This is a genomic window from Halorussus salilacus, from assembly GCF_024138125.1.
Taxonomy (GTDB): Archaea; Halobacteriota; Halobacteria; order Halobacteriales; family Haladaptataceae; genus Halorussus; species Halorussus salilacus.
The window spans coordinates 2875367-2930233 of sequence record NZ_CP099993.1; the positions used below are offsets into that span (position 1 = coordinate 2875367).

Genomic DNA, 54867 nt, shown 5'->3' on the forward strand with positions numbered 1-54867 from the left:
GGTCCCCCGGACGTACTCGTGGGTGAAGATGACGCCGTGTTTCGGCGAGGGCGCGTGGCCCCTGAGGTGAGCGAACAGCGAGTCCTCCGCGCCGAGGACCTGCACGGTCCCCGCGGGCTGTTTGGCGAGCGCGTCCAGCCCGCCCGCGAGCGAGATCAGCCGCGCGGCGAGTACCGGCCCGGCCATCGCGGCGAGGTTGGGCGCGACCTCGGGCGTCTCGCGCTCGATGAACGCCCGGAGCCGGTCGGCCTCGTCGGCGAGGTCGGCGACCCGACCCGCCAGCGAGACGAGTCGCTCGTCGACCGGCGAGGACGGGTCGCGCGCCGAGAGTTCGCGGGCGTACTCGACGCCGGTCCCCGCGTCGGGGTACCGGCTCCCCGCCCACTCGGCGACCCGCTCGGCGAGTTCGTTGGCTTGGGCGGTCGCGTCGTCCATCGCGCGGACCGCGTGGACGAGCTGTTGGTCGTCGGCGCGCTCGCGCTCGGCCGCGGCCGAGCGCGACGCGCGGACCGCGGCCTCGTGGAGCTTCGCGTAGTAGTCGGCCTCGTCGTCGGCGAACCCCGCCTCGACGGCGCGCTCGGGCCAGTCGGCCGGGGCGTCTGCCCGGCCCTCCCGAATCCGGGCCGCGCCGGACTCGGGGTCGTCGGGTGCGACCCCCGCGAACCACCCGGCGCTCTCGGCCGGACGGTCTGTGTCGTCGGTCATACCCGTGGATTGCTCGCCTTCGCGTTTAAACCTACGTCAATGGAGTCGGCGAATCGCGTCGGTCGGTGGTTCGACCTGTATCGCCCGGCGACACGACCGCCGGGAATCGCCCGGTGAATCATCCGCCGGGCGGGACTGAAAGGGGCGGCGCGCTCGCGTTTACGTGGTCGTCTCCGCGGGCCACTATTCGAAGTCGGGCGGTGTGGAGAGACTTCGAATATCCCGCGGAGCGACCGCGAGCGCGCCGGGGCTTTCTGGGAATCGTACTCGCGGTTCTCCAGTTATTGGTCGCGATCTCCGCTCCAACGGTTCATCGCACTTCGCGCGAACCGAAACCGAGAAGCGCCCGCCCGCGGATTTTCAATCGATGAACGTCGAGGTCCGCGGCCACGAGTTCGATATCGAGGCGGAGCGAATCGACGCGCCGGGGGACGAGATACGCGAGCAAATCCGCGAGTACGCCGCGGGCGACCGCCGGGCGTTCGACCTCCCGGTCGCCGTCCCCGACGACTTCACGGGCGAGGTGATGGTGGCCATGCGCTCGATTCCGTACGGCGAGACCCGGACCTACGGCGAACTCGCTGGCCAACTCAACACCGCGCCGGTCGCGGTCGGCGGCGCGTGCGGCCGCAATCCCGTGCCGATAGTCGTCCCGTGCCACCGCGTGGTCGGCGCGGGGTCGCTCGGCGGCTACTCGGCCTCGGGCGGTCTCGACGCCAAGGAGCGACTGCTCGCGCTCGAAGGCGCGCTCGACTAGCTACTCCTCGGAGACGACGCGCCGGACCCAGCCGGTCGCGCCGGATTCGAGCTTCACCTTCGCGCCCTTCGGGCTGTCGTCGTCAAACACGTTCCGGGCCTCGCCGCGGAGCGCTCGGTCGTTGTCGGCGTTCGACTGCTCGATTTCGACCGTCATGCCGCGCCGGAAGTCCTCGCGGTCGGGGCGTTCGCTCGACATACCCGGCCCTGCGACGGACGCGGGCAAGACGGTAGTGGACTCGTCTGATGCGCGTTCTTTTCAACATACGGCCACAAAAACTATACTAGCTCTACCAAAACGCTGAAATGCGGTTACGCCGCGACTTCGAACCACGTCGGAGCCGCCCGCGGCCCCGCTCGCCGCCCGCACTCGCGCCACCCGTGTGCGGGTCGGCATCATCGAGTTCCAATCCTCCTCTCTGTCATCCGGGAACCGTTCGTGCGGTCCTCGCGCGAAAACTCGGGGAGCGCTCACTCGAACTTCTCGAACGGCTGTTCGCACGCGTTGCAGTAGTGCATCGAACGGCACAGCGACGGTCCCTTGGGGTGCTCGCGCTCGGTATCGGTCGACTCGCAGTAGGGGCACTCCGCGCCCTCGGTCTCGCCGGTCGTATCTACGCTGGGGTCGAGTCGTCTCATGGTCACACGCTCAGTCCGAACTCGCGGAGGTCGTCCTTCCCGGCCTCGGTCACCAGTTCGATGGACCACTCCGGGCTCCAGACGAGTCGGAGGTCGACCGACTCGACGCCCTCGACGCTGGCGACCGCGTCCTCGATCTCGCCGGTCAGCATGTCCCGCGCGGGACACCCGGTGTAGGTCAGGGTCATCACGACCTCGGCGTGGACTCCGGCGGTTTCTTCTCGCGGGCGTCGCCCGCTCGAACGGTCCGAGGCGCTACGCGCCTCGCTATCACCGCCTCCGTGAGGCTCCTCCGGAGCCTCTCTGTCGACTCGCTCGGTCACGTCCACGCCGTAGATGAGGCCGAGGTCGACGACCGAGACCGGCATCTCGGGGTCCTCGACCCCGTAGAGGGCGTCCCACACGTCGGCCTCGACGCCCTCCGCGCCCTCGCCGGTCGCGGGCACCTCGTCGGGGGCCTCCCCGCCGGAGGTGTAGTCGGTGTACGCGCACGCCGACGGCTCTTCGAGCGGGTCGATGTCGGACACGTCCTCGCAGTCGGCGTCGGGTTCGAGGCTCGGGTCGAAGTCGGTGTCGAAACTCATGATGCGTTACTCCGCCTCGTCGGGGTCGGGCATTATCTTGTGGGCCTCGGTCCTGCCGAGTTCGCGGTAGGTGTGAGTCATCTCGTCGTGGAGGTCGGCCCAGTCGTCGGTGTGGTCGCCGTCCCGGCCGCGGCTCTCGGGCAGGAACTCCCCGGGGTCCTCGCGGATGCCCTCCGGAGTTTCGAGTCCGAGCGACCGGAGGAACGGAATCGCGGTGTCGAACCACTCCTCGCGCATCGAGTCGAGCGACTCGGTCCGGAGGCCCAGCTCGTCGATGCGACTCTCGATTTCGTCGTCGCCCTCGAACAGGGTCAGCGCGTGGGGGAAGAGTCGGTCAACCGCGTCCTGCAGGCGCTTCAGGCTCGCCTCGTCGGCCGCGAGTCGCTCCAGCCAGTTCTGGGCGTGTTCGAGGTGGTACTCCTCCTCGCTCCGTATCTTGCCCACGCGGTCGGCGATTCTGGGGTAGGCGGTGCCGTCGAGGGCCTCCAGCCGGAGGTCCTCGGCGGCGTCGTAGAGGTACGACCGGACGACGGCGTCGGCCCAGTCGCCGTCCTCGAAGGGGAGTTCGGCGAGGGTGGCGTGGCGGAAGTCGGCTGGGTCGCGCTCGAAGATGAGGTCCGACTCCTCGTGGCCGAAGTCCTGCAGGAGGTCGTACCACAGCCGGGCGTGGCCGAACTCGTCCTGCGCGATGTTCGCCAGCGCGAGGTCGGATTCGAGGGTCGGGGCCCGGACCTGCCACTCGGTGTAACGCTCGCCGAGGACGAGTTCGTCGTCTGCGAGCCGGTAGAGGAGGGCTTCGACCGCTTCGCGCTCGTCGACGCTCAGGTCGTCCGGCGCTCCGAGGTCGGCCCGTTCGGACTGTTCGGTCGCCATCAGTCGTCACCCTCCTGTGCGCGCTTCGCTCGGTCGGCCTGCTCCTGCTCGCTCTCGGAGTCGGCGACCTCCTGGGCGAACGCGGCGTCGAGGTCCTTGTACCCCATAACCCAGCGGTAGGACTTGTCGGTGGTGCCGCCGAACGCGGCGTCCTCCGTATCGACTTCGCCGATCTCCTCCTTCGGAACGACCCAGAGGCTGTTGGTCGGCTTCCGGCGACCGTGTTGAATCTGGGCGAACAGCTTCGCCATCTCGCGGTCGGGCGCGTGGACGTTCCCGCAGTGGGTGTGGTACTTGCCTGCTTCCTCCTGTCGGAACACTTCCCAGATCATGGTCAGTCGGCCGCCTGCGGGGTGGTTCCCGCGCTCGCGCTCTCCCAGTCGTCCAAGCTGTTCCGGACCCACTCGACGGCCTCCTGTGTGCGAGACCGCTTGCCGATCTGCTCGTGGCTCCCCGGCGAGTCGTTCTTCGCGATAGTGAAGAACTCCTCCCAGTCGAGGTCGTCCTCGACGACCTCGTAGGTGCCGTCGCCGTTGTCACGGATGCGGGGCTCGTCGGGAATCTCCAGCCCGTACTTCTTCGCCTTCGGGACGTAGGCGTTGAGGAAGGCGTTGCGGAGCTCGTCGTTGGTCATCGTCTTCAGCCCCACGTCGGCCGAGAAGTCGTGGTGGGTCGACTTGTCGTCGGTCGGGCCGAAGAACTGGATGATGCGGGGCCACCACTCCTCGAAGGCCGCTTGAAGCATCTCCTGTTCGGCTTTCGACCCGGTCGCCAGCTCGCGCATGATGTCCTCGCCGTGCTTGACGTGGAACCCCTCCTCGAAGCACACCTTGTCCATCGCGTGGGCGTAGGGCTCCCAGCTGGTGCGCTTGAGGGTGGCCTGTCGGCGCATCGCCGCGCCGTCGACGAAGAAGGCGATCATCGGCACCTCGGCCCAGCTCTCCATTGGGTAGTGGAAGCAGTTGAGGAACTTTCCTTTCCCCTCGGCGAGTTCGTCGAGCATCTCGTCGCGGGTCTTGACCCCCAGCGACTCGGCGGCCCGGTAGAGAAGCTGGCCGTGGCCGATCTCGTCCTGCACCTTCGCGGAGAACGCCAGCTTCCGGTCCAGACTCGGTGCCTGCCGGATGAAGGGTCGCTCCAGATACGCCCCCATTATCTCGCTGTTCGCGTGGAACTGTATCATCCGCGTGGCGGCCTCCCGGTACTCCTCCGGGAGGTCGTCCTTCGGACTGAATTCGCGCGGTCCGGCGCGCTCTTTGACCTCGTCGATGTCCATGTGCGAGTATTGCCGCCGAGACCCCATACCGATTGACCCGCCCATAGACTGCTTTTATATGTTCCGCGCGCGAACGACGGGTATGGATTCGCGTCGAGAACTCCGCCCTACCGCCCCCTCGCGCTCGCCCGAACAAACGTCGGAGGGTGGTCCTCGTGAGCGGAGCGAACGAGGGCTCGTCGGAGCTTGTCTCCGACGGTGGACTGAAAGGGGCCGCCCGCTCGCGGGCCTGCGGCCCGTGGTCGCTTGCGCGGCCCCTATCCGAGGTCGGGCTGTGCGGAGAGACCGAGGATATGCCGCGCAACGACCGCGAGCGGGCGGGGGCTTTCGAGGTGGTCGAGGCGGAAATCCTCCGGAAACGAGTCTCGACTCCAGCGATTCAAACCGATGATAGACGAGTGTCTGGTCGTCGAGTTCAGCGTCACGGGCGACGACTGCCCGCTCGCGGCGGCCACCCGCGAGACCCGGACCACCATCGACGCGCGCCCGCCGGTACTCCGGGCCGACGGCAACACCCTCCTGCGCTTCTCGGCGTCTTCGCCCGCCGACGACCTCGCGGGCGCGCTCGACGCCGACGACCGCATCCGGTACCTCCACGTCTCCCGGACCGACAGCCGGACCAACTTCCGGTGCCTGTCGAAACACCCCTGCGTGGTCCACGAACTCACCGACGAGGGGTTCATGGCCGAGAGCCTGCGGTACCGCGAGGGCGTCGAGCGCTACACCGGCGCGGTGGTCGGCCACGACGTGCTACAGGGCGTGCTCGCCGCGGCGGCCGAGACGGTGGGCGTCTCGCTGGAGCGGGTCTTTCCGCTCGGCGAGGAGGACGACGAGGCGGTCGCCCAGCGGTGGGACCTCACGCCCGCTCAGGAGGCCGCCCTGCAGACCGCGCTCTCGATGGGCTACTTCGCGGTCCCGCGGGGGGCCACCGCGAGCGAGGTCGCCGCGGAACTGGACATCAGCAAGTCGGCGTTTCTGGAGCGCCTGCGCCGGGGGCAGGCGACGCTGTTCGGGCAGGTGTTCGGCTGAGCCGGACCTACTGCGGGTCTCGCCGGGGTGCGAGTCCGTCCCAGTGCTCGGGGTAGAGCACCCGCGCGAGGACGGCGGCGAGCGCGCCGACGAACACGAGCGTGGCGAGGAAGTTGCCGCCGCCGACGGCGACGACGACTCCCGCGAGCAGGAAGGCGACGACCGCGAGCAGTGCCACTATCGCGTCGAGTCGCTTGCGGAGGGCGTCGTCCATGTGCGGGGGCAGTCAGCCGACGGAAAAATACGTTGTGGCCGCCGGTTCCCGAGAATCCCGGGCGCTCTTCGAACCCGAAACGCGGGATTCGAGTGGCGCTCGCGAACGCGGAGCGTATCAGATATTAATTCATATCTCACACACAAAAATTTTTATTACTCTGCCCTCGTCACTTTCGCGTTGCTGGTGAAAATCCGGTAGGAGGTGAGAATGTCATGATCAGTTTCGGGAACTCGATGCTCGGGTTCTTCCCCTACGACGGCAAGCGGTGCCCCGACCGTTGCTGAACGGACGCGGTTCAGGTTCGCTCCCGAACAGCCGCCGGAGAACTACCGAACGACGGTTCACCGTCACATTCTTTCGTACGCCGACGACAGCGTCGAACGACAACGGAGTCACAGTCGCTCGACCACCCCCGGAACTTACCGGTGTCGAGCGCCTATACCCCATATGCGGAAGACGGAACTCCTCTACCTCCACTCGCTGTTCGGACTGCTGAAGCGCCACCTCGAAGCCGAGAGAGCCATCGGCGGACCGCTGGAACCCTACGAGTCGCTGGACGTGCGGCCGTCCCACGCCCACAAGTCGAAGGACCGCCACCGGGAGGCGGTGGTCGCGCTCGCATCGGGCATCGCCGACGAACTCGCGCGCAATTCGAAGTACGCGGTCGACCGCGAGGGAGCGAGCGCGGTGACGGCCGACAGCGACGAATTCCCGTGATTCTGGGACGCCCCGAAATCGCCCGACAGCTCTCCGCCGGTGGCTGTGCGACACTCCTGCTGGTGGGAAACGCGATAACTCGGGCGCTCGACTGACGGACTCGCGCGAGACCACCGACCGCGTCTGCTACCCGTTACCCCGTCTTGTACACACCGCGCGCGTCGGCGATCTGGGTTTCGTCCTGCGAAAACACGTCCACGTCGACGACGCCAACGTCTCCGCCGCAACGGACCACGTCGGCCTCCGCGCGGAGGTCGCCGGTCCCGGCTTCGAGGTAGTCGATGCGCATGTCGATGGTCGGAACCGGCCGGTCGACCAGCGAGACCAGCGCCGCGCCGCCGACGGTGTCGGCGAGCGTGAAGGTGACGCCGCCGTGGGCCATCATGCGGTCGGCGTTCCACGACAGCTCCTCGCGCATCTCGACGCGGCCCTCGGCGTGGCCCTCGCCGACTTCGGTCACCTCAACGCCGAGCAGGTCGGCGAACGGCATCTCCTCGAAGAAGCTCTCGACGTCCATACTCCGAGTCGGGTCGGCGAGCAATTAAATGTGCGGGGAGCCTGCTCGGAGGTATGAACGTCACCCACGACGACGGCGTCCGCACCGTCACCTTCGATCGACCCGAGGTCATGAACGCCTTCACGACGGACACCGCCGAGGAACTGGCAGACGTGCTGGCCGACGCCGACCCGGCGGAGCTCGACGCCATCGTCCTCACCGGCGAGGGCGGAGCGTTCAGCGCGGGCGGCGACATCGAGTCGATGGCCGAACGCGAGGAGACGCCCGAGGAAGCCTACGAGCGCATCACAGAGACGTTCGGGCGCGTGGTCGAGGAGGCCCTCGCCGCGCGGGTGCCCATCGTCGCGAAGGTCAACGGCGACGCGGTGGGCGCGGGGCTGGCCATCGCGGCGGTCTCGGACTTCGCCTACGCGGTCGAGTCGGCGACGTTCAGTTGCGCGTTCGTTCGCGTGGGGCTGATTCCCGACACCGGCGGCACCTTCCTCCTGCCGCGACTCGTGGGGCTCCGGACCGCCAAGCGATTGGCGTTCACCGGGGAGTTCTTCCCCGCGGAGGAGGCCGCCGAGATGGGCCTGATAAACGAGGTCGCGGGCGACGAGGCCGACCTCGACGAGGCGGTCGCCGACCTGCTCGACACCCTCCGGGAGCGTCCCACGAGGACCATCGGCCTCGCCAAGCGCGCCATCCACGAGAACATGGGGCGGGGCTGGAAGGAGGCGATGGACTACGAGAACGCGGTCCAGTCGCAGGCCTACGGCACCGCGGAACACGAGGAGGGCGTCGCGGCGTTTCTGGAGGGTCGCGAGCCCGAGTTCGAGTGACTCGACCGGGAGCGCGTCGTTCACTCGCTTAATCAGTACGCGTCCTGTCGTGAAAACCGACGGGGGCTTTCCGTGTCGAGGCCCGAACTACCACGATGACCGACGATGTTTTGCGCACGGACGGGGGAGACGGAGTGGAGAACCGCGCGCCGGTGGGTCGTTCCCCGGGCGTCACCGACGGTCTCGATACCGTCTTCGACCTGCTGTCAAGCTCGCGGCGTCGCTACCTGCTCTACTATCTGGCCGAGGTCGACGAGGACGTGGTCGAACTCTCGGCCGCCGTCGGCGCGGTCGGCGAGTACGAAGCGACCGAACCGGAGGCGGGCGGCCGGTCGCCGCGAGAGGCGACTCGAATCGCGCTCCACCACGACCACCTCCCGCGACTCGCGGACGCGGGGGTCGTCGACTACGACCCCCGGCAGGGGACCGTCCGACTGACGGGCCGTGAGGGACTGTCCGAGTGGGTCGAACACGCTCGGTCGCGGGAGTTGGAGTGACCCTGCCGGGTCGGTTCACCGAGCGGTATCGGACCGGCGGCGACGACCACCTGACCCCGGTTCGGACGGGACGCGATTCGATTCGGTTCGATTCGACCCCGACTACAGCCCGAGGAACTCCTCGGCGTTCTCCCACAGGATCTTTCGCTGGACCTCCTCGGGGAAGTCGAGTTCCGCGAACTGGTCGAGCCACGGGCCGGGTTCGAGCATCGGGTAGTCGGTGCCGAACATCACCTTGTCCTTGAGCAGGCTCTTGGCGTAGTGGAGCACCTGCTCGTCGATGTACCGGGGCATCCACCCCGAGAGGTCCATGTAGACGTTGCCCTTCTGCTGGCAGATGGCGAGCTGTTCTTTCTCCCACGGGAACGCGGGGTGAGCGATGAGTATCTGGAGGTCGGGGTGCTCGGCCGCCACGTCGTCTATGAGCATCGGATTGCCGTACTTGATCTTCAGGCCCCGTCCGCCCGGCGCACACGCGCCGAGCGTGGAGTTACCGCCGTGGAAGACCACCGGCACGCCGAGGTCCTCGATGGTCGCGAACAGCTCCTCGTGTTCGGGGTCGCTCGGGTCGAAGCCCTGCGCGATCTGCTGGAATTTGAACCCCTTGAGGTCGAGGTCCTTCACCGCGCGCTCGGCCTCCTCGACGCAGTCGTCCTTGAGGGGGTCGACGCTGGCGAACCCGACGAAGAAGTCCTCGTGGTCGTCTCGCACCTCAGCGACGTAGTCGTTGGGCACGGGCGGATTGCCGGTGTTGGTCTCGGCGTCCCACCCGAGCAGGACCGCCCGGCCGATTCCGGCCTCGTGGTACTCCTCGACGAGGTTCTCGTAGGTGTCGGTTTCGAGGTCCGTGCCGAACCGCTCGGCGGCGTCCTTCATCATCTGGCCGCCCGCCGCGTGGAGGAACTCCTCGGTCGGCTGGTGGCAGTGGGTGTCGACGATGGGGTAGTCGTCGGGGTGGTCGGCGAGTACGGAGAGTTCTGGCATTGTCGTGGTGTTGGAGGAGTGTCGTAAAAAGCCGTGCGAAGCGAGATTTCGCCAATCGTATCGAAGGGGAAAGGAACTACCGGCGCGCGCTGGCGCGGTCCGTGGTTTGGACCGCGCCATCGTTCGCGCGAGGGACGAGCAACGCAACGAAGTGAGTAGCGCAGGAGGCTGGGGAGGTGTGAGGCCTGCGGTCGCGGTGCGGTTTGATAGGTACCGGAGGTAGCTAGCCAAAATCTCGCGGCACTTTCACACCGATACCCGACAAAATCCACTCGTAGAGCGCGAAAGAAGGAGTCGTTCCGTTAGGCGTCTTCCTTCTTGATGAGGAACTTCATGTCCCCTTCGAACACCACGGTGTCCTCCTGATTCGTCATGGTCGTATCGATAACCACGAGTCCGGAGTCGTCACGACTCGAAATCTCCTTCGTCTCGGTGACCTCCATGTCCAGCGAGATGGTGTCGTCCATGTACACCGGGTTCGGGATGTCCATGTAGTTCATCCCGAGGAACGCCAGCACGGTGCGTTCGAGGAAGCCACACCGGTAGACGAACCCCGTCGCGAGGATGAACGTCATCGGGCCGTGGGCCACGCGCTCGCCGAAGTACTCGCCGTCGGCGTACTCGGCGTTGGTGTGGAGTTCGGTCCAGTCGCCCGAGAACGCAGAGTGCATCACGAAGTCGTACTCGGTGACGGTCCGGCCGACGCTCTCGAAGGTCTGGCCCTCCTCGAAGTCCTCGAAGTGGTGGGGCGTGTAGCTGTAGGGCATGGTTCGGTGTTGTGTCGGTGTGGATAAAATTCTATGGACTTCGGGGTGAAGGTGGCTCTAGGAAAATTCTCGGTTACTTCCATAGGGAGTGTCGTTTCCGGGACGGGGTCCTCGAAAGCCCCCGGTCGCTCGCTACGAGTCGATACCTTCGGAGTCGCGACGGCCTCGAAAGCCCCCGGTCGCTCGCTACGAATCGATACCTTCGGACTCGCAAACTCCTCGAAAGCCCCCGGTCGCTCGCGGTCGCTGTGCGGGATATTCCGTCGGCGCTCGCTCCGCTCGCGCCTCGAAATAGTCGCCCGCACAGACGACCAAGACGAGCGCGAGCGACCGGCCCCTTTCGGTCCTCCCGACCGCACAGCACCGCGACAGCACCGCAGGCCACGTCCTCCCCAACCGACTGCGGTCCTCGGTCGGGCGCTCCCTCCGGTCGCACCCTCCTTGCGGTCCTCGTCCCTCGCGCGCTGTGGCGCGACCTCAAACCGCGAGGTCGCGCCAGCGCGCGCCGACGGTGGAACGTCGAGTCTGGACCGTCGCGTGTCGAGTCCGGACCGTCGCGCTCACCACGACCATTCTTTATAAGTCGCATGTCCACCAACGCCACCCCATGACCGACGTACCCGACGAGGTGCGCGAGCGAATCGAGTCTGACCCCTTCTGCGAGACGCTCGGCGTCGAACTCGCCGACCTCGGACCCGGGACCGCGCGCACTCGGCTCACGGTCACCGACGGCCTCCTGAACTTCCACGGGACGCCCCACGGCGGCGCGATCTACGCGCTGGCCGACGCGGCGTTCGCGGCCGCGTCGAACGCCGAGGGCGAGACCGCGCTCGCGATGGAGACCAACGTCTCGTACTTCGAGGCGGTCGCGGTCGGCGAGACCCTGACCGCGGAGGCCGAGGAGGTCCACGCCCGCGGCCGGACCGCCGCCTACCGGGTCGCGGTCACCGACGAGGGCGGCGACCCGGTCGCGACCTTCCGCGGCCGGGTGTATCGGCCCGAGGCGTGACCCGCTCGCTCGGCGGGGGTCCACCCCGGTTCTGACTTTAATCCCTGTATATTTTTGAACCCCGAGACTCGTGTACCGGTATGAAGCGCCGCCCGTTCCTCCACCTCGCAGTCGGCGTGGCCGCGACCGGCGGCTGTCTCGGCGCGTCCGAGCGCGTGGCCGACGCCGGACCGGGTTCGACCGCGACCGACGGGGCGACCGACCCGACCGAGATGGCCGCGACCGACAGTCCCCTGTCGGTCGAGCGCGTCGAGACCCGCGAGTACGCCGTCCGGCTCAACGACCTCGGCGGCGACCCCGGCGGCCGCGTCACCGCGTTCGACGACCTCGACGACCGCGAGCGCGACGTGTTCGAGGCCGCGCTCGCCGACGGCTACGAGACCGACGACCCGCCCCGGTGGCTGGTCGAGTTCGCCAGCGGAACGCCGTACGTCGAGCGCGAGGCCACTTACTACCGGCTGGAGAACACCTTCCCGACGACCACCGTCACCGCCGAGGCCGTCCCGGAGTCCGACGTGGACGGCGAAATCGCCCCCTACGACGAGTACGAGGCGGCGGTCACCGACGACGGTCGCGTCATGAGCGGGCTGATGCGAATCGCGCGCGAGGAGGGCATCGACCTCACCTACGTCTGGGACGACCTCCGGGCGTTCCTCGAAGACCACGACGCGGTCCGGTACCACGGCGACGTGCTCTCCTTCTCGGTCGCGGTCGAGGACCCCGGCCCGCCCTACCGGGTCTCGGCGGCGGAAGTTCGGGTCTCGGAGGCGGTCGACGGCGAGGTCTGGAACGCCAGCGAGGCCGACCCGGAGGCCCGCGAACTGGTCCGGGAGGCCGGGGAGACGCGGGGCGCGTACGCCTTCGACGGCGCGCCCGACGGCCTGTTCGACGCCCTCGACGACCACCGGTACGTCCTCCTCGACGGCACCTTCTACACCGCCTCCGTCGAGAAGCGCGCGTCGGTCCCGGTCGCGCTCGACGCGACCCTCGAGGACGCCGGGGTCGGAATTGCACTCGCCAACGAGGCCGACGGCGACCTGCGAATCTCGACCGGCGCGCCCCGACCCTTCGGCGTCCTGCACTTCCACCCGGTCGGCGACGAGGACGACTCCAGACTGCTCTGGACCGACGCCTACGAGGAGAGCGACCACGTCAGGACCGAGGACCGGGAGATTCGGTCGGTCGACGACATCGCGCTCGTCTCCGAACTCGGTCCGGGCGAGACGCTGAGCGAGACCTACGACGTGGACGCAGACTCGCTGGCGAGCGGCGAGTACGTCGTCGAGGGGTCTGTCGGCGTCGACACCGGGGACGACACGGCGAACCTCCCGTATCGCGTGGTCTTCTCGGTGGCGTAGCGAGAGCCGGGAGGAAAGGGGCGAAGAGGAGGAGGAGGAAGGAGACGAAGCGAAAGAGCAGAAGGAGAGGGCCGAGCGCGCGGGCGACCGCGACGCGGTCGCCCGCGCGCGCCGAGTACCTGATTGGTGGTCGTGCCTACCGGGGGTCGTCGCTGTCGGCAGCCTTTCCTGTCGGCGGCCGTCGCTGTCGGCGGCCGTCCCTACCGGTGGTCGTACACGCGCTTGACTTTCCCGACCTCGGTGCGCTCTATCGCGCCGGGTTCGACCACCTCGACCTCGTCGGGCGTGACTTCGAGCACGTCGCGGAGTTCGGACTCGATGTCCTCCCGTAGCTCCTCGGGGGTGCCCCGGAAGTCCTCGTGGTGTTCGACCGTTATCTCCATCCGGTCGAGGGTGTCCTCCCGGTAGAGGTCGATTCGGTAGTAGGGAGCCACGTCGCCGAGGTCGAGCATCACCTCCTCTATCTGGCTCGGGTAGACGTTGACCCCGCGGACGATGAGCAGGTCGTCGGCCCGGCCGGTCACGTTGCCCATCCGGACCGCGGTGCGCCCGCACTCGCAGGTCTCGTAGTTCAGCGACGTGATGTCGCCGGTCCGGTAGCGCAGGACCGGCAGGGCCTCCTTGGTGAGCGTGGTCAGGACGAGTTCGCCCTCCTCGCCCTCGGGCAGGGGTTCGCCGGTCTGGGGGTCGACGATTTCGGGGTAGAAGTGGTCCTCCCAGACGTGAAGGCCCTCCTGAGCCTCCTCGCACTCGATGGCGACGCCGGGTCCGATGATCTCCGAGAGGCCGTACACGTCGAGCGCGGTCACGCCCAGCGCGCGCTCTATCTCCTCGCGCATGGGGTCGGTGAACGGTTCGGCTCCGATGATGACGCGAGACAGCGGGAGGTCTCGAACGTCCATCATCCGGTCCTCGGCGGCCTCCGCCAGATAGAGGCAGTAGGAGGGCGTACACGCGAGCGCGTCGCTGTCGAGGTCCCGGAGCATGTCGAGCTGGCGGGCGGTGTTGCCCCCGCCGGTCGGGATGACGGTCGCGCCCAGCTCCTCGACGCCGTCGTGGAAGCCCAGCCCGCCCGTGAACAGCCCGTAGCCGTAGGCGTTCTGAACGGTGTCGCCGGGCCGAACTCCCGCGGCGGACAGCGACCGGGCCATCACCTCCTTCCAGACGCCCAGGTCGCCCTCGGTGTAGGCGACGATCTTGGGCTTGCCGGTGGTGCCCGAGGAGGCGTGAATCCGCCGGAGCTCCCCGTCGTCGACCGCGAACAGGCCGTCGGGGTACTCGTCGCGGAAGTCCTCCTTGGTCGTGAACGGCAGCTTCGAGAGGTCCTCGACGCCCTCCACGTCCTCGGGCGCGACGCCCGCCTCGTCGAGCGCCTCGCGGTAGAAGTCGACGTTCTCGTAGGCGTGCTCGACCGTCTCGGCGAGTCGCTCGTCCTGGAGGTCCCGGAGCTCGCCGCGCGACGCCGTCTCGATGTCGCTGTAGGGCATGTCAGTCAGTAGTTCGCAAGACGGGGCCTAAATCCTTTTGTCGCGGAGGGTCGATTGTATCCGCGGTCGTCGACCCCCCGGGGGTTGGGAGGGTATTGGCGGTCGACGGAAATGTTGATGTGCGAGCAGTGGGTATGGTGGGGTGAGGCCCCGAAATGGGGCATGGTTTCAGCAGAACCCTTGTGGGATTGAAGCGGCCTATGACCGAACAGGATACCGAGGGCGTATTGAGTTTCAGCAGAACCCTTGTGGGATTGAAGCTCACCGAGTGGCTTGCTAATTAGTACGGCACCGCGTTTCAGCAGAACCCTTGTGGGATTGAAGCATGTCGGCGAGCCAATTCTCCGATTTGACCTCCTCGTTTCAGCAGAACCCTTGTGGGATTGAAGCAGCCCACCACGGTATCTCTCGCTCGAAGCCGAAGAGTTTCAGCAGAACCCTTGTGGGATTGAAGCCTCGACGAGGGCCACAACTACATGGGCGCGAATTCGTTTCAGCAGAACCCTTGTGGGATTGAAGCCTGCTCGCGGGGGTCGGCGTGGCGGCGTACGACGACGGGTTTCAGCAGAACCCTTGTGGGATTGAAGCACGGTGGCGTGCGTCCGGTGCGCGGTTGCCGCCGCCCAGTTTCAGCAGAACCCTTGTGGGATTGAAGCAACCGGCTCAGTCTCCCCGACCAGAACGACGGTCGGGCATCGGACCGGTTTCAGCAGAACCCTTGTGGGATTGAAGCCGGCGGTGGCAGAACACTGCCCGCGCAGTACCGCGTGTTTCAGCAGAACCCTTGTGGGATTGAAGCGTGAAGTCTCCCGCCTCGCCGCCAGTGTTCTTCGCGTTTCAGCAGAACCCTTGTGGGATTGAAGCCACACGCGGTACTCGGTCACCGTCACGCCGACCCGGTTTCAGCAGAACCCTTGTGGGATTGAAGCTCCGCGTAGTCGAAGAAATCGCGGACGAGAGACCGCGTTTCAGCAGAACCCTTGTGGGATTGAAGCGGAACATCTCGCCGGTCCGGTACGCTCCTTTCGAGGGTTTCAGCAGAACCCTTGTGGGATTGAAGCAACCTCGATGCCGTGATTATCTACGGCGATTCGCTGTTTCAGCAGAACCCTTGTGGGATTGAAGCTCCATGATTCGCGCTCCGTACCGCCCACCGTAGGCAGTTTCAGCAGAACCCTTGTGGGATTGAAGCCCGAGTCGCAAGAGCGACCGTCTCACCGGCAAGGCGTTTCAGCAGAACCCTTGTGGGATTGAAGCCAAATGGCGTCTCGGGTGGTGTGCTTCGCCATAGAAGTTTCAGCAGAACCCTTGTGGGATTGAAGCGTCGAGTGGTGCCAGCGGACGGCCGTACTCACGCTCGTTCCAGCAGAATCCTTGTGGTATTGAAACATTTACATGCTATCTCTGCGCCTACACGCACTATCGGTCGCGATAGTGCACTGGGGTGTGACGAACCCAGCAACCCCATCGCTACCACCCCTGCGGCCGGAGCATCTCCCCCTCTCCGGCCGCGTTCTCTGCGTTCCCCGACGACTCAGAAGACCGCGCTCGCCACCGCCAGCGAGGCGACGCTCACGACCGCGAGCGTCGCCGCGACGAGCGCGACCGGGCGGAGCCCGGTCCCGCGGAGTTCCCGCACGTCGATGCTGGTCCCGAGGCCCGCGAACGCCGCGAGGAACGCGACCTCCGAGGCCAGTCGGAGCCGGGCCACCTCGACGGGGCCGAACGCGCCGAGGCTGGCCAGCAGGACGAGCGAGACGAACCCGAGGACGAACTTCGGGAAGCCGTCCCAGAGTTCGCGTAGCGAGGTCGTCGGTCCCGCAGTGGCCCCCGAGTCGGCTTCGGCTTCGGTTCTCGGGTCGCCCGTCTCGTCGACTCGCACGGTATCCCGGCTCTCGGCGTAGACCAGCGAGTAGACCACCACGATACCGCCCAGCAGGGCGTTCCGCGCCAGCTTGGTCAGCGTCGCCCACTCTCCGGCGACCGGAGAGTGGGCGAACCCCGCGGCGGTCACCGGACCGGTGCTGAACATGCTGACGCCCGCCCAGACGCCGAACACCCGGTCGGGGAGGCCGAGCAGGTGGCCGACCGTGGGGTACGCGAAGAGGGTGAGCGCGTCGAACGCCAGCACGGTGCTGGTGGCGTACGCGACGTCGGTCTCGTCGGCGCGTATCGCCCCGGCGACCGCGACCACCGCCGAGACGCCGCAGACGCTCGCCCCGGCCGCGAGCAGCGAACCGAGCCTGTCCGGGAGTCCGAACGGGCCGCGCGCGAGCGCCTCCGCGACCCCGAGCGCGAGCGCGACGGCCCCGACGACCGTGAGGACGAGCGCGGGCCCGGAGGCCACCACGGCGTCGAGCGAGATGCGCACGCCCATGAGGACGATACCGGCTTCGAGCCAGAGCTTGTACGTCGACGCGCCCGGTCGGAACACCGCCGGAACCCCCACCGCGTTGGCGACGACCGCGCCCAGCAGGATGGCGGCCAGCAGTTCGTGCAGCGGGGTGACCGCGCCGACTCCGCGGGCGACTCCGCCGACGACCGCGAGGAAGGCGAGTCCGGGCGCGAGCGAGCGGAGCGTCGCCATCGTCACGGCGCGAGGACGACCAGCGCGACCACGAGGTACGCGATGAGCACCGCTCGCCACCCGCGTTCGAGGTCCAGCCACCATCCTCCGAGGCGAGCGACGAGTTCGCGGACCGACGACGAATCAGCCATTCGTTGTCGGATGCCCGCTCGGTTTCGGGTTAGAGGTTTCGATTCGGCCACCGCGGGCGTCCCGTACCGAATCATTTACCGTTCGGACCGGCCACCTCGAAATCGAGGGAGAATGAGCCGAGGGCCCGACGAGGACGTGCCGGACGACGAGCGCGACGCGCTGTTGACCATCGCCCACGGCGCGGTGGTGACCTCCGGAGGGGTCTCGGCCCAGCGCGCGCTGGTCTCGGCGACGGAGTTCGTCCTCGCACGCGGGCTCGGCCCCGTCGCCTACGGAGTGTACGCGCTCGCGTGGCGGATCGCACAGTTGCTGATACGACTGGTCACCTTCGGGAGCGTCCAGACTCTCCAGCGGTACCTCCCCGCCTACGAGGACGACCCCGAGCGCCGAGCGCGGGTCGCGGGGCTGGCCTACGCCACTACGGTCGGATTCGGCCTCGCCATCGCGGCGGGCGTGTGGGCGCTGGCCCCGTGGCTCGACGAGGCCACCGTCGAGCACCCGTCGTTCCCGCCCGCGATGCGACTGTTCGGCGTCCTCGTCGGCCTGCTCGGTCTCGTGATGGTCTCGGCCGCGATATTCCGCGCGGTCGGGTCGGCCCGGGGCGAGGTGCTGTTCAACAAGCTCCTCCGGCCCGGCGTGCGACTTCTCGGCGCGCTCGCGGCGCTCGCGCTCGGCTACTCGGTGGTCGGCGTCGCCGGTGCGGTCGCGGTCTGCGGGCTCCTCCTCGCGCTCGCCGGGATTCCATTCACGGTCCGGGCGACCGGGGTCAGACCGACGCTCCGGGGCGCGCGGACCGAGGTCGGCCGGTTCTACGACCACGCCGCGCCGGTGGCGATGAGCAGTCTCGGGAAGGTGTTCCAGAACCGCGTCGACATCCTGCTGGTCGGCACGCTCCTGACCGCGGTCGCGGCGGGTATCTACAACGTCGTCCTCGTGCTGGTCTCTATCGCGTGGATACCCCTGCTGTCGTTCAATCAGCTCCTGCCGCCGGTGGCCTCGGACCTCTACTCGAACGACCGGATGGAGACGCTCGACGCCGTCTACTCGTCGGTGACACGGCTCATCGTCACCACCGTGACTCCCATCCTCGCGGTCCAGTTGGTGTTCGGCCGGGAACTGCTGGCGCTGTTCGGGCCGACGTACGTCCGGGGGTACGCCCCGCTGGCGGTCTACCTCGGCGGCGTGTTCGTCGGGAGCGCGGTCGGCGCGACCGGGTGGTTGCTCATGATGACCGACCACCAGTACGCTCGGATGGCGCTCGACTGGCTGCTCGCCGTGCTGAACGTCGGTCTGACCTACCTGTTCGTCGTGGAGTTCGGCCTCGTCGGCGCGGCGCTGGGAACCTCGCTCGCCATCGCGGTCCAGAACGCCCTGCAGGTCGTGTTGCTCAGGCGGTTCGAGGGGCTGTGGCCGTTCGACGCCACGTTCATCAGGCCGCTCGCCGCTGGCGTCGTCATGGCCGCAACGATGGCGGGCGTCCGGGCGACGGTCGGACCGTCCCCGCTCGCGGTCGGCGTCGGGACGGTCACAGGCCTCCTCGCCTACGTCGGGAGCCTGCTCGCGCTGGGCGTCGACCCCCGGGACCGCCTCGTCGTCCGCGAACTCGCGGGGCGCTATCGGACCGATATCGCCGAGGCCGTGCCGTTCTGAACAACGGCAATTATTTCCACCGAGAGACGAACCCTCACGCATGCGAGACGCCTACCTCGTCGGCGCGGCCCAGACCGACTTCGGGTCGTTCCCCGACGAAAGCTACCGGTCGCTGTTCGCCACCGCGTTCGAGCGGGCGTGCGAGTCGGTCCCCCGCGGAGTGGACCCCGACGACATCGACGAGGCGGTCGTCGGCACCCTCGGCGTCGGAGGTCGCCAGTTGGGGCTGTCGGGCCCGGCCGCGACCGAGCACGTCGGCCTCCACGGGATTCCGACCACGCGGGTCGAGAACGCCTGCGCCGCGTCCGGATACGCGGTCCGGCAGGCCGTGCAGGCCGTCCGGTCCGGGATGGCCGACGTGGTGCTGGCGGGCGGAGTCGAGATAATGACCGACGCGTCGGGCGACGCCACCAAGTACTGGCTCGGCGTCTCGGGCGAGACCGAGTGGGAACGCCTCTCGGGCACCACCTTCGCGGGCGTCTACGCCCAGATGGCCGACGCCCACATGGCCGAGTACGGCACCACCAGCGAACACCTCTCGCGGGTCGCGGTCAAGAACCACCGCAACGGCGCGAAGAACCCGCACGCCCAGTTGGGCTTCGAGTGCTCGCTCGAAGACGCCGAGACCGCTCAGACCGTGGCCGACCCCCTGACGCTCTATCACTGCTGTCCCACCAGCGACGGCGCGGCCGCGGCCCTCGTGGTCTCGGAGGACGTCGTCTCGGAGTACACCGACGACCCCATCCGAATCGCGGGGGTCGGGGCCGCGAGCGACGCCGTGGGGCTGTTCCAGCGCGAGAGCTACACCGCCATTCCGGCCTCCCGTCGCGCCGCCGAGACCGCCTACGACCGGGCCGGAATCGCGCCCGAGGACCTCGACTTCGCGGAGGTCCACGACTGCTTCGCCATCGCCGAGATTCTGGCCTACGAGGACCTCGGCTTCTGCGACCCCGGCGAGGGGGGCGACCTCGTGGAGTCGGGCGCGACCGACCTCGACGGCGACCTCCCGGTCAACCCCTCGGGCGGCCTCAAGTCGAAGGGCCACCCCATCGGCGCGACCGGCGCGGGGCAGGTCGCGGAGGCCTTCAAACAGCTCTCGGGCGACGCCGGGAATCGGCAGGTCGAAGGCGCGACCCGCGGGCTGACCCACAACGTCGGCGGGAGCGGCGGTGCCGCGGTGGTTCACGTCTTCGAAAAAGAGCGGGAGGTACAGGAGGTGGCACGATGAGCGACGCCGACCTGACCCCCGAAATCGAGGCCGTCGGGGCCTACGCGCCCCGAATCCGAATCTCCGCCGAGGAGTTCGAGGACGCGTGGGGGCGGTTCCACGCCCCCGGCGTCGCCGAGAAGGCGGTCCCCGACGCCGACGAGGACGCGGTGACGATGGCTTACGAGGCCGCCGCCCGCGCGCTCGGCGCGGCCGAGCGCGCGGGCGAGGAGGTCGCGTATCTCGCGTTCGCCACGACCACGCCGCCGCTGGCCGAGGAGGACCTGACGGTCCGACTCGGCGGGATGCTGGGGGTCTCCGACGAGGCGACCCGCCACGTCTTCGCGGGAAGCACCCGGGCCGGGACGCGGGCGCTCGACGCCGCGCTCTCGGCGGGACCGTGGTCCCCGCCGTCCCGAGACGACGAGGCCGACGTGGACAATCGCGACGACGAGGCCGACGCGCGCGTCGGCCTCGTCGTCGCCGCCGACTGCCCGCGGGGCGACCCCGACAGCGCCGAGGAACACGCCGCCGGAGCGGGCGCGGCCGCGTTCGTCCTCTCCGAGTCGGGCGATGCGGAGGTCCTCGCCCGCGACGAGTACGCCGCGGAGTACCCCGGCGTCCGATTCCGCGAGCGCGGGAGCGACGCGACCGAGGGGCTGGGCGTCACGAGCTACGACCGCCGGGCGTTCACCGAGACGCTCGCCGGAGCAGTCGGCGGGCTGGCGGTCGGGGAGGTCGACGCCGCGGCCGTGCAGGCCCCGAACGGAAAGCTCCCCTACCGCGCGGCCGGGTCGCTCGGCGTCGAGACGGACGCGATTCGGGCGTGCGCGACCGTCCACGACCTCGGGGACACCGGCGCGGCGAGCGTCCCGCTGAGTCTGGCGACCGCACTGGAAGAGGGCGAGGAGCGAATCCTCGCCGCGGCGTACGGGAGCGGCGCGGGCGCAGACGCCCTGCTGGTCGAGAACCGGGGCGTCCCCGCGAAACTGGCGCTCGACGGTGACGAATCCGTCTCCTTCGCCGAGTACCTCCGGCGGCGGGGCGACCTGACCTCGGGCGCGCCAGAGGGCGGCGGCGCGTACGTCAGCGTCCCCTCGTGGCGGCGGACTCTCGACCAGCGGTATCGCCTCGTTGCGGGTCGGTGCCCCGAGTGCGAGGCCCTGAACTTCCCGCCCGAGGGCGCGTGCAACGCCTGCAAGACGCTGGTCGGGGGCTACGAGGACGTGGCGCTCTCGGGGACCGGCGTCGTGGAGGCCGCGACGACCATCTCGCAGGGCGGCGCGCCCCCGGAGTTCGCCGAACAGCAGGCCCAGTCGGGCGACTTCGGCGTGGTCGTGGTCGCGCTCGACGGTCCCGACGGCGGGAGCGTGAGCGTCCCCTCGCAGGTGGTCGGGTCGGACGAGGTGGGGATCGGGGACGAAGTCGAGACCACGATTCGACGAATCTACACGCAGGAGGGCGTGACTCGGTACGGATTCAAGGTCCGACCGCGGTGAATCACTCCCGGCGTTCGAGTCGCTCCCGGCGCTGTTCGAACTCCTCGTCGCTGAGGTCACCCCGGGCGTACGCCGAGCGTAGCTCCTCCATCGCCGGGTCTCGGGAGGTCTGGTCGCCGGTCACGCGCTGGAGGACGAGGTATCCCCCGACGAGGAGGACGAGGAGGAACGCGAGCGGAACGACCATCCCCACGAGCGGCCACCAGCCCCCGGTATCGCCGTACTGACCCATCATCCCGCCGTATCCCATCATGCCACCGAAGCCCATTCCCATGGTGAGCAACGGCAGTACGATGAGCGCCCCGAGGACGAGGAGGAGGATGGTCGCGGTGTCGATTTGGTTCGAGGAGGTCATCGCGAATCGGACCCCCGACGCGGGCCCGAGTTCGTCGACGGCCGTCGCGTCGACGCCCTCGCCGAAGTCGTCGGGTGCGAGAACTGGATTGTGGGGTTCATTCAATACAGTACTACAGAGAGGGGCTTAATGGTGTGGTTCCGAGAGCGGTAGTCTGCGAAATGGATTTCCACCCACCGCGCCGAGAGATAAACGCTTAACCGCGTTCCAATCGGCCGTACACGTATGAACGTCGCCGTACTCGGAGCCGGGACCATGGGCCACGGCATCGCCCAGGTCTCGGCGATGGCTGGCAACAGCGTGACGATTCGGGACATCGAAGACGACCTCGTCGAGGGCGGAATCGACTCCATCGAGTCGAACCTCCAGGGCGGCGTCGAGCGCGAGAAGGTGACCCCCGAGGAGAAGGCGGCCGCGCTCGACCGCATCTCGGGCACGACCGACCTCCCCGAGGCTGTCGCCGAGGCCGACCTCGTGGTCGAGGCGGTCCCCGAGGACGTGGACCTCAAGCGCGAGACCTTCGCGGAGGTCGAAGAGCACGCCCCCGCCGACGCCGTCATCGCGTCGAACACCTCGTCGCTGTCGGTGACCGAAATCGTCTCGGTGCTCGACGACCCCGGCCGGGGTATCGGCCTCCACTTCTTCAACCCCGTCCACATCATGGAACTGGTCGAGGTCGTGGTCGGCGAGCAGACCGACGACGAGACCCTCGACTTCGCCGAGGCGTTCGTCGAGGACATCGGCAAGACCGCGGTGACGGTCCGGGACACCGCCGGGTTCGCCTCCTCGCGGCTCGGGGTCGCGCTGGGCGTCGAGGCCATGCGGATGGTCGAGGAGGGCGTCGCCAGCCCCCGCGACATCGACGCCTCGATGGAGCTGGGGTACAACCACCCGATGGGTCCCATCGAGTTGGGCGACGTGGTCGGGCTGGACGTGCGCCTCGACATCCTCGAACACCTCCGCGAGGAGCTGGGCGAGCGGTTCCGCCCGCCCCAGATTCTCCGCCGGAAGGTCCGGGCCGGGAAGCTCGGCAGGAAGACCGGCGAGGGGTTCTACGTCTGGGAGGACGGCGAGATAGTGGCCACGTCGGGCGACTGGGGTGACGACGAATGAGCGAAAACCGCGACGCCGACGCCCCCGCGCCCGGAAGTCCAGAGGCGGTCGGCGCGGAGTGCGACCACGTCGAGGTCGCGGTCGGCGACCGGGTCGAGGGCGTCGCCACCGTCACCCTCTCGCGCCCGGACGCCCGGAACGCGCTGAACGCTCAGCTCCGAGCGGAGCTGAAGGACGTGCTGGACGCGATAGAGGCTAGCGACGTGCGCGTGGTCGTCCTCACCGGCTCCGAGGAGTCCGGGGCCTTCGTCGCGGGGGCCGACGTGACGGAGTTGCGCGAGCGCGACTCAATCGAACAGCGCGAGGCCAGCAAGCGACCCCGCGTCTACGAGTACGTCGACGACCTCGAACAGCCCGTCGTCGGCGCGCTGAACGGCCACGCGCTCGGGGGCGGATGCGAACTCGCGCAGGCCTGCGACACCCGCATCGCCCGCGAGGACGCCAAGCTGGGCCAGCCCGAGATAAATCTGGGCATCATGCCCGGCGGCGGCGGCACCCAGCGCCTCCCCCGACTCGTCGGCGAGGGACAGGCCATGCGGCTGATTCTCTCGGGCGAGATAATCGACGCCGAGGAGGCCGCAGACATCGGGCTCGTCGACGAGGTCCACCCCGAGGGCGAGTTCGACGACCGCGTCTACGAACTCGCGGGTCGGATGGCCGACAAGAGCCCGCTCGCGCTCGAATTCGCCAAGAAGGCCGTGAAGGCGTCGAGTCGGACGGACCTCGAAGCGGGCATCGAGTACGAGGCCGAGCTGTTCGCCCAGCTGTTCGCCTCCGAGGACAAGAACGAGGGCATCGACGCCTTCCTCGAAGACCGCGAGCCCGAGTGGGACGGGAAGTAGACGGCGCGCGACCGCGCCGCTCGCGCGGCGCGGTCGCGCCGCCTCTCACCGCATCAGCTCGCCGCCGTTGACGTTGAGGGTCTCGCCCGTGACGAACCCGGCGTCCCGGAGGTACGCGACCGCGTCGGCGATGTCCTCGGGCTGGCCGAACCGCTCGACCGGAATCGCCGCCATCTCCTCGCGCTTCTCGGCCTCGGTCCGGTCGGCGGTCATGTCGGTCTCGACGTGGCCCGGGGCGACCGCGTTGACACGGACCTCGGGCGCGAAGTCCCCGGCGTGGCTCTTGGTGAGCCCGAGGAGCCCGGCCTTCGAGGCGGCGTAGTGACACTCGATTGGCGCACCCGTGTACGCCAGAATCGAGGAGACGTTGGTGACCGAGGGGGTGGGCGCGGGGTCGGCTCCTGCCCCCGAATCGGTCGCGGATTCGTCCCGGGAGTCGGCCGCGGGTTCGCCCCCCGAATCGGCCGCGGCGTCGGACGCGTCCGACGCCGCGGCCGACTCCCGGAGGTGGGGCAGGGCGGCCTTGGTCACGTTGAACGCGCCGTTGACGTTCACGTCCATCACGCGGTCGAAGTCGGCGGGCGAGAGCTCGTCGGTGTGGACGTGCTGGTCGATGCCCGCGTTGTTCACTACGTGGTCGAGGCCGCCGAACGCCTCGACCGCCGCGTCCACGAGGTCGGCGGCGTCGTCGGGGTCTGCGACGTTCGCCCGGACCGCTATCGCCTCGGCGTCGGTCTCGGATTCGATGGCGTCGGCGACCGCTCGGGCCTGCTGGGCGCTCTCGACGTAGTTGACCGCGACGTCGTAGCCGTCGCGCGCGAATCGCTCGGCGATTGCGCGGCCGATGCCCCGCGAGGAGCCGGTGACGAGTGTTGCTGGCATACCCCTACCCGGGGCCGCCGGGACCTTGGCGTTTATGTCTGCTCCGCGTCACGGGGGAGACGTGACCGAGGAACCGAACACCGGCGGGTCGGACGCCGACTCGCCGCCGAATCCCGACATCGACGACCTGCTCGACGAACTCGAACAGCTGGAGGAGACCGTCGACGACCCCGAGGAGCGCGCGCAGGTCCGCGAGACGTTGCGGGTCGCCCGCCGGGTCCGTCCGGGCGGGTTTGGCCGGGTCATCCGCGGGTTCGACCGCCACGACGCCGCCGAGGCGCTGGTGGGGAGCGTGGTGTTCGGCATCCCGATGCTCGTGGAGGGCGGCACCCTCGAAATCGGCGAGTTCGTCGCCGCCCACCCGCCCGCGCTCGGCGGGACGCTCGTCGGCACCGTCGCGCTCGTGATCGGCGTGCTCTACGTCGCCGAGATTCAGCAGGTCGAGATTCACCAACCGCTGTTCGGCGTGGTGCCGCGGCGACTCGTCGGCGTGCTCGGCATCTCGTTTTCGACCGCGGTCGTCACGATGACCGCGTGGGGTCGAGTCGACTGGGCCGACCCCTGGCTCGCGTTCTGTCAGGTAAGCGTGACGTTCGCCGCGATGGCGCTCGGGGGCGCGCTCGGCGACATCCTGCCGGGGTCGTGAGCCCGGTTTCGGGGCCCCGCGGCTTCGTGACGGAGGCGTGTCAGGTCGACACAAAGTATATCAATACAGTGCGGCTATTGGTAGCTGTTCCCACAGCATCTCGTGGTGAGACGTATGAACGAATGCCCACACTGCGGTTCCGACCTGAACCGGCAGACTAACTCCCAGACGTTGCGCAACGGCGACCCCCTCGGCGGGAAGAGCACCGGCTCGGAACTCGTCTCCTGTCCCGACTGCGACGGGGTGATCGACGGCTTCTCGGCCCACTAAACCAGTCCGGCGAGCGCCTCGCGAGCGTTCTCGACCGCGGCCTCCTTCTTGGCGGGATACGCCTCGACCTTCGCGCGCAGCGTGATGCCCTCGCCGAGTTCGACCCGACCGCGGTAGGCCGACTGCTTGTCGAGTCGGAGGAACAGCGAGCAGTTGTCGTCGACCCGGTCGTCGAGTTCGTCGAGCAGGCCCTCCACGTCGGGGAGTTCGGCCACCTTCGAGAGGACGTGGCGCACGTCGTCGGCGTTCTCGACTCGCGCGGAGAGGACCACGATGCGGTCGCCGTGGTAGCCCTCGCTCTCGGCGCGCTCGACCTCGAACTCCTCGGGCAGGAAGGTCCGGAGGGCGTCCTCGACGCGCTTGTCGTCCTCGGTGACGTAACAGAAGGCTCGCAGGTCGACGTAGTGGAAGGGAACTTCGGGCATCGGCGAGTGTACGGAGCGAACTGAAAAGTGGTTACTCCCCGTCGGCCGCTTCGAGCGAGTCCTCGGCGATGCCGGTCTCCTGACCGTCCTCGAAGCTGACGGTGTATGTGGCGTCGCCGAACATCGTCTCCATGACCTGCGTGATCTGGCCCTCTTCGCCGTCGTACTCGCTGTGCTCGTCGTGCAGGATGACGCGGTCGTCTTCCTCGAAGCTCATACCACCGAGTACCGCCGCGGCCGGTAAAAGCGACCCGGTTCGCGGTCGGGGACGCGGTCGGCGGTCGGTCGCTGCGAACGCGGTCGGCGGTCGGGAACGCGGCCGCGTTCCCGACCGCCCGGTCCGCGCGGGACGCGACTGGAGGCCTCCGAGACCGGGGCCTACGAGACTGGGGGCCTACGAGACCAGCATCTCGTCGCGGATCACCGCGGCGAGGTGGCCGACGACGACCCCGACGAAGATGGCGACCGGGAGCAGGAAGATGAGCGCGCCTACCCCGAACAGCAAGGTGAGGAACGTCAGGTCGATCCGCGCATCTATCGGAACCGCCGCGAGGTTCTGCCACATGACCACGCCAGCCGTTGCGAGCGACAGCAACGTACCGCCGAGCGCGGCACCGCCCGTATCGACGTACAGCGACCGGAACCGGCCGCTCGATACTCCGGCGACGACGCCAGCGACGGCCGGGGTCGCGGCGTAGACGCCGGTGGGCGGTTGGACGACTACGAGAAGGGCGGCGAAGACGGCCGCCTGCGCGAGACTGCCGAGTACAATCGGAGCGAGGCTCATTCACCGGGGAATTATCAGGAAGTAAATTTGAATCTTCGGGTGGTTACTGGGGGGAGGGTTCGAAACGGCCGACCGAAGGCTTATTCGGTCGGCCCCAGAACCCTCGAATTATGACCTCCACTCGCACACTTCCCCGCCGTTCGTCGCCAGTCGACCCCCCGACGCGACCGGGGCGATGACGACGGTCGACGACCTCTGGTACCTCGCGACGCGGGCCGAACAGCGGGCCGAGCGGGCCTACCACCGCCTGACCGATTCCCACGACGACTTCCTCGAACGCACCCACCGCCGCCGCGTCTCGCGGCGGCGGTTCCGCACCCTCGCCGAGCGCATCCGCCAGACTGGGTCGCCCTACGGCGCGCACTCGGTGGTCTACCGGCCCTCGGGCGAACTCCTGCTGGTGTGGCACGCGGGCGTCGAGATGTGGGTCGTCCCCGGCGGCGGGGTCCACGAGGGCGAGTCGTTCCGCGAGGCCGCCGAGCGCGAACTCGCCGAGGAGGCGGGGGTCGAGGCCGCCTTCGAGGGGTTGGCGATGCCGATTCGGGTCGCCATCGAGTGCGACGACTACTCGACGTGGGGCGTGCTCCCGCTGTTCGCGGCCCGGGCCGAGACGACCGCGACGCCCACTGTCGCCGACCCCGACGGCGAGGTGACCGACGCCCGGTGGTTCGACGAACTCCCCGAGAACACCCGCGACCGCGAGGACCTGCTGGCGTGGCGCGAGCGCGCGCTGGAGTGACCGGCGTCGATACAGGGAATCGACCGTCGGCGTCGGACACATGGAGACCGGGGTTTATCCGTGTGGCACGCGTAGCCGTCTCACCGCGACCGGGCTTCGACTCCGACGTGATGCGGCCGTCCCTCGATACTCGCGGCCGATACCGAACGACACGACCATGAGCGACGACACGCCACCGCTTCCGAACGGAGTAGAGATAGAACACGACGAAGCGGCGGGTGTCTACCGCCTCCGACACGATTGGACCTGCGACGAACCGATGAGCACCGTGGTCGTGGTCGCGCTCGCGTCTGTGTCCGAGACCGACCCGCTGGAGCTCGACCCGCTCCGGGACGTGCTCGACCCCGACGCGCTCGACGAACTCTTCTCGCCGACTCGCCGGGACGCCGACCGCGACTCCGGCCGGGTCGAGTTCTCGCTGTCGGACCATCGGGTCGTGGTGGACGCGACCGGACACGTCGAGATTCGCCCGCGAACGTAGTCCGAGACCCGTCAGCCGTGCGAGACGCCGTCGCGCTCCTCGGCCTTGAGTCGCCGGAGCGCCGCTCGCGCGTTGCTCGCGTCGTAGCCGAACAGCACGTCCTCGGCGTAGGCGTCGGCGACCTCCGCCGCGTGGATGAGGGCGTCCACGTCCACGTCGACCGCGTAGAGTTCGACGCTGAACGGCGCGTCGAGCGCGTCCTCGAATCCGCTGGCGATGACCTCCAGCCAGTAGGTGGTGGAGTAGGCCATGTCGTACAGCGGGACCACGAACTCGTCGACGTACTCGGCGAGGGCGTCGAGGTCGAGTCCGGCCCGCTCGTAGAGGTGGCCGGGGTACGGGTCGGGGTAGAGCGTGAGGGAGGTCGTTCCGGGAATCCGGTCGGCGGCCTCGGCGACGAACTCGGTGATGACCTCGGCGCGCCACGCGAAGCGGTCGTCGTGCTCGCTGGCTCGCGTGCCTTGTCCGCTCGACTCTTCGGCGGAGCGTTGCTCCGCCCACGCTTCGAACCGCTCGGTACAACGCTCGCAGTGACAGTACTCCGCGCGCGGGAAGCCCACGTCGTCGAGTCGCACGTCGGGGTTGACCTCGGCGCAGTCGGCGACGATTTCGAGGACTCCCTCGCGGTAGTCCTCGCGGGTCGGGCAGACGTACGCCCAGTCGAAGTACTTCACGTCGCGGGTGGCGCGCTCGCCCGACTCCGAGACCGGCGCGAGTTCGGGGTTGGCCTCGACCGCGGCGTTGTCGCCGAAACACGACACCATGTTCACCCCCGACTCGACGGGGTCGGCCGCCCGGCCGGTCACGTCCTTGACCTCGTAGAAGCCCCGGTCGAACTCCGGCCACGCCAGTTCCTCCTCGTTGCGCGTGACGACGCCGTACATACCGCCCGGTTGGTCGGCCGACCGGGTAAGTCGTTCGCTCCGCGGTTCGAGGTCGGGGACGACCGGTCAGTCGTCCTCCGAGCCCCCATCTTCGCCGTCTTCGCCGTCCTCGTCTCCGTCGTCCTCGCCGTCTGCGTCGTCCTCGCCGTCTCCGTCGGACTCCCCGTCGTCGCTCTGCTCGGCAGCGTCCTCGGAGACCGACTCGACCGACCAGTCGTTGGCTTCGCCGTCGATGACCAGCGCCTCGCCGACGGTGCCGTTCTCGACGTCGATATCGGGTCGGTCCTCGCCCGCGGTCGGCGAGAAGTCCTCGGGGTCCTCGGCTTCGGAGCCGAGCGACGCGTTCTCCTCCATCGTCGCCGCGTCGACGACTATCGTGTCGATGACCACGCCCGAGACGGTCTGGTTCTGCGTCCACTGGCGGTCGATGGTCCGGTCCCGGACGTCGGGGTCGAAGAACTCCCCGCCCGGCACGTCGAGGACCGACCTGTTGCGCACGACCAGCGTCTTTGCGGTCACGTTCTGGAGTCGCCCGCGGTCGATGACGAACTCGCCGACCGTCACGTTCTCGAGCGTGACGTTCTCGCGGGTCCCCTCGGGCGTGGTCGCGTTCCGGATGCGGACCTCCTCGACCGTCGCGTTCTGGACCGTCGAGTCCCGGAGCAACCACGTACTTATCGTCACGTTGTCGATGGACACTTCGTAGTCCTGTGCCGCGTTCCGCGGCGCGTCGTCGGCGTCTGCGTCGGTTACCGCGTGGTCGAGACCCGCGACCGAGTCGCCGACGCCCGCGACCACCCCGACCCCCGCGAGCGCGACCGCCACGGACAGGGCGATGGCGAGGAGTGCTCTCGTGTTCATTCCCCCGGAACGTACTTCCACACGAAAGATAAACGAAGCCGACCGTTCCGACAGTTCACCGAGGTAACACCGCGTTTCGGCCGGGTAGACCCCGCTTATTCGACGCTGATGTGGGCGGCGATGTCGTCGCGCACGATGGTCTCGCAGTACTCACACCGCACGCCGTCTGCGAGCACGTCGAACTTGGTCTCGACGGGTTCGTCGGCGTTCGTGATACAGTTGTGGTTCGGACACGACAGCACGCCGACCACCCGGTCGGGGCGTTCGAGGTGCTGTTTCTCGGCGACCTCGTACTCGCGGATGATGTTGATGGTCGACTCGGGCGCGATGAGCGACAGCACGTCCACCTCGTCCTGACTCAGTTCGCGGCCCTCGACCTTCACGATGTCCTTGTGGCTCATCCGGTCGCTGGGGACGTTCATCCCCACGCTGACGGTCTCGTCGCCCGACCCGTCGATGCCGAGGATGGCGAGGACGTTGAGCGCCTGTCCAGCGCGGATGTGGTCGATGACGGTGCCGTTTCGAATCTTACTGACGCGGAGTTCGTGGTCGCTCATTCCTGGGCCTCCAGCATGAGGTCGAGCAGTGCCATCCGGACGGGGACGCCGTTGTGGGCCTGCTCGAAGTAGTTCGCGTACTCGGTGTCGTCGACCTCTGGCGCAATCTCGTCGACTCGCGGGAGCGGGTGCATCACGGTGAGGTCGTCGCTGGCGTCTTCGAGCGTTTCGAGGTCGATGCCGTACTCGCCCGCGATTTCCTGGTACTCGTTCTCGTCGGGGAACCGCTCGCGCTGAATGCGCGTGACGTACAGCACGTCCAGCGACGGCAGGACGGCTTCGAGGTCGGTGTGTTCCCGGACGTTCGCGCCCGACTCGTGGAGGTCGTACCGGACGCTCCGCGGAAGCTTCAGGCTCTCGGGGCTCACGAAGTGCTGGTCGGCGTCGAAGTTGGTCAGCGCGTGGGCCAGCGAGTGGACCGTCCGGCCGTACTTCAGGTCGCCCATGATACCGACGGTGAGGTCGTCGAGTCCGGCCGCCTCCCGGATGGTGTAGAGGTCGAGCAGGGTCTGGGTCGGGTGGTGGCCCGCGCCGTCTCCGGCGTTGAGCAGGGGCACGTCCACGAAGTCGCCGACCATCTTGGCCGCGCCCTGACTCGGGTGGCGCAGGACGAGCGCGTCGGCGTACCCCTCCACCACGCGGGCGGTGTCGGCGAGGCTCTCGCCCTTCTTGACCGACGAGGACTCGACCGATCCCATGTCGACGGTGTCGCCCCCGAGTCGCTTGATGGCGGTCTCGAAGCTCATCTTGGTCCGGGTGCTCGGCTCGAAGAAGCAGAGACCGAGCAACGCCGTCGGGTGGCGGTCGGCGAACGCGGCCGGGTCGGCGTCGATCTCGGCCGCCCGGTCGAGGACTTCCTCGATGTCCTCCCGGGAGAGCTGTTTCGTGGTCACGAGGTGGTCGTGGCGCATCGGTTCAGTATGGGTGGGGGAACGTTCTTGAATCTCTCGGAGTGCGGTCGGGACTCGATGTGCACGTACGTGGTACAATTCGGTCTCTGGAGTGCGGTGGTGCGGGCTCCGGAGTGCGGTGGTGCGGGCTCCGGAGTGCGGTGGTGCGGGCCCCGGAGGGACCACCGCCGACGCGCTCGCCGGGCGAACGTTCAAGTACCGGGACGGGACCAACTCGGGGTGGACGCTCTGTATCGGTTCCCCGACCGGTCTCGGCCGAGGGGACCACCAGTCCGAGTAGCCCGCGAGACGCGCCCGCCGGGCGCGTCTCGCGGGCCGAGCCTATTTGGCCGACCCGCGAGTAGCACCGGGTGTGCCGACCGCCTACATCACCGCGCCGCCCGACGAGGCGGCCGACATCGCCGAACTGCTCGTCGAGGAGCGCCTCGCGGCCTGCGTCAATCGCTTCCCCTGCTCGTCCGTCTACCGGTGGGACGGCGAGGTCCACCGCGACGACGAGGTGGTCCTGCTGGCGAAGACCACCGAGGGGGCCTACGACCGGCTCGTCGAACGGGTCGAGGAGAGCCATCCCTACGACGTGCCCTGCATCGAGCGCTTCGAGGAGTTCGACGCGCTCGACTCCTTCGGCGAGTGGCGGGAGGACGCGGTCGAGTGAGGCGGGAATGGCGACTGTTCGATCTGATGGAACGTCGAGAGGGTCTAGCGTGGTGAACGTCGAGAGGGTCTAGCGACTCCCGGTACCGAGGGGGACCGCACGGCACCGCGACCGCAGGCCACACGCCTCCCCAACCGATTGCGGTCCTCGGTCGGTCGCTCCCTCCGGTCGCTCCCTTCTGCGGTCCTCATCCCTCGCGCGCTGATGGCGCGAGATGAACTCGCGCCAGCGCGCGCCGAGGTGGGAACGTCGGTCGTGTCGAAAACGGTAGCTGTCGGTCGTGTGGAAAACGATAGGGGCACCCCCGTCACCGAAGGTCGTCCAGCACCGAGAGCGTCCCCGCCGAATACGACTCCTCCAGCACGACGTCGGCGGCCCGCTTGGCTTTCTCGTCGGCGTTCGCGACCGCGTACGACTCCCCGGCGACGCCGAAAGTCGAGACGTCGTTCTCCGAGTCGCCGATGGCGACGAACTCCTCGGGGTCGCGGTCGAGGAGCCGCGCGACCGACCTCAGTCCCCGGCCCTTCGCGACGCCGGGCGACTTGACGTGGTAGGCGAAGCCGGTGTCCACCACCTCCAGTCCGTGTTCGGACGCGAGCTCTTCGAGCGGACCGAGGGGCTGGTCGCGCGCGACCGCGACCTCGGTCTCGCGCCACCGGTTGGTGAGGTCGGCGGGGCCCCACCCGAGGTCGTGGCCCGCCTCGACGTACGCCTCGGCGACCCGCCGGGCGGCCTCGCCGTCGCCGTTCCGGGTCACCTCCCCGCGCGCGAGGACGATGCCGCCGTTCTCGGCGATGACGTTCTGCTCTACGTACAGGAAGTGACACAGCGCGACCGGGTAGGGGAACGCCTTCCCGGTCGCGACGACCACCGGGGCGTCCCACGCCGGGAGCACGTCGAAGAAGCGCGGGTCGATGGAGTCGTCCGGCCGGGTCATCGTGCCGTCGATGTCGAGGACGAGCGGCGGGGTCATGGCTCACCGAAGGCGGGTCGGCCACTAAAACCGGTCGGACCGAGGGGCCGACTCACTCGTCGCCCCCGTCGCGCGCCCAGTCGCGCGAGCGCTCGACCGCCTCCCGCCAGCGGTCGTGCTTCGCGTCGACCTCCGACTCGGTCATCTCCGGGACGAACTCGCGGTCGACCCGCCAGTTGGCCCGGAGCCGTTCGAGGTCGTCCCAGTAGCCGACCGCGAGCCCCGCGGCGTAGGCCGCCCCGAGCGCAGTGGTCTCGTCGACCTCGGGCCTGACGATGTCGGTACCGACGACGTCGGCCTGGAGCTGACACAGGAAGTTGTTCTTGACCGCGCCGCCGTCGACCTTCAGGTCGGTCAGTTCGATGCCCGAGTCGGCGACCATCGCTTCGGCCACGTCGCGGGTCTGGTACGCGATGGCTTCGAGGGTGGCCCGGACGAGGTGCTCGCGGCGGGTGCCCCGCGTCAGCCCGACGATTGTGCCCCGGGCGCGGGGGTCCCAGTGGGGCGCGCCGAGGCCGGTGAACGCCGGGACCACGTAGACGCCGTCGGTCGAGTCGACGCTCCGGGCCAGCGTCTCGGTCTCGCTCGGGTCGGAGACGAGCGAGACGTCTTCGAGCCACTGGATTGCCGCGCCGGTCGCGAAGATGGAGCCTTCGAGGGCGTACCGGACCGGTTCGCCCGACCGCTGGAAGCCGACGGTGGTGAGCAGGCCGTGGTCGCTCTCGACGGCCTCCTTGCCCGTGTTCATCAGGAAGAAGCTCCCCGTCCCGTAGGTGTTCTTGGCGTCGCCCGGGTCGAAGCAGGTCTGGCCGAACAGCGCGGCCTGCTGGTCGCCGAGCGCCCCCGCGACCGGGACCGCCGCGCCGAGGAACCCCTCGGGGTCGGTGGTGCCGTAGTAGTCCTCGTCGCTTGAGGGCCGGACCTCCGGGAGGCAGGCCCGCGGTACGTCGAACTCCGCGAGCAGGTCGTCGTCCCACGCCAGTTCGTGGATGTCGAACAGCAGGGTCCGGGAGGCGTTGGTCACGTCGGTGACGTGCTCGCCGGTGAGGTTGTATATCAGCCACGAGTCCATCGTTCCGAACAGGATTTCGCCGTCTTCGGCGCGCTCGCGGAGGTCGGCCGGTCGCGCGCGCTGAGTCTTGATGGGGTCGGCGTTCTCCAGCAACCACTCGGCCTTGGTCGCCGAGAAGTAGGCGTCGGGCTGGAGGCCGGTCTTCGCGCGAATCTCGTCGGCCTTGCCCGTCTCCTCCAGTTCCTCGACGCGGTCGGTCGTCCGGCGGTCCTGCCAGACGATGGCGTCGTGAACCGGCCTGCCGGTGTCGGCGTCCCACAGCAGGGTGGTCTCGCGCTGGTTCGTCACGCCGATAGCCGCGAGTCGGTCGGCAGGAATATCCGCCGCGTCGAGAGCCTCGCCGACGACCGACTCGACGTTCTCCCAGATTTCGAGGGGGTCGTGTTCGACCCACCCGGCTTTGGGGTACTTCTGCTCGTGGGTCTCGTAGGCGTTGGCGACGACCGCACCGTCGCGGTCGAACACCATGAATCGGGTACCGGTGGTCCCCTGGTCGATGGCACCGACGTAGCTCTCGGTCATGCATGCTGGTGTGTCGTCGGACGTGATAACGATGGGTGTCGGGTCGGTCGCTCGGAACGACTCGTCAGCTCCGCTCGATGGCGTAGACCGCCCCGTCCTCGCCGTTCACGAGCTGTCCCGAGAGCGACGCCAACGAGAACGAATCGTCGTACTCCTCCTCGAAGTGGGGCTCGCCCGTCTTCTGGTCGATGCCGTAGAGGGTCCCACGCTCGTCGACGACCCACACCGTCTGCTCGACCGTTACCGGTGTGACTCGGCTTTCCCCCGAGAGTCTGGCCTCCCACTGGGTATCGCCGGTTTCGGGATCGAGACCGATGACCCAGCCCGCTTCCGTGCCCAAGACCACTGCGTTCGTCCCCACGCTCGGACGGGTGTTCGGTTCGTACGAGATATCCGGACCCCACAGTTTGGACTCGGCCGCCATATCGTACGCCAGCGGCGGGTCACCTGCGGTGTAGAGCATATCGTCGGTCTGTACGACTCCGCCGAATCCCGTGTTCCAGTCGAACGTCTCGACCAGTTCGCCCGACGACGCCGATACGACGTACGTTTCGAACACGCCCACGGCGTAGATTCGTTGCTCGGTTGTGGCGATTCCGACGAGGTGTCCCTCCATTTCGTCGAGCTCCCAGACGGTCTCGCCCGACTCGGCATCCAACGCCCGGACTATCGGTTCCTGTTCGTCTCCGCTCCCGTCGGCGTCGCTTCCGAACACGACGAGTCCGTCGTGAACCGCCACGTAGTCCATCTTGGTCCGTGTGCCGTCGTCTCGGGTCTCGTGAGTCCACTGTTCGTCTCCGGTGTCGGCATCGAGCGCGAACAACTCGGCGTTGTCGGCTTCGTCACCCGATGCCGACGCGCCGACGAAGACCATCGAGTCGGTGGCCGCGAGCGAGGTTTCGATGTTCAGTAGCATGTACTGCTCCGGAACCGCGCTGGTGGACCACTCCGATGTCCCGTCGCTCGCGTATCGTCGGAGCTCGTTCCCGTACGACGCGGTGTAAAGCGAGTCGCCCCTGACGGCGAGGCTGTGACCGCTGAACGACCACTGTTCGGACAGGTCGATACCGGCATTCCGGTCGTCGTCCGTCTCGTCCGTTTCCGTCGTCTCGTCGGTTTCCGCTGTCTGGGTGGGTCCGCTCGTCGTTTCCGACGATGATTGCGTTGTCGATTCCTCGGTCGTCTGGGTCGACTGGTCCTCATCGCTGGTCAACCGCAGACACCCGCCGGTCAACCCGATTCCCGAGAGTGCCAGTACCTCCCGTCTTCTCATGACCACCGGTTCGAAACCCCCTCAAATATAGATGCGTGATGTCCCGCCAGCGCCGAGATGTATCGAGAGGCAACGCCACACTCAAGTCCACGGCGACCAACCTCACACCGAATGACCGACACCGAGGTCCTCGTGGTCGGCGGGGGGTCGACCGGATGCGGGGTCGCCCGCGACCTCGCGATGCGCGGGGTCGACGTGACCCTCGTCGAGAAGGGCAACCTCACCCACGGAACGACCGGCCGGATGCACGGCCTGCTCCACAGCGGCGGCCGCTACGCCGTCTCCGACCGGGCGAGCGCGGAGGAGTGCATCGAGGAGAACCGCGTCCTCCGGGACATCGCCTCCCACTGCGTCGAGATGACCGGCGGCCAGTTCGTCCAGTTGGCGGGCGACCCCGACGAGTACTTCGAGCGGAAGCTCGCGGGGTGTCGCGACTGCGGCATCCCCGCCGAGGTCCTCACGGCCGAGGAGGCCCGCGAGGAAGAACCCTACCTCACGAAGGACGTGGAGCGCGCGATTCGGGTGCCCGACGGCGCGGTCGACCCCTTCCGGCTCTGCGTGGCGAACGCCGCCGACGCCGAGCGCCACGGCGCGCGAATCGAGACCCACACCGAGGTCGTGGACGTGCTCGTCGACGGCGAGGCGCGTCGCGCCTCGCCGTCGACGAGCGAGCGACCCCCGCGGGGGGACGTGTTCGGCGTGGAGGTCCGCCACGAGTCCGGGCCCGGCAAGCGCGAGCACGCCGCGCCGGGCGAGCGAGAGCGCATCACGGCCGAGTACGTCGTCAACGCCGCGGGCGCGTGGGCCGGGCAGTTGGGCGCGATGGCGGGCGTCGACGTGGACGTTCGGCCCTCGAAGGGGGCGATGGTGGTGATGAACTGTCGGCAGGTCGACACCGTGATAAACCGCTGTCGGCCCAAGGGCGACGCCGACATCGTGGTGCCCCACGAGACGACCGCGATTCTGGGCACGACCGACGTGGAGGTCGAGGACCCCGAGGAGTACCCCGAGGAGCACTGGGAAGTGGACCTGATGATAGACGAACTCGCCGAGTTGGTTCCCATCCTCCGGGAGGCCCGGACGGTCCGGTCGTTCTGGGGCGTGCGACCGCTCTACGAGCCCCCCGAACGGGGGACTACGGACCCCACCGACATCACCCGCGACTACTTCCTGCTCGACCACGAAGAGCGCGACGGCCTCTCGGGGTTCGCGTCCATCGTCGGCGGGAAGTTCACCACCTACCGACTGATGGCCGAGGAGATAGCCGACCACGTCTGCGGGGAACTGGGGGTCTCCGCGCGGTGTCGAACGGCCGACGAACCCCTCCCCGGGAGCGAGGACCCCGGGGTGCTGGACGACCACATGGACCGGTTCGGCCTGCGCTCGCCGATTGCCCGACGGAGCGCCCAGCGACTCGGGAGCCGGGCCGACGAGGTCCTCCGGACCGACGACCCCAACCCCGTCCTCTGCGACTGCGAGGCGGTCACCCGCGCGGAGGTCCGGGACGCCATCGCCCAGTCGGGAACCGACCTCAACGCGGTTCGCATCCGGACCCGGGCCTCGATGGGCAACTGTCAGGGCGGGTTCTGCGCTCACCGCCTCGCCGCCGAACTCCACCCCGAGTACGGCGACGAGCAGGCCGACGCCGCGCTCGACGAACTCATAGACGAGCGCTGGAAGGGCGAGCGCCACGCCCTCTGGGGCGAACAGCTCTCGCAGGCGATGCTCAACTACGCGCTTCAGGCGACCACGATGAACCGCGACCGCGACACCCGAGACGGTGCGCGAATCGACTTCGCGGCGTTCGACTCGGGGACCCGAACGCCCCCCGAACGGGAGGAGAGCCGTGGCGATTGAGGACGACGTTCTCGTAATCGGGGGCGGCCTCGCCGGGATGACCGCCGCGCTCGCGGCCGCCCGCGAGGGCGCGGGCGTCCGCGTCGTCTCCCACAAGGAGTCGACCCTGCGCTCGGCGAGCGGATTGGTCGACGTGCTGGGATATCCGCCGGAACGCGCGCCGGGGTCGGCGTCCGGGGACGCCGACCCCGGCGCGAGCGTGCGGGGAGAGGACGAGAACGCCGACCCCGCCGCGCGCTCGCGCCGCGAGCGCGCGGCCGACGGCCCCCTCGTCGACCCCTTCGAGGCCATCCCCGACCTCCCCGAATCGCATCCCTACCGGAGGGTCGGCGTCGAGGGCGTCCGTGACGCCCTCGACCTGTTCGACGACGCGGTCGGCGACCGGTACCGCGGGGGACACACCGACCGGAACGCGCTGGTCCCGACCCACGGCGGGCGCATCAAGCCCACCGCGCGCTACCCCGCGAGCGCCGCGGCCGGACTCGCGAGCGACGACCGGCCCGCGCTCCTCGTGGGCTTCGAGACCGTGACCGACTTCGACGCGCCGCTCGCGGCCGCTCACCTCGAATCGGCGGGCGTCCCGTTCGCGGCGCGAGGAGTCACCGTCCGGTTCCCCGGCGGCTTCCGGGCCGACGCCCGACTCACCCGGTTCGCCGACGCGCTCGACTCGAACGAGCGCGTCGAGATCGGCGGCTCCGGGGGGAGCTACACCGAGTCGCTCCCGGCGCGCGAGGCGCTCGCCGAAGTCGTGAAGGACCGCCTCCGGGGCGAGCAGCGAGTCGGCTTCCCCGCCCTGCTCGGCCAGCACGACGCCGCGGGGGTGCGCGAATCCCTCGAAGCCGAACTCGGTGCGGCGGTCTTCGAGGTGCCGATGGGTCCCCCGAGCCTGCCGGGGCTGCGCCTCGAAGGCGCGCTCGTCTCGGCCTGCCGGGACGCTGGCGTTCGGTTCTCGACCGGCAACCCCGTGGTGGGCTACGAGACGGCGACCGGCCCCGGCGGGGACGGCGAAATCGCCGCGGTCCGGGTCGACCGAAACGGCGCGAGCGTCCCCTTCCACGCCGAGTCGTTCGTGCTCGCGACCGGCGGACTCGTGGGGAAGGGCATCGATTCGGACCGCGAGGGGGTCAAGGAACCGATCTTCGACTGCCACGTCTCGCATCCGAGCGACCGGTACGACTGGTTCGAAGACGAGACCTTCGGCGACCACCCGTTCGCCCGGTTCGGGGTCGAGACCGACGACGACTTGCGGCCGCTCGACTCGCGGGGAGCGCTGGAGTTCCCGAACCTCCGGGCCTGCGGGGCGGTGCTGGGCGGCTACGACTTCGCCGCGGAGAAGTCGGGCGCTGGCGTCTCGCTCGCCACCGGGCGGGCGGCCGGACTCGCGGCGGCGCGGGAGGGACTCGAAGCATGAGCGATGCACGAAATCCGGACGACACCGACGACACCGACGACGTGCGACAGGAAGCGACAGTGGACGACGAGGCGTTCGAGCCCGTGGCGGTGTTCGGCGAGAGCGAGGAGATGGACCTCCGGCCGGGCAGCGACGACTGCTACAAGTGTTCGACCTGCGACACCGCCTGCCCGGTCGCCGAGGTGGACGACGAGTTCCCGGGACCGAAGTTCCAGGGGCCCGAGCAGTGGCGGCTCAAGCGCAAGGGCGACCACGATATCGACGAGTCGGTGATGTCCTGCTCGAACTGCATGCGGTGTGACGACGCCTGCCCCTCGGACGTTCCGCTGAGCCAGATGCACAACACCGCCCGCGGCGAGTACGTCAAGAACGGAATGAGCAGGCTCTCCCGGGAGTACGTCCGGAACCGGATGCTGGCGAACTACCGGACGCTCGCCCGACTGGGGAGCACGGTCCCGCGACTGACAAACTTCCTCATGGGCAACTCGGTGGTCCAGACGCTCAACGAGAAACTGCTGGGAATCACCAGCGAGCGCGAGTTCCCCGAGTTCGCCGAGGAGACGTTCCGGGAGTGGTGGGAATCGAGAGGCGGAGCAAATGTCGAGAGCGACGACAAGCGCGTGGCGTACTTCCACGGCTGTTACGCCAACTACAACACGCCCGCGGTCGGCAAGGCGGCGGTCCGGGTGTTCGAGTCGTTCGGCTACGAGGTGCTGGTCCCGCCCCAGCGGTGTTCGGGCACGCCGATGTTCGCCAACGGGATGTTAGACGACGCCGAGCGCGCCGCCGAAGTCAACGTCGAAGAACTCGCGGCCGCAATCGAGGACGGCGCGGATATCATCGCCTCCTGTACCTCCTGTTCGATGTCGCTCCGACAGGAGTACCCCGAACTGTTCGACTTCGAGGGGACCGCGTCGGTCGCGGCCCGGACCTACGAGGCGGTCGAGTACCTCCGGCTGTTCGAGGACCTCGACGGAGCGCTCGAAGATAGCGAAATCGAGGGACAGGAATTCGCCTACCACGCGCCCTGTCACGCCCGGAATCAGGGCATTGCGGGGCAGGCGGTCGAACTCCTCGACCGACTCGACGGCGCGAGCGCCGAGGACGTGGGACCCTCGTGCTCGGGCATCTCGGGCACCTACGGCTGGAAGCAAGAGAAGTACGACACCTCGATGGCCATCGGCGCGGAGATGTTCGAGCACATGGAAGACGCCGACGCCGAGACCGGCCTTACGGAGTGTCCGACCTGCGCGATGCAGATGGAACACGGCACCGGCTACGAGGTCCGCCACCCGCTGGAGGTGCTGGAAGCGGCGCTGGTCGAGTGAGGCCGGGGAGGGGTGTCCGGTCCGATGTCGCTCCCTGCGACCACTCCACCGACGAGAGACCGCAACCACATGCCTCCCCAGCCAGCTCCCTCGCTCCTTCCAGTCGCTCGGTCGTTCCTCACGCGGGAATGGCGCGCGCTGGTGCGGGCCGCGGTTTGGCCCGCACCATCTCCGCGCGAGGGACGAGTATCACAGGGCCTGCCTGTGGCAGGCCCGAGAAACGCAGTCGGTTGGGGAGGGTGTGGCCCGCGGTCGCGGTGCGGTCTCTCAGAGGTGTCGGGAGTAGTGCGGTCTCTCAGAGGTGTCGGGAGTAGTGCGGTCTCTCAGAGGTGTCGGGAGTAGTGCGGTCTCTCAGAGGTGTCGGGAGTAGTGCGGTCTCTCAGAGGTGTCGGGAGTAGTGCGGTCTCTCAGAGGTGTCGGGAGTAGTGCGGTCTCTCAGAGGTGTCGGGAGTAGTGCGGTCTCTCAGAGGTGTCGGGAGTAGTGCGGTTCTCGGTGGTGTTGGAGGACGCGAGTGCGGTTCCCGGCGGTGTTGGAGGATTCGAGTTCGGTTCTCGGTGGTGTTGGAGGACGCGAGTGCATGCCCCGACCTGTCGACGGACGCGGGTGTCGTTCCCACCACCGCCGACAGGAGCGACGCCGACGCGGTTGGTCCCTAGTCCTGTCCCGGAGTCGGAGCCGGGTCGCCGCGCCCGTCCTCGACGTACTCCAGGTCGTCGGTGTAGTAGTCGACGAGCAGGACCGCGAACGCCCCGACGAGTCCGGCGACCAGCACCGCGGCCGCGCGCTCGGGTGACCACGCCCCGCCCGCGCCGACCACGCGCTCGACCGGCAGCCTGAGCGCCCCGACCATCAGCGCGACGAGGAAGGTCAGGGTCACCTGCCGGTGGGTCGCGAGTGCCCACTTCACCACGCGGGCGAACGAGAGGATGCCGACCGCCGCGCCCGCGACGAACGAGACCACCGAGACGCCGGGGCCGACCAGCGCGTCGAGGGAACCGCCCCGGACCGCGCCTATCGCCCCGTCGATGAACGCGTGGAGGGTGTTGGACATGAACACGTACTGGCCGAACAGGACGAGCAGGAGCGACCCCGATATCCCGGGCAGGATCATCGCGCAGATGGCTATCGCCCCCGCGACGAAGAGGACCGGCGGTGCGTGGGAGATGGCGGCCCCCGCCGCCTCGCCCGAGAGCGCGAACGCGACGGCGAATCCCGCGACCGCCGCCGCGCGCTCCTCGCGGGTGTCCAGACCCACCTCGCTCCAGAGGACGACCGCCGACGCCGCGATGAGACCGAAGAAGAACGCGAACAGGACCGCGGGGTTCGACGCTTCGAGCGCGGAGACGACCCCCGTCACGCCCACGATGGCGGTCATGACGCCCGCGCCCAGCACCACCAAGAATCCGACGTCCATCTCCCGGAGCGTCCCGAGCGCCCGAGCGCGCGCGTCGGGGTCGTACGCCCGCGGGAGGTCGGCGAGTAGTTGCGGGTCGAACGACGCGATAGCGCCGACGAGTCGCTCGTAGATGCCGGTTATCAGCGCGATGGTGCCGCCCGAGACGCCGGGGACGGCGTCGGCGGCACCCATGCAGACGCCCTTGAGGTAGACCGAGAGCCAACGTCCCATCGGTTCTCGTCTACGCCGACCCCGCAGAAAACAGTTGGCTTTCGGCGTTCAGTTCCGGCCAGCGAGCGCGAACGCGCCGAGAGACGCGCCGACGAGTCCGGCGCTCGCGGGTGCCACGCCCTCGCGCTCGGGGACCGCGTCCCCGAGCGCCGACTGCGAACCGGCGGGCGAGGCGAGCGACGACTGGTTTCCGTCGTCGGTCGTCTCGTTCTGGCTGGTCGATTCGTTTCCGGTCTCGGTCTTCGTCTCGTTACCGGGCGGAGCCGTCTCGTTGCCCTCGGTCTCGTTACCGTTCTCGTTGGTCGGCGGCTCCCAGGTCTCCTCGGTGAGGTCGACCGAGACGTTGCTGTCGTCCTCGCCGATGACCTGTCCCTCGGTCACGTCGGCGCTGGCGTTGTGGAAGGTGTAGCTCTCGTTGCCCGACTCGCTGAGCGGCGTGTTGAACTCGTACGGGCCGGTCGCGCGCACGCTGGTGTTGGTGTAGCCCTCGTCGGTGCCCCACTCGTCGTAGCCGGTCGTAGAGTACGGCAGGGTCATGGTGAACTCGCCGTTCTCGTTCGTCTCGGCCTGCTGGGTGTAGGTGAACGTGGAGTTGGCTCCCGTGGGCGCCATCTCGACCTCGGCGGTGACGGTCTCGTTCGTCGGGCCGCTGCCCTCGACCGTCGCGCCGGGGACGCGCTCGAACGTCTTGACCCACGAGGGGTTGGTCTTGAACAGCGCGTTGGGGTTCACGCCAGCCTCCTGGAGCAGTTGCATCTCGCGCTGGAGCGTCTGGGCGTACTCCCGGGACTGGGTGCCCGAGGACTCGCTCTGCTTGACCAGCCGGTAGTGTTCGAGCGCGGGGACGCGCTCGCTCGGGAACGGTCCGATGCCGCCGACCTGCGCGGAGCCGTCCTCCTCGACGTACTCGCGGGCCTCCTCCATCGAGTCGAACCGCTGGACGACACTGCTGTTCGGCCCGGTCGGCTCGCCGACCGCCGCATCGGAGTTGAGACCCGGGACGCGGTCGTAATCGACCACTATCGGACTCGGCTCGACCGCGCTTCCGTGGTAGAGGTAGAGCCGCGCCACCTGACTCCGGTAGTAGCGCTGGTCTTTCATGTTGAGCAGCATCTGGGGCTGGGACTGCTGGTCGGTCAGTCCGGCGTAGACCTGCGTGGAGAAGTCGGTCGACTCGACATCGTCGTTGAAGACCGTGGGCGCGCTGAACTTCGAACTCGGTTCGGCCATCTGCCAGTCGGCCATCACGTACCGAATCTCCTCGTCGTCCTCGCTGAGGTCATCGAGGACGGCGTCGGCGTCCGGCTCGCTCGGCGCGAGCAGGTACTCGGCGGCGGTCGGCGCACCCTCCTGGAACGGGTTGGCGTGCGGGATGCGCTCGCCCTGAGTCGTGATCCAGTGGCCGTAGTCCCACCACGACATCACGCCGTACGCGCCGTCGGGATAGTCGAAGTCGCTGTCCTGTTGGTCGAACGTGCCGTAGTGTTCCATCTCGTTGTCGGCACCGCCGAAGGTCCCCTCGGCGGGCGTCTCGTTCGCCATCCAGTCGAGCGTTCCGCCCCAGTTAGTCACCGCGCCGGGACCAGCGCTCGCACCCACCGACATCGCGGTCTGGGTCCTGTCGATGACCGGGTTGCCCGTGGTCCCGATGGTGGCCGGGAAGACCAGCACCGGTAACACGAGCAGGAGGATGAACACCACCGTCAGCACCTGATACCCCTCGATGTCGGTGAACGCCTCGCGGTCGGTGAGGTTCACGGCCGCGAGGGTGCGACCGAACAGGTACGCGTTCAGCACCGCGACCGGCACCACGAGGTAGTAGTTGAACCGCACCTGCGTGAACGCCGCCGCGAAGATGAACGCCGACCACACGAGCACGAGGAAGTACTCCGCGCGGTGGTCGTTCGTCCGGTAGGTCCGAACGACCATCCAGACCGCGGCCACGACGGCCGTGAACAGCATCAGGCCGTACTCCTGAAAGACGACGTCTAGCGGGGAGATTCCCCACTGCGGTTCGGCCCGAGAGAGGAACGGCTGGGCCTCGCCGATGGTCCGGGTCTGGGCGTTGGTGCCGAACCCGACGACACGGATGACGTTGTTCCGGACGAGGCGGAACAGGTCGGGGAGCGCGACCGCGACGAGTCCCACGATAGCGACGACGACACCCGCGATGGCTCCCGGATAGAGCCTCGAATCGAGGTCGCGGGCGTCCCACTCGCGGGCGAGCCACGCCATGAACGCGGTGCCTCCGGCGACCCCGAACGCGAGCAGGGGCTGGAGGGGAGAGAACTTCGTCGGGCTGAACTCGAACGTCCCCAGCGGGACGAGCATGAGCAGTCCCGCGACCGCCATGCTGGTCGCGCCGACGAACGCGAGGTGGTCGGGACTGACACCGCGGACGTAGTCGGCCGACAGCTTGAGCGCGAAGAACACGCCGAAGATGCCGACTATCAGCACGCCCGGCGGCCACGTCCAGACGTAGAGCGCCGTCGCGAACCCGGCGAGGGCGCTGTAAGCGAGCGGAACCCGGAGGGCGGCGAGGTCGCGGTCGACGAGGAGCTCGTAGACGGGCTTCTCGCGCTCGGCGACCGTCACCGCGACCATCATCGCGAACACCGCGATCACCTGGAAGAGGACCTCGGCGACGTGGTGGTCGGCGAACCCGACCGTACTCCGCCGGAGGAAGGTTCCCGGGAGCAGCGCGAGGACGACGACGCCGAACAGTCCGCCGGGGCGGCCGCCGAGGCGCTTGCCGATGAGATAGGTCGGAACCGCCACGAGCGCGCCGACCACCGCGGGAGTGACCATGACGGTCATCGCGATGGTCTGCTGGGAGGGGTCGCCCAGACCGACCACGAGCGCGGCCGTCGCCATGAGTTGGTCGTACAGCGTCCCGTACTGGCCGACGCTGGTGCCGTACGGGAAGTAGGTCCACGGGTCGTAGGGCATGGTACTCGGCCAGTTGTCGACCGTGTACGTGACCTGTCGGAGGTGATACCACGGGTCGTTTCCGTCGAGGAAGACCTCGCCGTTTCGGAGGAAGTCACCGTATGACTGGAGACGCACCCAGAGCATGAACGCGAACGCCGCGACGAGCACGGGTACGTGATACCAGTCCTCGAAGGCGTCGAGGATCGACTCGACGGATTCCGTCGAGTCTTCGACCTGCTCAGTCTGCTGGCTCATTGGCTTGAGAAACTGGCAAAACGCGCATAAGCCTTATCATCTGGACACGTACCCAACAGTTTAACTGTCGCTGATGCCGACACTTTTGCCGGGCCGGGAGAACGCCGGACGGCGGCCGTCGCTCGCGCTTCTGGAGAAGCGCGAGCGACTGTCAGGGGAGCATCTCCCTGCGGAGGTCCCGGAGGACCGCGAGAACGTCGATGCGGATGCGCTCGCTCAGGGCCAGCAGGACCGCGAAGTACGTCGCCGCGCCGACCCCGAGCAGGACCGCGATTCGGACCGCACCCGCTGCGCCGCCCAACTGGACTTCGAGGAGCCAGACCACGGCCGTCATGACCGCCATCGAGGCGACCTGTCGCGCAACGTCGACCACCGCCGACCGGGGAACCGGTTCGTCGAGGAAAGCGAGCATGCTGGCGACGCTCGCGCCGAACGCCAGCACGGTCGCCCACGCCACGCCCCACGCGCCGAACGCCACCGTGAGCGGGAGCGCAGAGAGGCCGTACGTGACGATGAGGACGACGCCGCTGGCGGCGTAGAGGCGGGGTCGGCCGGTCCCGAGGAAGAACTTCTCCAGCCCCTCGCGGTAGCCGTTCACCAGATTCGCCACCGCGAGGACGGGGATGAGCGCGTTCGCGAGGCCGACGACGCCCACCAGCGGGAGCGCTATCGTCCCGGCGCTGTTGGCGTAGATGGTCAGCAAGAGCGCGTTGCCGACGACCGCGCCGCCGCCGACGATGGGGATGGCGAACACTCCCGCGTAGGTGAACATCGCCGACAGCAGCCTGCCGACCTCCTCGTCGTCGCCCGCGGCGTCGAGCGCGGAGAACCGCGGGAACGCGACCTGCGCGAGCGCCGAGGAGAACAGCATCGACGCCTCGGTGATGGTGAACACGTTCTTGTAGACGCCGGTCGGTCCCGGGCCGACGAACTGGCCGAGCAGGATGTAGTCGGCCTGCTTGAACAGTTGGCCCGAGACGCTCTGGACGTAGGCGTACTTCGAGTAGTCGACGAACGACCGGAACAGCTCCATCGACGGCCGAGCGGGGACGACCCGCGCGAACCCGACGTACGAGACGAGGAATGTGAGGAACTGGCCCGCGATGAGCCCCCAGATGAGCCCCGGCACGCCGAAGTCGGCGACCACCAGCGCGGCCTGAATCGGGACGATGAGCGCGTACCGGCCGTTCTCTATCGCGCCGACGAGCGCGACCCGTTCTTTGCCTTCGAGGAACGAGCCCGAGAGCCGGAACAGCCCCCACGTCAGCACGGCGAGCGGGACGAGCAACGCGGCCTCGACCCCGACGAGGCCGTTTATCTGCGCTCGGAACGCCGCCGAGAGGACGGCGACGACCGCGACCCCCGCGAACAGGATTATCGCGCCGCTGGTGAAGTGGCGCGCCTCCTTACCGCCCTCGCTGACGCGCTTGACGACCACGGGGTAGAGGCCGAAGCTGAAGACGTTGGCCGCGACCATCTGGAGGCTGAAGAAGATGGCGTAGGTCCCGATGCCGTCGAACCCGAGCTGGCGGGTGAAGAAGACGGTGCCGAGGAATCCCGCCAGCGTCCCGAGGACGTTCGTGACGAACCGCTTCGATATCTCCGCGCCGACCTTCATCGTCACTCCAGATAGCCGAGTTCCCGGAGCCGGTCCTTTACTTCGCCCTCCCGCTCGTCGTCGCCCGCGACCCCCTCGCCGTCACCCGTGACCGCGTCGTCGCCCGCGAAGTCGTAGGTCTCGGGGTCGCGTTTCGCGGGGTCGGAACCCTCGGCGAACACGTCGAGGACCTCGCCGGTCGTCGATTCGGGAATCCGGTAGCCCAGCGCGTGGAGGACGGTCGGCGCGACGTCGGTGATGTGTGCGCCCTCGACCGTCCCGTCGCGGAACGACGGGCCGCGAGCGAGGAAGATGCCCTCGCGGGCGTGGCCGCTGGTGTCGACCTCGAACAGCACTTCCTCGGCGTCGAACCGCGAGGAGGCGTGGACCTCCGGCGTCTCGATGACCATCGCGAGGTCGGGCGTGTGGGGACCGCCGCGGTCGAGGCGCTCGAAGCGCACGTCGAGGCCCGCGGCGTCTGCGGCGTCGCCGAGCGCGCGCTCGGCGACGCCGCAGACGCGCTCGATCTCGTCGGGGTCGTCGGCGAGCGCGTACACCAGCGTCGTCTTCTGGCCCACGTCGGCGAGCGCCTCCGTCTCTGGCCAGTCGATGCGGCCCGTGCTCAGCGCGTTGTCGAGGCCGAGGGCGTCGCCCGTCGGGACGCCGGTCAGAGCGCTCTCGGGCACCAGCTTCCGGGCGAGCGTGAGCAGGCCGACCTTCCCGAGCAGGTCGCTTGCGGCGTCGCGGGCGGTCCCGAGCGCGGCCTTGGTCGCGTCCCCGGACTCGGTCAGCGAGACGAGTCCGGCGCGTTCGAGGGCGACGTTCGGCGCGAACTTCGCCCGGACCTTCTCGAAGCCGTGGTCGCTCATCACCACGAGGTCCTCGTCTTCGTGAGCGTCGAGGAACTCCCCGAGGCGCTCGTCGACGCGCCGGTACACCTCGAAGACGGGATTGCCGGAATCGGCTGGCGGGGTGCTGTCGGCCCCCCAGTAGTGGTGGGCCACCCGGTCGGTCGCACGAATCAGTCCGACCGCGAGGTCCGGGTCGTCGCGCTCGACGAAGTGCTCGAACGCCTCGAAGCGCTTGTCCACGAGTTCGAGGCTCAGGTCCACGTAGGCCCGCGAGCCGGGCCGCTCGTCGTTGCGGAGCTTGTACTCGCCCACCACCTCCTGAAGCTCGTCCCAGCGCTCGGGCGGGTGGGCGTACTCGTCCTTGTACTCGGGTGCGGCGGCGATTATCGTCCCCTCGATGGCCTGCCACGGGTACGAGCCGGGGATGTTGAACACCACCGCCGACCCGTTCTGGTCGTCGACGGCGTCCCACATCTTGCCGGGGACGAACTCGTCGTGGCTCAGGTCGTTCTCGCGGGTCTCCCGGTTGAAGTGGGTGAACCCGTACATGTCGAGGTCGGTCGGCTCCCGGCCGGTCGCGAACGCGGGCCACGCCGGGACCGTGATCTCGGGGACCGTGCTCTCCAGTTCCCCGCCCACGCCCTCGTCGAGCAGGCGCTCGAAGTTGGGGAGGCGGCCGGACTCCACCCACGGCTCGATGAGCGAGAGGGTCGCGCCGTCGAGTCCGAGGACTATCATGTCCGAGCGAACGCGGGGGGTCGCCAAAAGGGGTTTGGTCCCGCTTCGAAGGTGTGTTCGATGGGAGGTCCGTGGTCGCAGGTGGGACTCCTACGGAATAGAGTGACTTCGGCACCAACACTCCGAAAGCCCCCGCCCGGTCGCGGTCGCTCTGGCGGATATCCGCGCCTCACAACACCGCATCGGCGCGGATAGGGCCGCCAGAGACGACCACGGCCTTCGGCCGCGACCGGGCGGCCCCTTTCAGTCCCACCCGTGGTTCGGGTCACCGGGCGTTTTCGGCGGCTGTGTCATCGAGCGCGGTCGCCCGAGAAATCGTCACTCCAGATACCCCAAATCGGAGAGTCGCTCGGCCACCTCGGCGTCCTCGGTCGACTCGTGCGCGCCGACCTCGTACTCGGGGTAGGACCGCGGCTCGGGGGCCTCGACCGCCGGAAGCGCCTCGCCGTCCATCAGGTCTGCGGGCGCGATTCCGAGGGTCGCCAACACGGTCGGAGCCACGTCGAACAGGTGGGGGTCCCCGAGGTCGGCGTCGGCGTCCACGCCCTCGCCCGCGAGCGCGACGACGCCGTGGCGCTTGTGGTTCCACGGTTCGGGGTCGCCGAACTGCTCGCCGACGAGCGCCGACAGCGAGTGCCGGAAGTCGGTCGGCACCGCGAGCACGTCCACCGCCTCCTCGGCGTAGGGGCCGTCGATGTACTCCTCGCGGGGGACGACCTCCTCGAAGACGGGCGTCCCCTCGGGCGTGGTCGCGCTCGACAGCAGCGAGATTATCTCCTCGCGCACGCGCTCGTACTCGTCTGCGGGCACGACCCCCTCGGGGTCGCGGCCCTCGACGTTGAGCCGAACTCCCAGTTCGGAGGGCGACCGGAGGTACGCCCGCGAGGCCGCGAAGTCCACCGCGTCGCTCGCGGCGAACACCGCGCCGACCGGGACGTGGCGGCCGACGAACGCCGCGAGGCCGAGGCGCTCCAGAATCGCCTTGCCGCGCTGGTAGGTCAGGCCGAAGTCTGCGGCGGTCGCCGCGAGGCGTTCGAGCAGGGGACGGCCCGCGGGACGCGGGCCGTCCCCGCCCTCGGTCAACTGCTCGTCCTTGATCTGGAACCACGAGGGCACGCCCTGTCCGTCCGTGGTCGTCTCGACCACGCCCGCCTCCCGGAGGAACTCGTTGACCCGGAACTCGCGGCCGTCGTACTCGCCCATGCCGTGGTCGCTGGCGACGACGACGGTGTCGGGGTCGCAGGCGTCGAGTATCTCGCCGATTTGCTCGTCCACCGCCCGATAGATGGCCCGCACCTTCTCGCGGTCGCCGGGATAGTCGTGGAAGACGGCGTCGGTCTTCTGGAACTGGACGAACCCGAACTCGGGTTCGAATCGGTCGGCGAGGTACCGGAACGCCTCCCCGCGCATCCGGGCGAGTTCGAGGTAGTCGTCGAACCGGTCGTCGCCCGCGGTCTCGTCGGTCTCCCGGCGGGCGTAGACGCGGTAGTCGCCCACCGCCTCGCGCACGTCGTCGAGGATTCCCTCGGGGTGACACGGCGGGTCCTCCGGAGCGAGGTAGCCCGGAATCACCGCGCCGTCGATGTCGGGCGGCGGACTGGTGACCGGCGCGTTGACCACGACGCTGGTCAGGCCCGCCTCGTCGGCGTACTCCCAGAGGGTGCGCTGGCGCACGTCGGTCGCGTTCACGATGTCCCAGTCGTAGCCGTCGAACCGCAGGAAGTCGAAGACGCCGTGCGTGCCCGGGTTGGTGCCGGTGTACAGCGAGGGCCACGCGCTCGCGGTCCACGGCGGAATCTGGGACTCCAGTCGCCCGGCCGCCCCGTCCTCGAACAGCGATTCGAGGTGGGGCAGGTCGCCGTCCTCGAACAGCGGTCGGAGCACGGGAAAGCAGGCGGCGTCGAGTCCGACCAGGAGCGTCTGCATACTCCGACCGACCGGACCCGGCGGCTTAAAACTGCTTTTCCGCGGCGCTATTCGAGGTAGCCGAGTTCGCGGAGGTTCCGCTCGACGCCCTCGGTGTACTCGGCCTCGGCCGCTCCCGCCGACCCGGCGTCGTCGAACTCCGCGCCGAGGGTCTCGACGAGTCGCTCCCGGAGGTCGGCGACGACCTCCGGGAGCGACTCGTCGGCGTCGGGGACGACGGACTCGCCCGGCAGTTCGTACAGGATTTCGGTGCCGTCGGACCGCGACTCGAACCGGTACTCGTCGGTCCGAATCGACTTCCGGCCGACCGCGAACTCCCGCAGCGTCGCCTCCGAGACCTCGCTCGCGGCGTCGCGGTCCCGCGGGTCCGAGGGGGCCTCGGCGGCGAAGACGGCCTCGCGCTCGAAATCGCCGAACAGCGACGCGCCCTCGGTCTCGGGAGCGTCGAGTCCGCAGATATCGCAGAGCGTGGCGAACAGGTCGACGTGCGAGGCGAGGTCGGTCCGGCGCTCGCCCGCCGGGACGCCCGGCCCGGCGACCACGAGCGGGACCCGGGTGATCTCGTCGTAGAGGAAGTTACCGTGGTAGAGCGCGTCGTGTTCGCCGAACGCCTCGCCGTGGTCGGAGGTGAGGACGACGACCGTGTCGTCGGCGAGCCCCGCGCGGTCGAGCCAGTCGAGGAACGCCCCGAGGCGGTCGTCGAGGTACCGCAGGCTCGCGCCGTACCACTCCCGGAGGACGGCGAGTTCGGCCGGAGACAGCGACTCGGGGTCCTCGAAGTACCGGAGCGCGATGCTCGTCGCGCCCGCGCCGTCGGCCGCCCGGAACAGTCTGTCGTCGTCGACGGCGGGGTCGTCGAACTCGCAGGGCGAGTTCGACGACCCGAGCCTGTCGAGCAGTTCCTCGACCAGCCCGAACCGGGGCCGGGAGAGTTCGGGCGTCGCCTCCTGCTTGTACGGTCTGGGCGGGTCGTACGGCGCGTGAACCGTGGTCAGGTTCGCCATCGCGAAGAACGGCTCCGGCGAATCGCCCAGCCACTCCCGTAGCTTTTCGAACTTTATCTCGGTGAAGTAGTCGTTGCCCTCGCCGACGAGTCGGACGCCGTCCCGGCGCACGAGGGGGTCGGTCGCGAACTGTCGGAGGTACGCGAGCGACGGCCGCTCGGCGACCTCCTCGTACACTTCGTAGTACTCCTCGAACCCGCGGTCGAGGCCGGTCGCCGACCCCATCTTCGCGGGCCCCGGGATGCCGACGGTTCGGTAGCCCCGGTCGGCGAACCATTCGGCGAGCAGGGGGACCGACTCGGGCATGGTCGGCCACGCGCCGTCGAAGCCCGTGTCGTTCGGGTAGCGTCCCGAGAACAGCGCGCCGTGGGACGGCGGGGTCCACGGGCCGACCGCGAAGGCGCTCTCGAAGAGGGTTCCCCGCGCGGCAACGCGGTCGAACGCGGGGGTCTCGACCGAGAACGCCCCGTCGTAACAGGAGGGGGCGTCTGCCCGGAGCGTGTCGAAGACGAGCACGAGGACGTTCGGGCGGTCGCTCATACTCGGGTGGGCGTCCCTCGCGGGCTTAAATCCATCAGTCCGTCGGGAGCGCGGGATTTATCCGTCCACCGCGCGCCGACACCCACATGGACCCCGACGCCGCCCGCGTGGCGATGCTCCATCAGGACCCCCATCCAGCCCACCGCGGCTTCGCGGAGGCGGTCGGTGCCGACCTCGTCGACTACCACCGCCTGTCGGTCGGCCCCCTCGAAGGCAGCGTCGCCGAGGACGCCCTCAACGGGCTGGCGTACCCCGACTACGACGTCTACCTCGTCGAGGGGTCCCGTCCGCTGTACGCCGCGCTCGCCCGACGGTTCACCCGCGGCGGGAAGCTCGTCTACCTCGGGGCCGACCACGGCCTCTACCAGCTCGGCAACCCCGACTTCGAGGGGAGCTCGGGCGTGAAATCGCTTGTCGGGAGGTTCGGCACGCCCGCTGTCCGGGCGGTCGGCCGCCGGGGAATCGACGGCGTGGTCGCCGTCTCGGAGTTCGTCGCGGAGTTCACCCGGCCCGTGGTGGGGCCGGACACGCCCATCGAAATCGCCCACCCGTTCGTCCAGCCCGACGCCTACGACGCGCTGGGCGAGGTGACCCCCGCCCTCGACGCGAACGTCGCGGTCACGGTCGCCCGGCCGTGGGCGTACAAGGGCGTGGACATGCTCGTGGACGCGTGGCCGCGGGTCCGCGAGGCGTTCCCCGACGCCGAGTTGCACGTCGTCGGCGGGGGCCACCCCGAGTCGTACGCCGAGACGCCGGGCGTCCGGGTCCGGGGGTACGTCGAGGACCTCGCCGACGCCTTCCGACCGGCCTCGCTGTTCGTCCAGCCCTCGCGGATGGACGCCTTCCCCGTCTCGACCCTCGAAGCGATGCGCGCTGGCGTGCCGCCGCTGGTGACCCGGACCGCGGGCACCCGCTCGGAGGCCCGCGAAATCGACCCCGGCCTCGTGGTCGAGACCAACGAGTACGCGCTCTCGCGGGGGGTCAGGGAGTACTTCGACCGCGACCCCGACGACCGCCGGGAACTCGCTCGCCGCGCTCGCGAGCGCGGCGAGCGATTCGACCCCGACTCCCGGAAGGCGGCGTTCCGCGAGGCGTTCCGCGACGTTCTCAAAGAACTTTAACCCGGTCGGAGCGACTACTCACCCATGACCGTCTACGTCGTCGGCCTCGACGGGGCCGACTGGTCGCTCCTCCGACCGTGGGCCGAGGAGGGCCACCTCCCGGCGCTCGCCAGGATTCTGGACGAGGGGGTCGCTGGGGACCTCGCGAGCACCCTCCCGCCCGTGACCTTCCCCGCGTGGAAGTGCTACTCGACCGGCAAGACCCCCGGAAAGCTCGGGGTCTACGAGTGGTTCGCGTACGACCGCGCGACCAACGAGATATCGGCCAACGACGCCAGCGACTTCCGGTCGCGCGAGTACTGGGACGTGCTGGCCGACCGCGGCCGCCGAGCGGGCGTGGTCAACATGCCGACCACCCACCCCGCGGGCGCGTCGGCGTCGGGCGCGCCCGACGCCGACGCGAGCAGAGAGGGAGCCGTCCTCACCATCGCGGGAAGCCCCGCGAGCGAGCGCAAGGAGTTCACCAGCCCCGAGTCGCTCAAAGCCGACCTCCTCGACGCGATTCCCGACTACCGGGTCAAGCCCGACCTCGTGCTCGACGAGGCGACCCCCGACGAACTGGTCGCGGAGGCCCGCGAGCTGTTCGAACAGCGGTTCGCGGCCGCGACGTGGCTCGCCGACCAGAAGGAGTGCGACCTCGTCCACACCACCCTCTTCGCGACCGACACGCTCCAGCACCGGCTGTGGGACCGCCCCGAGAAGCTCCGGGCGGCCTACGAGCGCGTGGACGAACTGCTCGCCGACCTGCTCGCGCGCGACGACGCCGAGGCCGTCTTCCTGATGAGCGACCACGGCTTCGCGGAAATCGACGAGATATTCCTCGTGAACCAGTGGCTACTGGAGCGGGGCGACCTCGTCGTCGAGGACTCGGAAACTCGGGACCTGCTCGCGACGGTCGGACTCACCGAGGAGCGCCTGAAGCGCGTCGTCGACCGCCTCGGCCTCGTCAACCTCGCCCAGTCGCTCGTGCCCGAGTCGCTCCAGCGGTTCTTCCCGAGCGAGAGCGGCCGGGTCGCGATTCAGGACGCCGCCATCGACTGGACCGAGACGAGGGCGGTCTCGCTCGGCCGCGGTCCGGTCTACGTCAACCGCGAGGCCTTCCCCGACGACGCGGCGGCCGACGCCTACGCCGAGGACCTCGCAAGCGACTTCGAATCCCTCGAAACCCCGGCGGGCGACCCGGTCGCCGCGGCGGTCCACGACCCCGCCGACGTCTACACCGGCGAGCGACCCCGCGGCCCGGACCTGCTCGTCGAGTACGCGACCGGCGTCGACGCCCCGGAGGCCATCGGCGGCGAGGTGTTCGGCGAGACCACCGAGTGGCTCGCGACCCACCGCCCGACCGGAATCTTCGCGGGGTGGGGCGAGGGGGTCGCGACCGGGAGCGCCGACCTCGACCTCTACGACCTCGCGCCGACACTCCTCCACTACCTCGGCTCGCCGGTCCCCGAGGACGCCGACGGCGAGGTCCGGTTCGACGCGCTGGCGGGCGAGGCGACCGAGCGGGAGGTCGCGGTCGGCCCGCCGACCGCGACCGACGCCGCGGGCGAGCGCGCGGGCGAGGAGGTCGAGGAGACCCTCCGCGAGCTGGGGTACCTCGAATGAACCCCCTGAAGCGGTTCCCGCGGGCGAACAACGCGTGGATGGACCTGAAGCATCGCGTGGCCCACTGGCGAAAGCGCCGGAAGCGCCGGGAGTTCGGCGGCCGAGCGGGCGCAGACCTGACCGTCACCGACCCCCGGAACGTCCTCGTCGTGGTACTCGACTGCCTCCGGGCCGACCACGTCTCGGGGTTCGGCCACGACCGGCCGACCACGCCCGCGCTCGACCGCTTCGCCGACGAGGCGGCGGCGTTCTCGAACGCCAAGGCCCCGAGTTCGTGGACGTTCCCCTCGATACCCTCCCTGCTGTCGGGGCGGTACCCCCACGAACACGGCGGGCGAATGGCGGCCGACCCGCGGAACCTCTCCTCCGAGCAGTTCCCCAGCAGGCCCCGGGCAGACGTCCCGATGCTCCCGGACCTGCTGGAGTCGGCGGGCTACGACACCGGGATGGTGACCGCGATTCCGATGGCCGAGGAGGCGGTCGGCGACCGGTTCCGGCACGTCAGCGTCAGGTACA

The 54867-nt window shown here is 68.9% G+C and carries 54 protein-coding genes, 2 pseudogenes and 1 CRISPR repeat array (2 of these 57 only partly in view); of the genes and pseudogenes, 24 read left to right on the forward strand and 32 right to left on the reverse strand.

The window, feature by feature from the left end:
* On the reverse strand, positions 1–705 hold the 5' portion of the coding sequence (locus NGM10_RS14845; RefSeq protein WP_253480066.1) for an NOP5/NOP56 family protein. It extends 159 nt beyond the left edge of the window; only the first 705 of its 864 coding nucleotides appear in the window; the start codon lies at positions 703–705; the stop codon falls past the left edge of the window.
* A gap of 367 nt (positions 706–1072) precedes the next feature.
* Here NGM10_RS14845 and NGM10_RS14850 point away from each other — a divergent pair, with 367 nt between their 5' ends.
* Complete coding sequence (locus tag NGM10_RS14850; RefSeq protein ID WP_253480069.1) at positions 1073–1462, forward strand: methylated-DNA--[protein]-cysteine S-methyltransferase; 390 nt, start codon at positions 1073–1075, stop codon at positions 1460–1462.
* Here NGM10_RS14850 and NGM10_RS14855 read toward each other — a convergent pair whose 3' ends face one another.
* From NGM10_RS14855 to paaA, 6 genes are all read right to left on the reverse strand, one after another.
* Positions 1463–1660 carry a hypothetical protein gene (locus tag NGM10_RS14855; protein WP_253480071.1) on the reverse strand — a complete coding sequence of 66 codons (198 nt, stop codon included), beginning with the start codon at positions 1658–1660 and terminating at the stop codon, positions 1463–1465.
* Between the two features lie 272 nt (positions 1661–1932).
* Entirely contained in the window at positions 1933–2100 is a 168-nt protein-coding gene (paaE, locus tag NGM10_RS14860; protein WP_253480073.1) for a 1,2-phenylacetyl-CoA epoxidase subunit PaaE, read from the reverse strand.
* A gap of 2 nt (positions 2101–2102) precedes the next feature.
* Positions 2103–2684, reverse strand: coding sequence for a metal-sulfur cluster assembly factor (locus NGM10_RS14865; protein ID WP_253480076.1), 582 nt, complete (start codon positions 2682–2684; stop codon positions 2103–2105).
* A 6-nt stretch (positions 2685–2690) separates the two neighbouring features.
* Positions 2691–3557, reverse strand: a complete 867-nt coding sequence (paaC, locus tag NGM10_RS14870) for a 1,2-phenylacetyl-CoA epoxidase subunit PaaC (protein WP_253480077.1) — start codon at positions 3555–3557, stop codon at positions 2691–2693.
* Positions 3557–3889 carry a 1,2-phenylacetyl-CoA epoxidase subunit PaaB gene (gene paaB, locus NGM10_RS14875; protein ID WP_253480079.1) on the reverse strand — a complete coding sequence of 111 codons (333 nt, stop codon included), beginning with the start codon at positions 3887–3889 and terminating at the stop codon, positions 3557–3559. Before paaB ends, paaC begins: the two co-directional genes overlap by 1 nt.
* A gap of 2 nt (positions 3890–3891) precedes the next feature.
* Positions 3892–4833 carry a 1,2-phenylacetyl-CoA epoxidase subunit PaaA gene (gene paaA, locus NGM10_RS14880; RefSeq protein WP_253480081.1) on the reverse strand — a complete coding sequence of 314 codons (942 nt, stop codon included), beginning with the start codon at positions 4831–4833 and terminating at the stop codon, positions 3892–3894.
* Between the two features lie 387 nt (positions 4834–5220).
* Between paaA and NGM10_RS14885 the strand changes: the two genes are divergently transcribed.
* A complete protein-coding gene (locus tag NGM10_RS14885) occupies positions 5221–5862 on the forward strand; it encodes a helix-turn-helix domain-containing protein (RefSeq protein ID WP_253480083.1) in 642 nt (213 codons plus the stop codon).
* Positions 5863–5869: 7 nt separating this feature from the next.
* Here the strand turns inward: NGM10_RS14885 and NGM10_RS14890 are convergent, their stop codons facing one another.
* Entirely contained in the window at positions 5870–6076 is a 207-nt protein-coding gene (locus tag NGM10_RS14890; RefSeq protein ID WP_253480085.1) for a hypothetical protein, read from the reverse strand.
* A 450-nt stretch (positions 6077–6526) separates the two neighbouring features.
* Here NGM10_RS14890 and NGM10_RS14895 point away from each other — a divergent pair, with 450 nt between their 5' ends.
* Entirely contained in the window at positions 6527–6796 is a 270-nt protein-coding gene (locus tag NGM10_RS14895; RefSeq protein ID WP_253480087.1) for a UPF0058 family protein, read from the forward strand.
* Positions 6797–6929: 133 nt separating this feature from the next.
* On the opposite strand, the gene NGM10_RS14900 is transcribed toward NGM10_RS14895, so the two are convergent.
* Positions 6930–7313, reverse strand: coding sequence for a PaaI family thioesterase (locus NGM10_RS14900; RefSeq protein ID WP_253480089.1), 384 nt, complete (start codon positions 7311–7313; stop codon positions 6930–6932).
* A 53-nt stretch (positions 7314–7366) separates the two neighbouring features.
* On the opposite strand from NGM10_RS14900, the gene NGM10_RS14905 reads away from it, so the two are divergent.
* Positions 7367–8134 (forward strand): enoyl-CoA hydratase/isomerase family protein, encoded by a 768-nt coding sequence (locus NGM10_RS14905; protein WP_253480092.1) that lies wholly within the window; start codon positions 7367–7369, stop codon positions 8132–8134.
* A 95-nt stretch (positions 8135–8229) separates the two neighbouring features.
* Positions 8230–8631, forward strand: a complete 402-nt coding sequence (locus tag NGM10_RS14910; protein ID WP_253480095.1) for a DUF7344 domain-containing protein — start codon at positions 8230–8232, stop codon at positions 8629–8631.
* A gap of 102 nt (positions 8632–8733) precedes the next feature.
* Here NGM10_RS14910 and NGM10_RS14915 read toward each other — a convergent pair whose 3' ends face one another.
* Entirely contained in the window at positions 8734–9615 is an 882-nt protein-coding gene (locus NGM10_RS14915) for an amidohydrolase family protein (protein ID WP_253480098.1), read from the reverse strand.
* 302 nt (positions 9616–9917) lie between these two features.
* Positions 9918–10382: a MaoC/PaaZ C-terminal domain-containing protein gene (locus NGM10_RS14920; RefSeq protein WP_253480101.1), complete on the reverse strand. Its 465-nt coding sequence runs from the start codon at positions 10380–10382 to the stop codon at positions 9918–9920.
* Positions 10383–10989: 607 nt separating this feature from the next.
* Here NGM10_RS14920 and paaI point away from each other — a divergent pair.
* A complete protein-coding gene (gene paaI / locus NGM10_RS14925) occupies positions 10990–11391 on the forward strand; it encodes a hydroxyphenylacetyl-CoA thioesterase PaaI (RefSeq protein ID WP_253480104.1) in 402 nt (133 codons plus the stop codon).
* A gap of 80 nt (positions 11392–11471) precedes the next feature.
* Positions 11472–12749, forward strand: a complete 1278-nt coding sequence (locus NGM10_RS14930; RefSeq protein WP_253480106.1) for a DUF8130 domain-containing protein — start codon at positions 11472–11474, stop codon at positions 12747–12749.
* A 200-nt stretch (positions 12750–12949) separates the two neighbouring features.
* On the opposite strand, the gene paaK is transcribed toward NGM10_RS14930, so the two are convergent.
* The 3 genes from paaK to NGM10_RS18215 all read right to left on the reverse strand — a co-directional run bounded on the left by paaK (position 12950) and on the right by NGM10_RS18215 (position 16954).
* On the reverse strand, positions 12950–14236 hold the full coding sequence (gene paaK, locus NGM10_RS14935; RefSeq protein ID WP_253480109.1) for a phenylacetate--CoA ligase PaaK: 1287 nt from the start codon (positions 14234–14236) through the stop codon (positions 12950–12952).
* A gap of 165 nt (positions 14237–14401) precedes the next feature.
* A CRISPR array of direct repeats spans positions 14402–15625; the repeat unit is 30 nt; unit sequence GTTTCAGCAGAACCCTTGTGGGATTGAAGC.
* A 145-nt stretch (positions 15626–15770) separates the two neighbouring features.
* Positions 15771–16823, reverse strand: coding sequence for a YeiH family protein (locus NGM10_RS14940; protein WP_253480111.1), 1053 nt, complete (start codon positions 16821–16823; stop codon positions 15771–15773).
* 2 nt (positions 16824–16825) lie between these two features.
* Complete coding sequence (locus tag NGM10_RS18215) at positions 16826–16954, reverse strand: hypothetical protein (protein WP_256504304.1); 129 nt, start codon at positions 16952–16954, stop codon at positions 16826–16828.
* A 112-nt stretch (positions 16955–17066) separates the two neighbouring features.
* Here NGM10_RS18215 and NGM10_RS14945 point away from each other — a divergent pair, with 112 nt between their 5' ends.
* The 3 genes from NGM10_RS14945 to NGM10_RS14955 are packed head-to-tail and all read left to right on the forward strand — an operon-like array spanning position 17067 to position 21311.
* Complete coding sequence (locus NGM10_RS14945) at positions 17067–18605, forward strand: lipopolysaccharide biosynthesis protein (RefSeq protein WP_253480113.1); 1539 nt, start codon at positions 17067–17069, stop codon at positions 18603–18605.
* A 40-nt stretch (positions 18606–18645) separates the two neighbouring features.
* The gene (locus tag NGM10_RS14950; RefSeq protein WP_253480115.1) at positions 18646–19833 is read left to right on the forward strand and encodes a thiolase domain-containing protein; all 1188 of its coding nucleotides are present in this window, start codon (positions 18646–18648) and stop codon (positions 19831–19833) included.
* Positions 19830–21311 (forward strand): zinc ribbon domain-containing protein, encoded by a 1482-nt coding sequence (locus tag NGM10_RS14955; protein ID WP_253480117.1) that lies wholly within the window; start codon positions 19830–19832, stop codon positions 21309–21311. The genes NGM10_RS14950 and NGM10_RS14955 overlap by 4 nt, the downstream gene beginning before the upstream one ends.
* Before the next feature lies 1 nt (position 21312).
* Here NGM10_RS14955 and NGM10_RS14960 read toward each other — a convergent pair whose 3' ends face one another.
* Entirely contained in the window at positions 21313–21666 is a 354-nt protein-coding gene (locus tag NGM10_RS14960; RefSeq protein ID WP_253483881.1) for an SHOCT domain-containing protein, read from the reverse strand.
* Positions 21667–21891: 225 nt separating this feature from the next.
* Here NGM10_RS14960 and NGM10_RS14965 point away from each other — a divergent pair, with 225 nt between their 5' ends.
* Both NGM10_RS14965 and NGM10_RS14970 read left to right on the forward strand, forming a co-directional pair.
* Positions 21892–22779 (forward strand): 3-hydroxyacyl-CoA dehydrogenase family protein, encoded by an 888-nt coding sequence (locus NGM10_RS14965; protein WP_253480118.1) that lies wholly within the window; start codon positions 21892–21894, stop codon positions 22777–22779.
* Complete coding sequence (locus NGM10_RS14970) at positions 22776–23621, forward strand: enoyl-CoA hydratase/isomerase family protein (protein ID WP_253480120.1); 846 nt, start codon at positions 22776–22778, stop codon at positions 23619–23621. Before NGM10_RS14965 ends, NGM10_RS14970 begins: the two co-directional genes overlap by 4 nt.
* A 45-nt stretch (positions 23622–23666) precedes the next feature.
* Here the strand turns inward: NGM10_RS14970 and NGM10_RS14975 are convergent, their stop codons facing one another.
* On the reverse strand, positions 23667–24503 hold the full coding sequence (locus NGM10_RS14975) for an SDR family oxidoreductase (protein ID WP_253480122.1): 837 nt from the start codon (positions 24501–24503) through the stop codon (positions 23667–23669).
* A 34-nt stretch (positions 24504–24537) separates the two neighbouring features.
* Here NGM10_RS14975 and NGM10_RS14980 point away from each other — a divergent pair, with 34 nt between their 5' ends.
* Positions 24538–25149 carry a DUF2391 domain-containing protein gene (locus NGM10_RS14980; RefSeq protein ID WP_438267160.1) on the forward strand — a complete coding sequence of 204 codons (612 nt, stop codon included), beginning with the start codon at positions 24538–24540 and terminating at the stop codon, positions 25147–25149.
* A 114-nt stretch (positions 25150–25263) separates the two neighbouring features.
* Positions 25264–25419, forward strand: coding sequence for a hypothetical protein (locus tag NGM10_RS14985; RefSeq protein WP_253480126.1), 156 nt, complete (start codon positions 25264–25266; stop codon positions 25417–25419).
* Here the strand turns inward: NGM10_RS14985 and NGM10_RS14990 are convergent.
* From NGM10_RS14990 to NGM10_RS15000, 3 genes are all read right to left on the reverse strand, one after another.
* Positions 25416–25844, reverse strand: coding sequence for an RNA-binding protein (locus NGM10_RS14990; RefSeq protein ID WP_253480127.1), 429 nt, complete (start codon positions 25842–25844; stop codon positions 25416–25418). The genes NGM10_RS14985 and NGM10_RS14990 overlap by 4 nt on opposite strands.
* Before the next feature lie 31 nt (positions 25845–25875).
* Entirely contained in the window at positions 25876–26061 is a 186-nt protein-coding gene (locus NGM10_RS14995) for a DUF1918 domain-containing protein (RefSeq protein ID WP_253480129.1), read from the reverse strand.
* Positions 26062–26238: 177 nt separating this feature from the next.
* A complete protein-coding gene (locus NGM10_RS15000; RefSeq protein ID WP_253480132.1) occupies positions 26239–26631 on the reverse strand; it encodes a hypothetical protein in 393 nt (130 codons plus the stop codon).
* A gap of 175 nt (positions 26632–26806) precedes the next feature.
* Between NGM10_RS15000 and NGM10_RS15005 the strand changes: the two genes are divergently transcribed.
* On the forward strand, positions 26807–27370 hold the full coding sequence (locus NGM10_RS15005) for an NUDIX domain-containing protein (RefSeq protein WP_253480135.1): 564 nt from the start codon (positions 26807–26809) through the stop codon (positions 27368–27370).
* Between the two features lie 157 nt (positions 27371–27527).
* Positions 27528–27851, forward strand: a complete 324-nt coding sequence (locus tag NGM10_RS15010) for a HalOD1 output domain-containing protein (protein WP_253480138.1) — start codon at positions 27528–27530, stop codon at positions 27849–27851.
* Between the two features lie 11 nt (positions 27852–27862).
* On the opposite strand, the gene NGM10_RS15015 is transcribed toward NGM10_RS15010, so the two are convergent.
* From NGM10_RS15015 to pyrB, 4 genes are all read right to left on the reverse strand, one after another.
* Positions 27863–28735 (reverse strand): alpha-amylase family protein, encoded by an 873-nt coding sequence (locus NGM10_RS15015; RefSeq protein ID WP_253480139.1) that lies wholly within the window; start codon positions 28733–28735, stop codon positions 27863–27865.
* Between the two features lie 66 nt (positions 28736–28801).
* Positions 28802–29596 (reverse strand): hypothetical protein, encoded by a 795-nt coding sequence (locus tag NGM10_RS15020; protein WP_253480141.1) that lies wholly within the window; start codon positions 29594–29596, stop codon positions 28802–28804.
* Positions 29597–29691: 95 nt separating this feature from the next.
* Positions 29692–30153, reverse strand: coding sequence for an aspartate carbamoyltransferase regulatory subunit (pyrI, locus tag NGM10_RS15025; protein WP_253480143.1), 462 nt, complete (start codon positions 30151–30153; stop codon positions 29692–29694).
* The gene (pyrB, locus tag NGM10_RS15030; protein ID WP_253480145.1) at positions 30150–31064 is read right to left on the reverse strand and encodes an aspartate carbamoyltransferase; all 915 of its coding nucleotides are present in this window, start codon (positions 31062–31064) and stop codon (positions 30150–30152) included. The genes pyrI and pyrB overlap by 4 nt, the downstream gene beginning before the upstream one ends.
* A 352-nt stretch (positions 31065–31416) precedes the next feature.
* Here pyrB and cutA point away from each other — a divergent pair, with 352 nt between their 5' ends.
* Complete coding sequence (gene cutA, locus NGM10_RS15035; protein ID WP_253480147.1) at positions 31417–31719, forward strand: divalent-cation tolerance protein CutA; 303 nt, start codon at positions 31417–31419, stop codon at positions 31717–31719.
* A gap of 307 nt (positions 31720–32026) precedes the next feature.
* Here cutA and NGM10_RS15040 read toward each other — a convergent pair whose 3' ends face one another.
* Both NGM10_RS15040 and glpK read right to left on the reverse strand, forming a co-directional pair.
* Positions 32027–32692, reverse strand: a complete 666-nt coding sequence (locus tag NGM10_RS15040; protein WP_253480148.1) for a phosphoglycolate phosphatase — start codon at positions 32690–32692, stop codon at positions 32027–32029.
* 52 nt (positions 32693–32744) lie between these two features.
* Positions 32745–34274: pseudogene (gene glpK, locus NGM10_RS15045) on the reverse strand (glycerol kinase GlpK); the annotation flags it as partial.
* Between glpK and NGM10_RS18370 the strand changes: the two are divergent.
* Positions 34253–34312 (forward strand): annotated as a pseudogene (locus NGM10_RS18370) (hypothetical protein); the annotation flags it as partial. The pseudogenes glpK and NGM10_RS18370 sit on opposite strands and share 22 nt — an antisense overlap.
* 38 nt (positions 34313–34350) lie before the next feature.
* Here the strand turns inward: NGM10_RS18370 and NGM10_RS15050 are convergent.
* Positions 34351–35559: an outer membrane protein assembly factor BamB family protein gene (locus tag NGM10_RS15050; protein WP_253480152.1), complete on the reverse strand. Its 1209-nt coding sequence runs from the start codon at positions 35557–35559 to the stop codon at positions 34351–34353.
* A gap of 111 nt (positions 35560–35670) precedes the next feature.
* Here NGM10_RS15050 and glpA point away from each other — a divergent pair, with 111 nt between their 5' ends.
* Genes glpA through NGM10_RS15065 form a run of 3 tightly spaced genes read left to right on the forward strand, consistent with a single transcriptional unit; the run spans position 35671 to position 40155 of the window.
* Complete coding sequence (gene glpA / locus NGM10_RS15055) at positions 35671–37416, forward strand: anaerobic glycerol-3-phosphate dehydrogenase subunit GlpA (protein ID WP_253480154.1); 1746 nt, start codon at positions 35671–35673, stop codon at positions 37414–37416.
* Positions 37406–38827, forward strand: coding sequence for a glycerol-3-phosphate dehydrogenase subunit GlpB (gene glpB / locus NGM10_RS15060; RefSeq protein ID WP_253480156.1), 1422 nt, complete (start codon positions 37406–37408; stop codon positions 38825–38827). Before glpA ends, glpB begins: the two co-directional genes overlap by 11 nt.
* A complete protein-coding gene (locus NGM10_RS15065; protein WP_253480157.1) occupies positions 38824–40155 on the forward strand; it encodes an anaerobic glycerol-3-phosphate dehydrogenase subunit C in 1332 nt (443 codons plus the stop codon). Before glpB ends, NGM10_RS15065 begins: the two co-directional genes overlap by 4 nt.
* Before the next feature lie 653 nt (positions 40156–40808).
* Here the strand turns inward: NGM10_RS15065 and NGM10_RS15070 are convergent.
* The 6 genes from NGM10_RS15070 to NGM10_RS15095 all read right to left on the reverse strand — a co-directional run bounded on the left by NGM10_RS15070 (position 40809) and on the right by NGM10_RS15095 (position 51625).
* Positions 40809–41783, reverse strand: a complete 975-nt coding sequence (locus NGM10_RS15070) for a DUF368 domain-containing protein (protein ID WP_253480158.1) — start codon at positions 41781–41783, stop codon at positions 40809–40811.
* A gap of 48 nt (positions 41784–41831) precedes the next feature.
* Complete coding sequence (locus tag NGM10_RS15075; RefSeq protein WP_253480160.1) at positions 41832–44969, reverse strand: oligosaccharyl transferase, archaeosortase A system-associated; 3138 nt, start codon at positions 44967–44969, stop codon at positions 41832–41834.
* 151 nt (positions 44970–45120) lie between these two features.
* On the reverse strand, positions 45121–46587 hold the full coding sequence (locus NGM10_RS15080) for an oligosaccharide flippase family protein (protein WP_253480162.1): 1467 nt from the start codon (positions 46585–46587) through the stop codon (positions 45121–45123).
* Between the two features lie 2 nt (positions 46588–46589).
* Positions 46590–48155, reverse strand: coding sequence for an alkaline phosphatase family protein (locus tag NGM10_RS15085; protein WP_253480163.1), 1566 nt, complete (start codon positions 48153–48155; stop codon positions 46590–46592).
* 318 nt (positions 48156–48473) lie between these two features.
* Positions 48474–50081 (reverse strand): alkaline phosphatase family protein, encoded by a 1608-nt coding sequence (locus tag NGM10_RS15090; protein ID WP_253480165.1) that lies wholly within the window; start codon positions 50079–50081, stop codon positions 48474–48476.
* A 47-nt stretch (positions 50082–50128) separates the two neighbouring features.
* Entirely contained in the window at positions 50129–51625 is a 1497-nt protein-coding gene (locus tag NGM10_RS15095; RefSeq protein WP_253480167.1) for a sulfatase, read from the reverse strand.
* 86 nt (positions 51626–51711) lie between these two features.
* On the opposite strand from NGM10_RS15095, the gene NGM10_RS15100 reads away from it, so the two are divergent.
* The 3 genes in view from NGM10_RS15100 to NGM10_RS15110 are tightly spaced (at most 24 nt apart) and all read left to right on the forward strand, a layout consistent with a single transcriptional unit that may run on beyond the window.
* Positions 51712–52746, forward strand: a complete 1035-nt coding sequence (locus NGM10_RS15100; protein WP_253480169.1) for a glycosyltransferase family 4 protein — start codon at positions 51712–51714, stop codon at positions 52744–52746.
* A gap of 24 nt (positions 52747–52770) precedes the next feature.
* Complete coding sequence (locus NGM10_RS15105; protein WP_253480170.1) at positions 52771–54351, forward strand: alkaline phosphatase family protein; 1581 nt, start codon at positions 52771–52773, stop codon at positions 54349–54351.
* Positions 54348–54867 carry the beginning of a sulfatase gene (locus NGM10_RS15110; protein ID WP_253480173.1) on the forward strand. It continues 887 nt past the right edge of the window, so only the first 520 of its 1407 coding nucleotides appear in the window; the start codon lies at positions 54348–54350; the stop codon falls past the right edge of the window. Before NGM10_RS15105 ends, NGM10_RS15110 begins: the two co-directional genes overlap by 4 nt.

Coding starts and splice junctions, on each gene's coding strand:
- pyrI (WP_253480143.1), bottom strand. CDS start 30,153: ATGAGCGACCACGAACTCCGCGTCAGTAAGATTCGAAACGGCACCGTC.
- NGM10_RS15015 (WP_253480139.1), bottom strand. CDS start 28,735: ATGTACGGCGTCGTCACGCGCAACGAGGAGGAACTGGCGTGGCCGGAG.
- NGM10_RS14905 (WP_253480092.1), top strand. CDS start 7,367: ATGAACGTCACCCACGACGACGGCGTCCGCACCGTCACCTTCGATCGA.
- NGM10_RS15020 (WP_253480141.1), bottom strand. CDS start 29,596: ATGAACACGAGAGCACTCCTCGCCATCGCCCTGTCCGTGGCGGTCGCG.
- NGM10_RS14995 (WP_253480129.1), bottom strand. CDS start 26,061: ATGAGCTTCGAGGAAGACGACCGCGTCATCCTGCACGACGAGCACAGC.
- NGM10_RS15075 (WP_253480160.1), bottom strand. CDS start 44,969: ATGAGCCAGCAGACTGAGCAGGTCGAAGACTCGACGGAATCCGTCGAG.
- NGM10_RS15040 (WP_253480148.1), bottom strand. CDS start 32,692: ATGACCCCGCCGCTCGTCCTCGACATCGACGGCACGATGACCCGGCCG.
- NGM10_RS14990 (WP_253480127.1), bottom strand. CDS start 25,844: ATGCCCGAAGTTCCCTTCCACTACGTCGACCTGCGAGCCTTCTGTTAC.
- NGM10_RS14930 (WP_253480106.1), top strand. CDS start 11,472: ATGAAGCGCCGCCCGTTCCTCCACCTCGCAGTCGGCGTGGCCGCGACC.
- NGM10_RS15080 (WP_253480162.1), bottom strand. CDS start 46,587: ATGAAGGTCGGCGCGGAGATATCGAAGCGGTTCGTCACGAACGTCCTC.
- NGM10_RS14950 (WP_253480115.1), top strand. CDS start 18,646: ATGCGAGACGCCTACCTCGTCGGCGCGGCCCAGACCGACTTCGGGTCG.
- NGM10_RS14970 (WP_253480120.1), top strand. CDS start 22,776: ATGAGCGAAAACCGCGACGCCGACGCCCCCGCGCCCGGAAGTCCAGAG.
- NGM10_RS14940 (WP_253480111.1), bottom strand. CDS start 16,823: ATGGCGACGCTCCGCTCGCTCGCGCCCGGACTCGCCTTCCTCGCGGTC.
- NGM10_RS14965 (WP_253480118.1), top strand. CDS start 21,892: ATGAACGTCGCCGTACTCGGAGCCGGGACCATGGGCCACGGCATCGCC.
- paaB (WP_253480079.1), bottom strand. CDS start 3,889: ATGATCTGGGAAGTGTTCCGACAGGAGGAAGCAGGCAAGTACCACACC.
- pyrB (WP_253480145.1), bottom strand. CDS start 31,064: ATGCGCCACGACCACCTCGTGACCACGAAACAGCTCTCCCGGGAGGAC.
- NGM10_RS14850 (WP_253480069.1), top strand. CDS start 1,073: ATGAACGTCGAGGTCCGCGGCCACGAGTTCGATATCGAGGCGGAGCGA.
- NGM10_RS14980 (WP_438267160.1), top strand. CDS start 24,538: ATGTCTGCTCCGCGTCACGGGGGAGACGTGACCGAGGAACCGAACACC.
- NGM10_RS15090 (WP_253480165.1), bottom strand. CDS start 50,081: ATGCAGACGCTCCTGGTCGGACTCGACGCCGCCTGCTTTCCCGTGCTC.
- NGM10_RS14855 (WP_253480071.1), bottom strand. CDS start 1,660: ATGTCGAGCGAACGCCCCGACCGCGAGGACTTCCGGCGCGGCATGACG.
- NGM10_RS14915 (WP_253480098.1), bottom strand. CDS start 9,615: ATGCCAGAACTCTCCGTACTCGCCGACCACCCCGACGACTACCCCATC.
- NGM10_RS14895 (WP_253480087.1), top strand. CDS start 6,527: ATGCGGAAGACGGAACTCCTCTACCTCCACTCGCTGTTCGGACTGCTG.
- NGM10_RS15100 (WP_253480169.1), top strand. CDS start 51,712: ATGGACCCCGACGCCGCCCGCGTGGCGATGCTCCATCAGGACCCCCAT.
- glpA (WP_253480154.1), top strand. CDS start 35,671: ATGACCGACACCGAGGTCCTCGTGGTCGGCGGGGGGTCGACCGGATGC.
- NGM10_RS15085 (WP_253480163.1), bottom strand. CDS start 48,155: ATGATAGTCCTCGGACTCGACGGCGCGACCCTCTCGCTCATCGAGCCG.
- NGM10_RS15105 (WP_253480170.1), top strand. CDS start 52,771: ATGACCGTCTACGTCGTCGGCCTCGACGGGGCCGACTGGTCGCTCCTC.
- NGM10_RS14985 (WP_253480126.1), top strand. CDS start 25,264: ATGAACGAATGCCCACACTGCGGTTCCGACCTGAACCGGCAGACTAAC.
- NGM10_RS14975 (WP_253480122.1), bottom strand. CDS start 24,503: ATGCCAGCAACACTCGTCACCGGCTCCTCGCGGGGCATCGGCCGCGCA.
- paaK (WP_253480109.1), bottom strand. CDS start 14,236: ATGCCCTACAGCGACATCGAGACGGCGTCGCGCGGCGAGCTCCGGGAC.
- paaE (WP_253480073.1), bottom strand. CDS start 2,100: ATGAGACGACTCGACCCCAGCGTAGATACGACCGGCGAGACCGAGGGC.
- NGM10_RS18215 (WP_256504304.1), bottom strand. CDS start 16,954: ATGGCTGATTCGTCGTCGGTCCGCGAACTCGTCGCTCGCCTCGGAGGA.
- NGM10_RS15070 (WP_253480158.1), bottom strand. CDS start 41,783: ATGGGACGTTGGCTCTCGGTCTACCTCAAGGGCGTCTGCATGGGTGCC.
- NGM10_RS14910 (WP_253480095.1), top strand. CDS start 8,230: ATGACCGACGATGTTTTGCGCACGGACGGGGGAGACGGAGTGGAGAAC.
- NGM10_RS14865 (WP_253480076.1), bottom strand. CDS start 2,684: ATGAGTTTCGACACCGACTTCGACCCGAGCCTCGAACCCGACGCCGAC.
- NGM10_RS15000 (WP_253480132.1), bottom strand. CDS start 26,631: ATGAGCCTCGCTCCGATTGTACTCGGCAGTCTCGCGCAGGCGGCCGTC.
- NGM10_RS14900 (WP_253480089.1), bottom strand. CDS start 7,313: ATGGACGTCGAGAGCTTCTTCGAGGAGATGCCGTTCGCCGACCTGCTC.
- NGM10_RS15010 (WP_253480138.1), top strand. CDS start 27,528: ATGAGCGACGACACGCCACCGCTTCCGAACGGAGTAGAGATAGAACAC.
- NGM10_RS14955 (WP_253480117.1), top strand. CDS start 19,830: ATGAGCGACGCCGACCTGACCCCCGAAATCGAGGCCGTCGGGGCCTAC.
- NGM10_RS14885 (WP_253480083.1), top strand. CDS start 5,221: ATGATAGACGAGTGTCTGGTCGTCGAGTTCAGCGTCACGGGCGACGAC.
- NGM10_RS15095 (WP_253480167.1), bottom strand. CDS start 51,625: ATGAGCGACCGCCCGAACGTCCTCGTGCTCGTCTTCGACACGCTCCGG.
- paaA (WP_253480081.1), bottom strand. CDS start 4,833: ATGGACATCGACGAGGTCAAAGAGCGCGCCGGACCGCGCGAATTCAGT.
- NGM10_RS14960 (WP_253483881.1), bottom strand. CDS start 21,666: ATGACCTCCTCGAACCAAATCGACACCGCGACCATCCTCCTCCTCGTC.
- NGM10_RS14890 (WP_253480085.1), bottom strand. CDS start 6,076: ATGGACGACGCCCTCCGCAAGCGACTCGACGCGATAGTGGCACTGCTC.
- NGM10_RS15065 (WP_253480157.1), top strand. CDS start 38,824: ATGAGCGATGCACGAAATCCGGACGACACCGACGACACCGACGACGTG.
- NGM10_RS14920 (WP_253480101.1), bottom strand. CDS start 10,382: ATGCCCTACAGCTACACGCCCCACCACTTCGAGGACTTCGAGGAGGGC.
- NGM10_RS14945 (WP_253480113.1), top strand. CDS start 17,067: ATGAGCCGAGGGCCCGACGAGGACGTGCCGGACGACGAGCGCGACGCG.
- paaI (WP_253480104.1), top strand. CDS start 10,990: ATGACCGACGTACCCGACGAGGTGCGCGAGCGAATCGAGTCTGACCCC.
- NGM10_RS15050 (WP_253480152.1), bottom strand. CDS start 35,559: ATGAGAAGACGGGAGGTACTGGCACTCTCGGGAATCGGGTTGACCGGC.
- paaC (WP_253480077.1), bottom strand. CDS start 3,557: ATGGCGACCGAACAGTCCGAACGGGCCGACCTCGGAGCGCCGGACGAC.
- NGM10_RS15005 (WP_253480135.1), top strand. CDS start 26,807: ATGACGACGGTCGACGACCTCTGGTACCTCGCGACGCGGGCCGAACAG.